This window comes from Pseudoscardovia radai (genome assembly GCF_002259605.1).
GTDB lineage: Bacteria > Actinomycetota > Actinomycetes > Actinomycetales > Bifidobacteriaceae > Pseudoscardovia > Pseudoscardovia radai.
The window spans coordinates 1-57,671 of sequence record NZ_MWWR01000008.1 but is presented as its reverse complement, the minus strand read 5'-3'; the positions used below and the strand labels follow the sequence as shown (position 1 = coordinate 57,671).

At 65.9% G+C, this 57,671-nt stretch carries 42 protein-coding genes and 1 tRNA gene (1 of these 43 running past the window's edge); 1 reads left to right on the top strand and 42 read right to left on the bottom strand.

Annotated elements, in window-relative coordinates; translation table 11 throughout:
* The 9 genes from PSRA_RS05635 to PSRA_RS05595 form a co-directional block, all read right to left on the bottom strand.
* Window positions 1-1,057 carry the 5' portion of a hemolysin family protein gene (locus tag PSRA_RS05635; RefSeq protein WP_094660930.1) on the bottom strand. 341 nt of this gene lie to the left of the window's left edge, so the window shows 1,057 of its 1,398 coding nt (coding positions 1-1,057); its start codon is at window positions 1,055-1,057; its stop codon lies off the left edge, out of view.
* A gap of 1 nt (window position 1,058) precedes the next feature.
* A complete protein-coding gene (gene ybeY, locus PSRA_RS05630; RefSeq protein ID WP_094660929.1) occupies window positions 1,059-1,592 on the bottom strand; it encodes an rRNA maturation RNase YbeY in 534 nt (177 codons plus the stop codon).
* Complete coding sequence (locus tag PSRA_RS05625) at window positions 1,589-2,746, bottom strand: PhoH family protein (RefSeq protein WP_094660928.1); 1,158 nt, start codon at window positions 2,744-2,746, stop codon at window positions 1,589-1,591. The genes ybeY and PSRA_RS05625 overlap by 4 nt, the downstream gene beginning before the upstream one ends.
* 132 nt (window positions 2,747-2,878) lie before the next feature.
* Window positions 2,879-3,238 (bottom strand): histidine triad nucleotide-binding protein, encoded by a 360-nt coding sequence (locus tag PSRA_RS05620; protein ID WP_094660927.1) that lies wholly within the window; start codon window positions 3,236-3,238, stop codon window positions 2,879-2,881.
* 985 nt (window positions 3,239-4,223) lie between these two features.
* Window positions 4,224-5,066: a 16S rRNA (uracil(1498)-N(3))-methyltransferase gene (locus PSRA_RS05615; RefSeq protein ID WP_094660926.1), complete on the bottom strand. Its 843-nt coding sequence runs from the start codon at window positions 5,064-5,066 to the stop codon at window positions 4,224-4,226.
* Between the two features lie 89 nt (window positions 5,067-5,155).
* Window positions 5,156-6,364 (bottom strand): hypothetical protein, encoded by a 1,209-nt coding sequence (locus PSRA_RS05610; protein ID WP_094660925.1) that lies wholly within the window; start codon window positions 6,362-6,364, stop codon window positions 5,156-5,158.
* Window positions 6,365-6,589: 225 nt separating this feature from the next.
* Window positions 6,590-11,284: a PKD domain-containing protein gene (locus PSRA_RS05605; RefSeq protein WP_094660924.1), complete on the bottom strand. Its 4,695-nt coding sequence runs from the start codon at window positions 11,282-11,284 to the stop codon at window positions 6,590-6,592.
* Window positions 11,285-11,289: 5 nt separating this feature from the next.
* Window positions 11,290-11,976 (bottom strand): hypothetical protein, encoded by a 687-nt coding sequence (locus tag PSRA_RS09180; RefSeq protein ID WP_143516350.1) that lies wholly within the window; start codon window positions 11,974-11,976, stop codon window positions 11,290-11,292.
* A 309-nt stretch (window positions 11,977-12,285) separates the two neighbouring features.
* A tRNA-Leu gene (locus tag PSRA_RS05595) sits at window positions 12,286-12,374 on the bottom strand.
* A 161-nt stretch (window positions 12,375-12,535) separates the two neighbouring features.
* Here PSRA_RS05595 and PSRA_RS05590 point away from each other — a divergent pair.
* Window positions 12,536-13,402 carry a TrmH family RNA methyltransferase gene (locus PSRA_RS05590; protein ID WP_094660922.1) on the top strand — a complete coding sequence of 289 codons (867 nt, stop codon included), beginning with the start codon at window positions 12,536-12,538 and terminating at the stop codon, window positions 13,400-13,402.
* 98 nt (window positions 13,403-13,500) lie between these two features.
* On the opposite strand, the gene PSRA_RS05585 is transcribed toward PSRA_RS05590, so the two are convergent.
* The 33 genes from PSRA_RS05585 to PSRA_RS09175 all read right to left on the bottom strand — a co-directional run.
* Complete coding sequence (locus PSRA_RS05585) at window positions 13,501-14,130, bottom strand: metal-sulfur cluster assembly factor (RefSeq protein ID WP_094660921.1); 630 nt, start codon at window positions 14,128-14,130, stop codon at window positions 13,501-13,503.
* Between the two features lie 92 nt (window positions 14,131-14,222).
* On the bottom strand, window positions 14,223-14,831 hold the full coding sequence (gene sufU, locus PSRA_RS05580) for a Fe-S cluster assembly sulfur transfer protein SufU (RefSeq protein WP_245834917.1): 609 nt from the start codon (window positions 14,829-14,831) through the stop codon (window positions 14,223-14,225).
* Between the two features lie 71 nt (window positions 14,832-14,902).
* Entirely contained in the window at window positions 14,903-16,177 is a 1,275-nt protein-coding gene (locus PSRA_RS05575) for a SufS family cysteine desulfurase (protein ID WP_094660920.1), read from the bottom strand.
* Between the two features lie 59 nt (window positions 16,178-16,236).
* Window positions 16,237-17,013, bottom strand: coding sequence for a Fe-S cluster assembly ATPase SufC (gene sufC / locus PSRA_RS05570; RefSeq protein ID WP_094660919.1), 777 nt, complete (start codon window positions 17,011-17,013; stop codon window positions 16,237-16,239).
* A 6-nt stretch (window positions 17,014-17,019) separates the two neighbouring features.
* Window positions 17,020-18,324: a Fe-S cluster assembly protein SufD gene (gene sufD / locus PSRA_RS05565; protein ID WP_094660918.1), complete on the bottom strand. Its 1,305-nt coding sequence runs from the start codon at window positions 18,322-18,324 to the stop codon at window positions 17,020-17,022.
* Window positions 18,324-19,817 (bottom strand): Fe-S cluster assembly protein SufB, encoded by a 1,494-nt coding sequence (sufB, locus tag PSRA_RS05560; RefSeq protein ID WP_094660917.1) that lies wholly within the window; start codon window positions 19,815-19,817, stop codon window positions 18,324-18,326. The genes sufD and sufB overlap by 1 nt, the downstream gene beginning before the upstream one ends.
* 221 nt (window positions 19,818-20,038) lie before the next feature.
* A complete protein-coding gene (locus tag PSRA_RS05555; RefSeq protein WP_094660916.1) occupies window positions 20,039-22,054 on the bottom strand; it encodes a L,D-transpeptidase in 2,016 nt (671 codons plus the stop codon).
* Between the two features lie 274 nt (window positions 22,055-22,328).
* Window positions 22,329-24,011: a CTP synthase gene (locus PSRA_RS05550; protein ID WP_094660915.1), complete on the bottom strand. Its 1,683-nt coding sequence runs from the start codon at window positions 24,009-24,011 to the stop codon at window positions 22,329-22,331.
* A gap of 153 nt (window positions 24,012-24,164) precedes the next feature.
* Window positions 24,165-24,656 (bottom strand): type II 3-dehydroquinate dehydratase, encoded by a 492-nt coding sequence (locus PSRA_RS05545; protein ID WP_094660914.1) that lies wholly within the window; start codon window positions 24,654-24,656, stop codon window positions 24,165-24,167.
* 90 nt (window positions 24,657-24,746) lie between these two features.
* On the bottom strand, window positions 24,747-26,507 hold the full coding sequence (locus PSRA_RS05540) for a bifunctional shikimate kinase/3-dehydroquinate synthase (protein ID WP_094660913.1): 1,761 nt from the start codon (window positions 26,505-26,507) through the stop codon (window positions 24,747-24,749).
* 42 nt (window positions 26,508-26,549) lie between these two features.
* Window positions 26,550-27,743 carry a chorismate synthase gene (gene aroC / locus PSRA_RS05535; RefSeq protein WP_094660912.1) on the bottom strand — a complete coding sequence of 398 codons (1,194 nt, stop codon included), beginning with the start codon at window positions 27,741-27,743 and terminating at the stop codon, window positions 26,550-26,552.
* Window positions 27,744-27,907: 164 nt separating this feature from the next.
* Complete coding sequence (mltG, locus tag PSRA_RS05530) at window positions 27,908-29,128, bottom strand: endolytic transglycosylase MltG (protein ID WP_094660911.1); 1,221 nt, start codon at window positions 29,126-29,128, stop codon at window positions 27,908-27,910.
* Window positions 29,129-29,251: 123 nt separating this feature from the next.
* Entirely contained in the window at window positions 29,252-29,719 is a 468-nt protein-coding gene (ruvX, locus tag PSRA_RS05525; RefSeq protein ID WP_094660910.1) for a Holliday junction resolvase RuvX, read from the bottom strand.
* A gap of 5 nt (window positions 29,720-29,724) precedes the next feature.
* Window positions 29,725-32,403: an alanine--tRNA ligase gene (gene alaS / locus PSRA_RS05520; protein WP_094660909.1), complete on the bottom strand. Its 2,679-nt coding sequence runs from the start codon at window positions 32,401-32,403 to the stop codon at window positions 29,725-29,727.
* Window positions 32,404-32,555: 152 nt separating this feature from the next.
* Complete coding sequence (locus tag PSRA_RS05515) at window positions 32,556-32,813, bottom strand: hypothetical protein (protein WP_094660908.1); 258 nt, start codon at window positions 32,811-32,813, stop codon at window positions 32,556-32,558.
* On the bottom strand, window positions 32,813-33,304 hold the full coding sequence (locus PSRA_RS05510; protein WP_094660907.1) for a DUF948 domain-containing protein: 492 nt from the start codon (window positions 33,302-33,304) through the stop codon (window positions 32,813-32,815). Before PSRA_RS05510 ends, PSRA_RS05515 begins: the two co-directional genes overlap by 1 nt.
* A 142-nt stretch (window positions 33,305-33,446) precedes the next feature.
* Entirely contained in the window at window positions 33,447-34,118 is a 672-nt protein-coding gene (locus PSRA_RS05505; protein WP_094660906.1) for a histidine phosphatase family protein, read from the bottom strand.
* Between the two features lie 1,243 nt (window positions 34,119-35,361).
* Complete coding sequence (locus PSRA_RS05495; protein WP_094660904.1) at window positions 35,362-36,960, bottom strand: MFS transporter; 1,599 nt, start codon at window positions 36,958-36,960, stop codon at window positions 35,362-35,364.
* A 205-nt stretch (window positions 36,961-37,165) separates the two neighbouring features.
* Window positions 37,166-37,792, bottom strand: a complete 627-nt coding sequence (gene rpsD, locus PSRA_RS05490) for a 30S ribosomal protein S4 (protein ID WP_094660903.1) — start codon at window positions 37,790-37,792, stop codon at window positions 37,166-37,168.
* A gap of 210 nt (window positions 37,793-38,002) precedes the next feature.
* Window positions 38,003-40,690: an ATP-dependent helicase gene (locus PSRA_RS05485; RefSeq protein ID WP_245834916.1), complete on the bottom strand. Its 2,688-nt coding sequence runs from the start codon at window positions 40,688-40,690 to the stop codon at window positions 38,003-38,005.
* A gap of 124 nt (window positions 40,691-40,814) precedes the next feature.
* Complete coding sequence (locus tag PSRA_RS05480) at window positions 40,815-42,920, bottom strand: acyltransferase family protein (protein WP_158216335.1); 2,106 nt, start codon at window positions 42,918-42,920, stop codon at window positions 40,815-40,817.
* Between the two features lie 116 nt (window positions 42,921-43,036).
* Entirely contained in the window at window positions 43,037-43,336 is a 300-nt protein-coding gene (locus PSRA_RS05475; RefSeq protein ID WP_143516349.1) for a hypothetical protein, read from the bottom strand.
* 121 nt (window positions 43,337-43,457) lie between these two features.
* Complete coding sequence (gene feoB / locus PSRA_RS05470; protein ID WP_094660983.1) at window positions 43,458-45,401, bottom strand: ferrous iron transport protein B; 1,944 nt, start codon at window positions 45,399-45,401, stop codon at window positions 43,458-43,460.
* 404 nt (window positions 45,402-45,805) lie between these two features.
* The gene (locus PSRA_RS05465; protein WP_245834915.1) at window positions 45,806-46,171 is read right to left on the bottom strand and encodes a FeoA family protein; all 366 of its coding nucleotides are present in this window, start codon (window positions 46,169-46,171) and stop codon (window positions 45,806-45,808) included.
* 207 nt (window positions 46,172-46,378) lie between these two features.
* Window positions 46,379-47,656 carry an ABC transporter substrate-binding protein gene (locus tag PSRA_RS05460; protein WP_094660900.1) on the bottom strand — a complete coding sequence of 426 codons (1,278 nt, stop codon included), beginning with the start codon at window positions 47,654-47,656 and terminating at the stop codon, window positions 46,379-46,381.
* Window positions 47,657-47,961: 305 nt separating this feature from the next.
* On the bottom strand, window positions 47,962-48,771 hold the full coding sequence (locus tag PSRA_RS05455) for an ABC transporter ATP-binding protein (RefSeq protein WP_094660981.1): 810 nt from the start codon (window positions 48,769-48,771) through the stop codon (window positions 47,962-47,964).
* A gap of 14 nt (window positions 48,772-48,785) precedes the next feature.
* On the bottom strand, window positions 48,786-49,796 hold the full coding sequence (locus PSRA_RS05450; protein WP_094660899.1) for an ABC transporter ATP-binding protein: 1,011 nt from the start codon (window positions 49,794-49,796) through the stop codon (window positions 48,786-48,788).
* A gap of 85 nt (window positions 49,797-49,881) precedes the next feature.
* The gene (locus PSRA_RS05445) at window positions 49,882-50,859 is read right to left on the bottom strand and encodes a branched-chain amino acid ABC transporter permease (RefSeq protein WP_094660898.1); all 978 of its coding nucleotides are present in this window, start codon (window positions 50,857-50,859) and stop codon (window positions 49,882-49,884) included.
* Window position 50,860: 1 nt separating this feature from the next.
* On the bottom strand, window positions 50,861-52,339 hold the full coding sequence (locus PSRA_RS05440) for an ABC transporter permease subunit (RefSeq protein WP_094660897.1): 1,479 nt from the start codon (window positions 52,337-52,339) through the stop codon (window positions 50,861-50,863).
* 283 nt (window positions 52,340-52,622) lie between these two features.
* Window positions 52,623-53,390 (bottom strand): gamma-glutamyl-gamma-aminobutyrate hydrolase family protein, encoded by a 768-nt coding sequence (locus tag PSRA_RS05435; protein ID WP_094660896.1) that lies wholly within the window; start codon window positions 53,388-53,390, stop codon window positions 52,623-52,625.
* Window positions 53,391-53,542: 152 nt separating this feature from the next.
* Window positions 53,543-55,699 (bottom strand): ATP-dependent helicase, encoded by a 2,157-nt coding sequence (locus tag PSRA_RS05430; protein ID WP_094660895.1) that lies wholly within the window; start codon window positions 55,697-55,699, stop codon window positions 53,543-53,545.
* An 85-nt stretch (window positions 55,700-55,784) separates the two neighbouring features.
* Window positions 55,785-56,702: a DMT family transporter gene (locus PSRA_RS05425; RefSeq protein ID WP_158216334.1), complete on the bottom strand. Its 918-nt coding sequence runs from the start codon at window positions 56,700-56,702 to the stop codon at window positions 55,785-55,787.
* Window positions 56,703-56,790: 88 nt separating this feature from the next.
* Window positions 56,791-57,671: aminotransferase-like domain-containing protein (locus PSRA_RS09175; RefSeq protein ID WP_143516348.1), on the bottom strand; the 881-nt coding region annotated here is incomplete at its 5' end.

Sequence of the window (57,671 nt, the reverse complement as noted above, 5' to 3'; positions counted from 1 at the left end):
GGTCGTGCTCGTCCTCGAGCTCGCCCACGATCTGCTCGATCGTGTCCTCGATGGTGACGAGGCCGGCGATGCCGCCGTATTCGTCCACGACGACGGCGATATGCTGCCGGCTGCGCTGCATCTGGTGGAAGAGGTCGTCGACGGGCTTCGTCTCGGGCACAAGCATGGGATCGCGCGCGATGGACTCGACGGGGCGCTGCGCGGCCTGGGGGTTGAAGGTGACGGCGCGCACGGCGTCCTTCATGTAGGCCATGCCGACGAGGTCGTCGACGGATTCGCCGATGATCGGCACGCGCGAGAAACCGGAGCGTGAGAACATCTTGAGCGCCGACTGGAGCGAGTCCATGCGCTCGATGCAGATCATGTCGGTGCGCGGCACCATGATCTCGCGCGTCAGCGTGTCGGACAGCGTGAGCACATTGCGCAGCATTTCGGAGATCTCCGGGTCCATGTCGCTGCTTTCGGCCAGGCGGTCGATCATGGCACGGCCCTGCTCGAGCTGGATCTTCTCGAGCTCCTCGTCGTCCGACAGCTCGTCATGGTGCAGATGCGCGCGGTTGCGGTCGCGCGCGAACGGGGCGAGCGCACGGGCGAAACGCACGAGGCCGCTGTAGCGCAGGAGGTATTGCAGCGGCTTCGTGGCGCCGACCATGCGCGGCCGCACCATCGTGGATATGAACGCCACGATCAGCGCGAACACCACGCCCGCCAGCACCTCGCCCCACAGCGGCGCCCCGCAGAACGCCGCGATGACGGCGACGAGCGCGCCGCTGGAGATGTTGAACAGCACGCGGAAGAACACGCACGCGCCGCCCGTGGCGTAACGGTCGTCGACGAGATGCTGCACATGGTGGATCTTGTCGATATGCTTCATGCGCGTGAACTGCGTCTCGTCGGAGGTCTGCACCTCGAGGATGAGGTTGTTCAGACTCGCGCGTGTGACGCGGCTCACGGCGGCCTCGACGGATGCCATGACGAGGGAGAGCCACGCGAGAAGCAGCGTGACGATGACGAGGGCGACGATCAGCGCTATGTCGCTGCCGGACAGATTCTCCATGCTACGCCTCGTTCCGATGCACGAGGTCGTATTCGGCGAGCAGGTCGGGCGCGCCCTGCGGAAGGAACGCGTCGCGGATCACGCCGGGGCGGTTGGAGAGGAAGGTGAGCAGCAGCTGGCGCTGCAGGCCGAACATCTGCACCTCCTGCGCCTTCGTGGTGTGGTCGTAGCCCAGGAGGTGAAGGATGCCGTGAATGGTCAGCAGCATCATCTCCTCGACGGTGCTGTGGCCCGCCGCGAGCGCCTGCTGGTGCGCCACGTAGGGGCACAGCACGATGTCGCCGAGCACGCCTTCGGGCTGGTGCTTCTCGTCGCCGGGGCGCAGCTCGTCCATCGGGAAGCTCATGACGTCGGTGGGCCCTTCGAGGTTCATCCATTCGAGGTGAAGGCGCGCCATGGCCTCGGGCTCGTTGAACATGATGGTGAGGTCGGACTGCGAGCTGACCCACATCTGGTCCATGGTCCACAGGGCCAGGTTCGAGAAGAGCCTGGGGTCGATAACCCATTCGGTTTCGTTCGTAACGTCGACGCTCATCGTTCGCTTTCCTTGTACTGCGGGGTGTCGTACCTGTCGGTGTCGGTATCGGTGTGGCCGGGCCGGGCGGCGGACGACGCATGCGTCCCGCGCCGCGAGCGGGGGCCGGCTCCGCGTTCGCCCGGCTCCCCTCCGTGCCGTGCGGAATACGCATCATAGGCGCGCACGATGACGCCGACAAGGGAGTGTCGCACGACGTCGCGGGAGTCCAGATGCACGAAGGCGATGTCGTCGATGCCACCGAGCACGTCCTCGATCGAGACGAGGCCGGAGTTGCGCACCTCGAAATCGACCTGCGTGATGTCGCCGGTGATGATCATGCGCGTGTTGAAGCCCAGGCGCGTCAGGAACATCTTCATCTGCTGCGGCGTGGTGTTCTGCGCCTCGTCGAGGATCACATACGCGTCGTTGAGCGTGCGGCCGCGCATATACGCGAGCGGCGCCACCTCGATCGTGCCGTCGGTGAGATACCGGTGCAGACGTTCGCCGCCGATCATGTCGGAGAGGGCATCGTAGAGCGGACGCAGGTAGGGGTCGACCTTCTCGCTCAGGGTTCCCGGCAGGAAGCCGAGGTTCTCCCCCGCCTCCACGGCGGGGCGCGTGAGGATGATGCGGCGCACGAGGCCGTCCTCGAAGACGCGCACGGCCTTGGCCACCGCGAGGTATGTCTTGCCGGTGCCGGCGGGGCCGATGCCAAAGGTGATGGTATGCGTCTCGATGGCGTTCACATAGGCCATCTGGCCGGCCGTTTTCGGACGGACGGGCACGCCGCGCGCCATCGTGATGATGCCGGGCACACGCGTGCGGTGCTCCGCGCGGTCGTCATCATGCCATGCGTCTGCGCCGTCGTCGCGAACGGCGGGAACGGCGGGGTCGCGCACATACGGCCTGTCGAGCAGGCGGTCGACGCCCTCGGCATCCAGCGGGGCGGTGTAGGCGGCCTCGATGACCTGGCGAATCGTGTTCTCCGCCTTGATGGCCTGGGACTCGGTCTGTTTGGAGCGCGACACCACGGCGATGCGATTGCCTCGCACGATGATCGTCACCTCGGGGAAGGCCTGCTCGATGCGGCGGATCACGGTGTCCGCCGGGCCGTACACGGCCACGGGATCGAGTTCGGACGGAATGATGATGGTTCGCGTCGTTGTTGCCACGGGTACCTTTCACGCGTCATGCCTGGAGCATTATGCAGTTATGCGGATTGCGGAATGGGAATGCGATGTGGGCTGTGTTGGGACGGGCCGGGCGCTCAGGCCCGGCCGATGGTCGATGCCCGGCCTGTTCGCTCAGGCGAGGGCCTTGACCAGCTTCGCAGCGTCCGGCTTGCCGCCGAGCACATGCGCATGGCAGTGGAAAACGGTCTGGCCGGCGGCCTCGCCGGTGTTGAACAGCAGATGGAACGCCCCGTCGCAGCGCTTGTCGGCGATGGCCTGGGCGGTTTCCACGATATGCGCGAACAGCTGCGGGTCCGCGGATGCGACGGCGGCCGCATTCGGGTAATGCTTCTTCGGAATCACCAGCACATGCACCTCGCTGACGGGGTTGATGTCCTCGAAAGCGTAGACGGTGTCATCCTCGTACACCTTGGTGCTCGGAATCTGTCCGGCGGCGATCTTGCAGAACAGGCAGTCGTTCTCTTCAGCCATAGTCACTCCTTGGGTCATGCGCCATCCCTTGGCGATGTCATCTTCCATCTTATTCCCCGCCATGCCGTTTTGGCCTCCCCTTCGCCACCCGCACAACGGGCAATCGTGGATCCGCCCGGGCGGCCTCCGCAACGGTGGGCCTCACTGGCGGGCGGAGTGCCAGCGAGAGGCACCGTTCACGATCCCACCACTGAAAACACTAGGATTCCCCCGCAACAGTCACTCTCACTGGCGAACGCAGTGCCAGTAAGAGGCACTGTTGACGATTCCCTCGTTGAAAACACTGGGCTTCCTCTGCAACAGTCGCCCTCACTGGCGGGCACAGTGCCAGTGAGAGGCACCCTTGGAGAAAAACCCGCCCATTCCCAACAACCCCAACCCCAACAGTCGCCCTCACTGGCGGGCGGAGTGCCAGCGAGAGGCACCGTTCACGATCCCACCACTGAAAACACTAGGATTCCCCCGCAACAGTCACTCTCACTGGCGAACGCAGTGCCAGTAAGAGGCACTGTTGACAATTCCCTCGTTGAAAACACTGGGCTTCCTCTGCAACAGTCGCCCTCACTGGCGGGCACAGTGCCAGTGAGAGGCACCCTTGGAGAAAAACCCGCCCATTCCCAACAACCCCAACCCCAACAGTCGCCCTCACTGGCGGGCGGAGTGCCAGCGAGAGGCACCGTTCACGATCCCACCACTGAAAACACTAGGATTCCCCCGCAACAGTCACTCTCACTGGCGAACGCAGTGCCAGTAAGAGGCACTGTTGACAATTCCCTCGTTGAAAACACTGGGCTTCCTCTGCAACAGTCGCCCTCACTGGCGGGCACAGTGCCAGTGAGAGGCACCCTTGGAGAAAAACCCGCCCATTCCCAACAACCCCAACCCCAACAGTCACTCTCACTGGCGGGCGGAGTGCCAGTGAGAGGCACCGTGGGGGAAACGAGGGAACCGGGCCTGGCTGCAGGCGCCGGGCGCCGGGCGCGGGCTAGATCCGGCCGAGGGCGCGGGCGAGAAGCGTCAGTGCCACCGGCCCCGCGGTCGAGGCCCGCAGAATCGTGCTGCCGATGACGCAACTGCGGGCGCCGGCCTCCACGAAGCGCGCGACCTCATCGTCCGCTATGCCGCCTTCCGGTCCGACGACTACCCAGATCGTCGCGGGCTCCGCGCCTGCCGAAGCGCCGGCCAAGGCGCCTGCCGAAACGCCGTCGGCCACGTTCCGCGCGCGGTCGGCGAGGGCTGAGGCGGCGGATTCGACGCCGGCCCAGGTGTCGGTGGCATCCTGATGCAGCACGATAACCATGTCGCCGCGCCGCGTGGCGTCGGCGATCCACTCGGCCAGCTGCCGCGTGGTGTGCAGCGGCTCGAGGTCGGGAACCCACGCCCGGCGCGACTGCTCTGTGGCGGCGACGAGCACGCCGCGCCATTTCGCGAGCGCCTTGTCAGCCTTCGAGCCCTTCCATTGCACGATGGACCGGTTCGCCTGCCACGGCATAACCGCGTCGACGCCGATTTCGGTGGATGTTTCGATGGCCTGCTCGTCGCGGCCGCCTTTCGCGAGGGCCTGGATGAGTCCGAGTCGCACGGCGGGCGCGGGGTCGGCGGTGACGGCGGTGACGTGGGCGAGCATCGCGTCGGCATCGTCCACGCGCATCGTGATGCGTGCTCCCCTGCCGTCGGTGAGTTGGAATTCGTCCCCTTCGACCAGTCGCATGGATTTGAAGGCGTGGCGCTGCACGGATTCGGGAAGCTGCGGGTGCGAGCCGACCGGAAATGCAACGTCAACCGGCATGGCGGGGGAATCGTGGAGCACGAAAACAGGAAGCGTCATGCCTTTCAGGGTAGCACCCGGCGCAAGGCCGCGCCCGGCGCAACTCGCGCCACCGCCCGCCGCCCCAGCGCCACCACCCGCTGCCGGTGTTACTCCTGCACGCGACGCACGTACATGCGCTTGCCGGACCTCATAAGCGTCACCTCGTCACCCGCCGCCACGGGCGGCCGTCCGTCGTGCGCCAGATAGGATTCGCCGGCCTCCGGATCGCCCATGGCCCACACGGTCTCGCCGGTCTGCCTCTCGAGCCTGGCCACGTAACCGTAGCCGCAGAATGCGTCCGCGTTGAACAGCGGGACGGTTACCGCGTCGAGTACCTTCGCGCGCTCGTCGATATGCCAGCGCGGCCTTCCCGCGGAACCGGCTGCCCTCTTCGCGGCGCCGTAGCGCAGGTAGTACGTGACCGCACAGATAAGGAACACGAGAAGGAACACGATGGTGGCGACCCATCGGTACGGAAGCGAGGCGTCCACACCGAACATCGACAGAAGCGGCGACACGGCGAGAGACAGGCAGAACCCGAAGCCGGCGATCTCCATAACCGCCTGGAGCGCGCGGGCGGCGCGCACCGAGGCGCGGGCTGTCTCCCCCTCGCCGGCATTCTCGGGCCGCGCCGACCGGCCGAACAGACGGTAGCCGTCCATCCCGCTGGTGCCGTAGCGAGTGCCCCACGGCGCCTGGCGCCACTTTGCGCCGAAAGACCGCGGGTCCTGATAATCATCCTCGCCCGACACATGGTGCGCGCGACGTCCCGCCGGCGCAATGCCCGCGCCGCCTTGCACATCCCTCACTGTGCCGGGCATGGATACGTTGAAATCCGGGTAGGTGAAAATCCGGCGGATGCGGATGTCATCGGCGCTCTCCCGGTTCGCGTACTGCACCACGACGGCGCTGCCGAGCTCAAGGTCACGCGCGGAGTACGGCACGTCGCCGCTCCACACGCGCACCTGGCGCCCGTGCACGTCCGTGAAGGCCACGAGGAAGTAATGGAACCATGCCATCGTCGGTGTGTATCCGTCGCTGCTGCCCGAGCCTTGGGAAACCTCGCAGTACAACGCGTTGGAATCCACGATGATGCCCCGGGCGAGCCTGAGGTCCTCCCCGAGGATCTTCCCGTAGGCGCCGCCGGAGCCAGCGTTGAACCGCGCGATACGCGCGTCGAGGTCGATGGCCTGCGCGAAGGCGTTGTCCTCCGGGCTTGTGCCGGCAGGGCCCGCACTAAGAATGCTCGTATCAGGCATGCCGCCGCTCCGCCCGGCGTCATCGCCGGAAACGGGCGTCTGGGGAAAAACGTTCATATCACTCATTGTTCCATTGTCACACGATTCCACCGATCAGAAATGGACCAGACCGTAATGGAACGGGGAATTCACGGTGGACGGCCGGCGAACAGAAAACGCACGGTCGCAATCCCGCTGCACCGAAGCCATGAAAGCCCCGCCCGGTCCAGAGCAACAGACGTGAAACGGGAGGCCCGCTCTGCGGCGGAACCTCCCGGGGCACACGTCATGGGACGGATGGCGTCAGTCGACGTATCTCACCCACATCTCGGATGTGTTGCTGTCCCCGCCCGTGTTGTAAACGGTGTAGGGCACATGCGTGGTCTGGGAACCGGAGAAGTTCGGATCGGGTGTGAACGTCGCGAGCATCAGCCCATCGGAGTCACGCCTGATGCTCCATGTTCCTTCGCCGGCCACGTCCAGGGTGTCCGAACCGTTGGCGAACGTGGCTGTGGAATAGCTGTCGGTTCCCTCATCTATCGGGAAGTTCAGCTCCACCGAACCTGCACCGGCCGCAGCCTTGCTGACGACCTTATGCGCCTTGTAGACGGTTGGTGACTGTCGGTCCGTGACTGCTACAGGAAGCGTGCCGCTTCCTTCGATGCCGCTCGCCGTGCGGACTCGCACGATGACGTCGTAGTTGCCGGCCGCCGCATAGGTATGCGAGGCGGTGTCCGTCGTGGTCGTCACGGAATCGGTGCCGTCGCCGAAATCCCAGATGTAGGAGGCGACCGGATCCCCATCAGCGTGGAGCGTGGCCGTGGCGTTGAATGTCACGCTCTCCCCTGTGTGGGGCGTTCCCCGAAGGTTCGTGTCAACGTCAGGGCGTGTCGTCGCGAATGTCACTGCCGATTCGAGCCGATTGACGAAATCCTCGCTCTTGTATTCGATGAAGACGCCGCCTGTCTGCCGCGCTATACGATCCGTGAAATCGCGGAAGCTATCACCGGGGTCACTTATGGCCGTTGCGATTGACAGGCCATCTGCCGCCGGCGCTGATACGTCGGTCCTGCCATCGGCGCCACCATGAGTGGCATAGGCCGCGAGCGCAGAGCGTTCGGCGATCATGGCTGTGACACTCGGACCGGAACTGGACAAAGCACCGGCGGACAGCGGGCGCAGGGCGCCCGTCGTGTTGTCCGTGCCCACGCTCCCTGTCTCACCGCTGAACGCGACGGTGGATGTCGGAATCGAATCGGAATCGGAGTAGTTCCACACCCTGCCCATCGGGTAGATCTGGATGTTCTTGGCCGTGGCGGCATCCACCACGGTGTCGAAGGTGTAGCCGGTCACGGGTTCGGGATCTTTGCCAGGCGCGTCGCCGATGAGGATGATGGACTTGGTGGAACCTGCCCTCCAGTCCAGATCGACGCCCGTTTTGATACCCGAGTACATGCTCTCGGGCGTGTCCCCTCCTCCGTCGGCCCACATTCCGTCCAGGCCGCTTTTGAGAGCGCTGACATCGTTGGTAAAGTCAACGTCGACCCGTGACTGGTAGGCATCGCAATCGTCCTTGTACTCGACGATGGCGATGCGGTAGTCGCTAGTGGTTGACGAGATGGAATCGACGAGCGACTCGATGTCGGTTTTGACGCCGGAGATCTCGCCGCTCATCGAACCGGTGGTGTCGATGACGAACACAAGGTCATTCGACTTGTCACCGACCGTCACGACACCCGAGTCACCGGAATACGCGGTGACGGAAATCGCCTCATCAGGGATCTGGAAGGAATTCCCGTTCTTCACCGCATACGTCACATATCGGGTCTGGACGATGACGCCGCTCATGCCGGACACCGACGCCGATCCACCACCGGATGCGATCTTCCCCTGGACGAGACTCGGAGAGACCTCAAGCGTGGTCCCCGGCTTCTCCCAGGTGGTCGAACCGGTGGAAGTCCTGTCACCATACCAGGTCACACTCGTCATGCCATCATGCCCATCCGCGACATCGGATGGCGACGAATCTGATGAGGAGGAACCGGAGGAGCCTGCGGAGCCATCGCCGGAGGTGATCGAGCAAGTCGTGTAGGACAGCAGCTTGGCTGACGCCTTGCCTTGTACCTTGTATTCCGCGATCTTCACATCGTACAGCGGCATGTCCACGATCGGAATCTGGAGGTTGAACACGACGCCGAGACTCACATACGGTATCAAGCTCAGCGTAATCTCACCTTTGCCGCCGCTTTTATCCGTCTTGGTCTTCTCAATCGTCTTTCCGACCTTCGCCGTGCATGTGAAGCCAGCCGCATCATAGAGAAGGCCCTTGATTTCGCCTTTCAGACACACGTCGACGCTGATCGACACGTTCTCGTCCGCTGACTTTGCGCAGCGGTCCGATTCCTCGGACGAAGAATCGTCGGAACTCGGTTCCTTCTGATTCGAGTACGAGGTATCGATTCCATTGCGATCGTCAAAGATGTATCCGCTCTGCTGCTTGGAGCTGCTCTTTGTGGTCGCGCTGAGCTCGAACGTGCCCGACAGGTCGACGCTCGCGGACACCTTGTAGGTGATGCAAATCGGAATGATCGCGTCGAAGACGTATTTGTTCTCGATCGTTGCCAAAGGAACCGATGCGGTATAGGTACCGCTGAGGTTGAGCTTCGTGGTGGTGCTCGTGTCCTTCTCGGTGCCGATTCTGAAGTACTCCAGATGGGGCGTGACGAAGAACGCCTTGCGTTGTGGCCTGACGATGAGTCCGAAAACGCAGCCCATTGACGTCGTGAAACCGGTTGTGAATCCGAACGTCCCGGAGACCTTATGGCTGAGCTTGCTGTCGGAGACCTGGAATTTCTTCTCGCCTTTGGCGAAATATACGGTCACGCTCTTGCTGAAGGATTGGCTCAGTGTGACATCTTGGGAGTTGGCATCGACCCAATCGGAACTCTTGATGGAGTCATTGCCCGAGCTGACGTTCCGGACGGCGTATGCGTCGCCTGAAGATCCCGTGGTATCCACCGCAGGGTTGGCTACGAAAGAACCGTCCTGTGTCATGATTCGGTCACTTACCGTGGCCGCGCCCGTATCGGAAGAGAGGATATTCGCTGACACATCAGAAGACGCATCCGCACCATCTTCGGCATCGTCCGACATCGCACCGTCCGTTGTGGCGGTGCTGCCAGCGGCATCCCCCTGCCCTTCGACAATCGTCGCATCGGATGCCCCTTCCACTTCGGTCACCCGCGACTGCGACGGATCGGCCGTGACCTTGCTGACCTGATAAAATGCATCGCCGACGGTGGCCTCGTGCGTGGATACGACCCACGTGCCGTTGTTCTCGTCAATCGCATCCACCCATCGGATGAAACCATCGGGAGCGCCTTCGGAGAATCCCGTGACGATCAGGTCGCCGACTTGGAAATCAGGGGCAGCGGAAAGCATCACGGAATCATCCGCGACCTCGATCACAGGGCTTGAATCGCCTGAAGCAATCTCGTGGGTCCTGGGATTGAGCACGGTCTCATCATCGTCCGGGAGCGCCGCATTTACAGTCACGCTTTTGGACGCGGTGTCTCCGTTCACGGTTGTCGCGGTGAAGGTCAGCGTCGTGCTCCCACTTTCCGGAAGACTGAAATCGAAGGACCACCGGGTTCCCGTCGCATCATAACTGACTGCGGCGGTTCCCGTGGCCCCGCCATCGCCCGTGACTTCCACGCTCTTAATTGCGTGGTCCGACGTCACGGTTCCAGAAGCGGTGTACAGCGGCTTTTGTCCGAGGTCAATCGTCTGCCCTTCTGCCGGCGTGTCGATGGAGATGCTCACGGAACCCTTCTCCGTCGGGGCCTGTGCAAGCACATCACCGATCAGAAGCAAATCCGCAGTGGCATCGGTGCCCCGAAGGGACACCGGGACGGTGCCTTCCGTGCCTTCGATCACATCAAGTTGCGGCTGAGCGCCGTTCGTGGCATCCAATACCGCACCATGTGAACGTCCAAGCTGTTCTTCACCGGCATCAAGGTACCCACGCGAATCGTTCCCATCTGCATCGACAAGACCGATACCAAAACTCACGCCCTTGGTTCGCTGGCCCACATCAACAGAGGCAACCCCGCCATCTTCGATAACGGCGGATTCGGCTGCCGAACCGGCAACAGGGACAAAGCCACCTTGCACATTGGCGGACTCCAAGTTCTGCCCGGAACCAACCACGTAACCGCGCACGTCAAGCCTCAAAGCGCCCGACACACCGTCGGTGCAAACCTCGACATTGCCCTTGTCATCCGTGGTCACGAGAGTTGAGACCACGGTTCGGCCTGCATCCAGACGAAGCTGCTGACCGGCGAGGGTCACAGTTCCAGCACCGTCCAACGAGATATCGGCGGTCACATATGCGGCGCGGATACCTTCAACAGGCACACCTCCCCTTCCGAGCAGACCGATCGTCTGTTTCTGGACTGTCAACGCGGACGCGGCGAGGCCACTGGCATTATCGGCACGAGTAACAGGCGATTCCAATGCCACGGTGGATCCCGGCGTCGTCGTATCCGATCCAAAGGAGGCCAGGACCTCGACCCTGGCATCGACCTGTCCGGTAGCGGCCATCGTGACGGCACCGTCCTTCACTGGAGCCAGCACCGTAGTCGAGGCATCGTGCCCAGCGGCGACATGCAGAACCGCAGCTCCTCCCATCGTGACATCGGTATCCTCTGCGGCACCGAATACCGAGATGCGAACCAACGCCGATGCAGCGCCGTCCGCCGTCCGAACCGAAACGGGTCCCTCGGCGCCGACGGGGATCGCACCCAGCCCGATTGTGCTTTCCACCGCGGGAACCCGGTACGTTGCGTCACTGACAAGGGCGTCTGACACGGATGTGATGCCGCCCTGGCCTGCATAGGCCCCGTTGACGCCCAGACTCAGGAAGGATGCCGCCGCGACGAACAGCGCGATGCCGCGCCGCAGGCCGGACCTCATGACAGTGCTCTTACGGTCAACCATTGTCGTCACTCCTCCCCTTCGTCAGCGGGAGTGCCCGCACTGCGTGAATCCACAAACGAATCCGAAGCACGAACGGCGACGATATGACGGCGCCCGACAATGGCCACCGTGAAAGCGATGGCACAAGCCAGAGCGAAGAACACGATGCCCAGAAGCATCGAACCTGTGTCGGCAAGCGAATCCCCAAGATCCTTCGGTGCGGACACCACATCGCCCGGACCATTCGACGAGACAACGATCTCTCCGTCGCCCGCCGAAACGTTCGCAGGCTCGACGGAGAGCCCGGAAGCCGTAAATTTGCCTCGTTGCTCTGCCAGAACCACATCATCGTCTCCGACATACGTAATCGCCAGGTCCACGGCGATATCCTTGTCGGAGCTGATCGTCATCATCGCATCGGCATCCTTCGCAGAGGAAGGAACATTGAGAATCGCCGTACGGCCATTGACCGACTGTTTGAAATCCAACCGGTTGCCGGACACATCCCCCGAAACGGCGTCAAGATCGGGATTGTCCGATTCCAGATCCACCCATACGCTACTTGTCTGTGCCGGAATCCGGATGGATGCGGTATCCGTTGCATCCGCGGCATTCGCCATCGGAACGGACAGTCCGCCCAAAGCGAACGCGATGGAGAGGAATCCTATCGCTCCCCATCTGCGTAGTCTGGACGCAGTTCTCTCTTCTTTCATTATTGGTTTCCCTTCGGGCAGGCACGTGATCTTTTCTCCATCAACGGCCTGTCTGTGATTCTCTCGGAATACGCGGCAGAACACCGCGGACCCATGAAAGACTCATGAATCACTTGTTACTTTACACGACGGAGACAAACCGTTCCCAACCCAATGGGGAATTCACGGTGAGCAGCCGGCACCATCGTGGCCATGGTGATATCGCAGCCACGGCGACATCGACGGCGCGACTCCGTCATGCTCACGGCACCATCGCCGGCGTAGCAGAACGAAGAAGGCTTCCGATTTCTCGGAAGCCTTTCGGAATCGTGTCCGGAGCGGGACTTGAACCCGCACGGTCGTTTAAAAATGACCACTAGCACCTCAAGCTAGCGCGTCTACCATTCCGCCACCCGGACATTTTCTGTTTTCTTGGCTGCGCTCCTTGGCGCAACAGTTGAATAGAATACCACCGCTCACGATTGTCGCAACTTACGGCGTGTCGCGCGCTTTTGTGCGGTTTCCGGCCTTGCCTACAATGATGTTCGCAATGCACGTCATCCGTCTTCGAAGGAGCCTCATGCGCATCATCCACGTCTCCACGCTCGACGACCCACGCCTCGCGGCGTACACCAGCCTGACCGAAATCCAGCTGCGAAATCGTCTGGAACCCGAGAAAGGCATGTTCATCGCGGAAAGCCCGAAGGTCATCGACCGCGCCCTCGACGCACATGTGGAGCCGTTGTCTTTCCTCGTCGAGGAGCCATGGCTCGAGGGCATGGGCCGCGAATTCGCGCAGGTGGACGCCGAATGGGGTCCCGACATCCCCGTGTTCGTCGCCTCCCCCGCCCTGCTCAAGCAACTGACGGGATACCGCATGCACCGCGGCGCCCTGTGCGCGATGCGCCGGTGGCCGCTGCCAAGCGTCGAGGATGTGGTGCGCGGCGCCCGACGCATTGCGGTGATGGAGAATATCGTGGATTTCACGAATGTCGGCGCGATCATGCGCTCGGCCGCGGCGCTGGGCGTGGACGCCGTGCTCGTCACGCCGTCATGTGGCGACCCGCTGTACCGCCGCGCCGCTCGCGTGTCGATGGGCACCGTGTTCCAAGTGCCGTGGACGCGCATCGGTTCGGATGTCCACGATTGGCCTGACAAGGGTCTGGCGCTGCTTCACGATTTGGGTTTCACGACGGTGGCGATGGCGCTGACCGACGATTCGATCAGCATGCAGGAGCTCACGCGACGGCTCGGCCTGCCCGAGGGCGACGCGCAGCGCATCGACCGCATCGCCCTCGTGTTCGGCACGGAGGGCGATGGGCTCAAGCACCGCACGATTGCGCGCACCGACCTCACGGTGAAAATTCCCATGTACCACGGGGTGGATTCCCTGAACGTGGCGGCGAGCACGGCCGTCGCGTTCTATGCCACGCAGCCGACGCAATAACACGCAATAAAAGCGAGGGTGCAGACACCTGATGCGTCTGCACCCTCCGTTGGGATCCATGCCGTGCCGAATCCGCAATCGTGTCAAAACCGTCGGCCTCAGTACTGGGGCAGGTTGCCGGGGTTGAAGCCGAGGGCGGCCATCTGCTCGGCGCCCTCGGGGGTCATCATGTCGACGTTCCACGGCGGGGTCCACGTCCAGTCGATGCGGAACTCGTCCACGAGGCCGGCGAGCACGGTGGCGCATTCGTCCTCGATCAGGGACGTCAGCGGGCATGCCGGAGTGGTCAGCGTCATCGTGATGATGGCGCGACCCAGGCTGTCGATCTCGATTCCGTAGACGAGGCCGAGGTCCATGACGTCCACGCCGAGCTCCGGGTCGATGACCTGGTGCAGCGCCTCCTTGACGTCGTCGGCCGTCGCGCGGCCGATGGAGTCGACCGCGGTGATGTCGACCTTGCCCTCCTGATGGTCGGCGGCGATGCGGCGCGCCTTGGCGCGCATATCCTCCGCTGTGGGCGCGGCGCCATCGGTCCCATCGGCTCCGGTCTCGCCGTCGGCCGCCGCATCGGCGGCACGCTCGCGCTGCTGCTGCGCCGCGTCGAGCAGCTGCCCGGTCGCCGCAGGGTTGCGCACGATGTTCTCCGCCGTCGATTCGTCACCCAGCGCGTTGTTGACGGCGCGCAGGATGGAATCATCGGGCTGGGGCACGAGGTTCGTTCCTCCCATGGCCCTTCTCCTTCCGTTGTATCTACATTCGGTGTTCTGGCCGTCTTACGATTGCGCCGCCCGGAAAGTCGCCGCGAACGGCGCCACCGGCTCTACGCCGTCGCGTCGAGGCGCGCAAGCGCCTGGGCCGTGGAGGCGCGCATGCCCTCCCAACCCAGCAGGGCGCATTTGATGCGCATCGGGTATTTCGACGCGCCCTGGAAGGCCACGGCGTCCTCGAGCTCGTCCATCTCCTCGTCCGAGTCGAGGCCTTTGCCGCGCGACTCCATGAGGCCATGGAACAGGTCGAACAGATGCATGGCCTCGTCAACCGTCTTGCCTTCCACGAGGTCATGCATGATCGACAGACTCGCCTGCGAGATGGAGCAGCCGTGGCCGTCCCACACCAGGCGCTCGATGCGGCGCGGGCCGCCGTCGGAGCCGTCGGTCAGCTCCACGCGCACGGTCGCCTCGTCGCCGCAGGTGGGGTTGAACTGGTGCGACTCGCCGGGCACGCAGTATTCATGCGTGACCTGGAACGTGGAGCTGCCGGACGCCCCGGCGGAACCGGCAGCGCCTCCGGCTTCGCCCGCCGCCCCGCGCGTGTCCTCGCTTTCGTCGGCCAGGTCGGGCGCGAAATGCTCGCTGCCGTTGCGTGCGCGGGAGGCCTCGAGAATAACCTCCTGGTACATCTGGTCCAGACCATCGGATTCAAAACCCATGTCGGTACGACCTTTCGAAAAATCGTCTGCAAAGCCATGCCGCGGGAAACGCCGCGACCCGAGAAATCCGCCTAGCGCCCGAGGAAATACTCGCGCACACCGCCGAGCACATCGAGCAGGCGCTGCACATCGTCCACGCTGTTATACACGCCGCAGGACACGCGGTTGGACGCGTACAGACCGAAATGCCTGTGCACCGGCTGCGCGCAGTGGTGTCCCACGCGGATGGCGATGCCCTGCGCGTCGACGAACTGCCCCACGTCATGCGGGTGCACTCCCTCGACGTCGAAGGCCACGGTTCCGATGCGGTCCTTCTCGTCGCGCGGACCCAGGATGCGGAAGCCGTCGAGGTCTCCGATGCGCAGCAGCTCGTGCGTGAGCGTGCGCTCGTGCTCGGCGATGTTTTCGACGCCGATCTTCATCATCCATTCGGCGGCCACGCCCGCGGCCACCACCTGCGCCACCGGCTGCGTGCCGGCCTCGAAACGCGCCGGCGGCTCCATATACTGCGCCGGACGGTCCATCCAGGCGAGCTCCACCATGGATCCGCCGAAATTCGCCGGCGGCAGCGCCTCGAGCAGCTCGCGCTTGCCATACAGGAAGCCCACGCCGGTGGGGCCGTACATCTTGTGCGCGCTCCAGCAGGCGAAGTCCACGTCCAGCGCCTTGACATCGACGGGGATATGCGGCACGGACTGGCACGCGTCGAGGATGAACAGCGCGCCCACCTCGTGCGCGCGCCTGACAAGCGTCGGCACATCGGTGATGGCACCCGTCACATTCGACACATGCGTCACGGCCACGATCTTCGTGGTTTCGTCGATGACCTCGTCCACGTTGTCGGTGCGCACGCGGCCGTCCTCGGTCAGGTCGAGCCAACGCAGCGTGGCGCCCGTGCGGGCGGCGAGCTCCTGGAACGGAAGAAGCACGGAATGGTGCTCCGCCTTCGACACCACGATGCTGTCGCCGGGGCCGACGGCGAATCGTTTCGCCGCCTCTCCCCCACGTCCCAGGCTCGCGTTGCCGATGGCGATGGCCAGCTCGTTGAGGCCGCCGGTGGCGCCGGGGGTCACGACGATTTCCTCGCCGCCCTCCTCGGCGTTGGCGTTGACCAGACGTGCCACCTGCGCGCGGGCGTGTTCGAAGGCCTCGGTGCTGCGCGCGGCGAGCTCGTGGGCGCCGCGGTGCACGCCGGCGTTGATGGTGCGGTAGAACTCGCTTTCGGCGTCGATGACGCATTCGGGCTTCTGCGCGGTCGCGCCGGAGTCGAGGTACACGAACGGATGTCCGTGGATCTCCTGGTCGAGGATCGGGAACTGGGCGCGGATCGCGTCGAAATCAACCATGCCTTTCACTGCTTTCTTACGATGGCTTTTACGATGGTTTCCTGACGATATGCGCGCCCCTACGCGAGGGCGGATTCCGTGCTTCCTTCGGGAAGGTACTTGTCGTAGCCTTCCTCCTCCAGCACGTCGGCGAGCTCGGGGCCGCCGGTCTCGACAACCTGGCCGTGGGCGAAGACGTGCACGACGTCGGGCTTGATGTACTTGAGGATGCGCGTGTAGTGGGTCACCATCATGATGCCCAGGCCCGTGTTCTCCTTGGCGCGGTTCACGCCCTCCGACACAATGCGCAGGGCGTCGACGTCCAGGCCGGAATCGGTTTCGTCGAGGATGGCGAACTTCGGCTTGAGCAGCTCGAGCTGCAGCACTTCGGCGCGCTTCTTCTCGCCGCCGGAGAAGCCCTCGTTCACGGAGCGCTGCGCGAACTTCGGATCCATGCGCAGGCGCTTCATGGATTCGCCGAGCTCCTTCGTCCATGTGCGGATGGACGGCGCCTTGCCCTGCACCGACGTGACGGCCGTGCGCAGGAAATTCGTCATCGACACGCCCGGCACCTCCACCGGGTACTGCATGGCGAGGAACAGGCCCGCCTTGGCGCGCTCGTCCGGCGTCATCTCGAGGATGTTCTCGCCGTCGAGCAGCGCCTCGCCGCCGTCGACCTGGTACTTGGGGTGGCCGGCGAGCGTGTAGGCGAGCGTGGACTTGCCCGAGCCGTTGGGGCCCATGATGGCGTGCGTCTTGCCCGACTCGATGGTGAGGTTGACGCCGTTGAGGATCTGCTTGCGTCCTTCCTTCGTCTCGACGGAGGCGCGGAGGTCTTTGATAACCAGGGTTGACATTTTTCGTTACTCCTCAGTGGACTGCGCCTCGTCGGAGGCGGCCTGGAACGTGTGGTCGGTCAGGGCTTCGTCGGCGGCGTCGATGGCCGCGGCATCGCCGGACAGGCGGGCGTCGAGCGCCGCCATCAGCGTGTCGGAGATCTGCGGGATGCCAATCTGCTCGACGAGTTCGCGGAAGAAGCCGTGCACGACGAGACGGCGCGCGTCGGCTTCGGACACGCCACGGGACTCGAGGTAGAACAGCTGCTCGTCGTCGAAGCGTCCGACGGAGCTGGCATGTCCCGCGCCCACGATCTCGCCGTTCTCGATTTCGAGGTTCGGCTCGGAGTCGGCGATGGCGCCGCGCGTGAGCAGCAGGTTGCGGTTGAGCTCGTAGGAGTCGGTGCCCGGCGCCTGCGGCTGGATCAGCGCGTTGCCCACCCATGTGCTGTGGGCACCGGCGCCGCTCAGAGCGCCCTTGTAGATGACGCGGCTCGTGCATTCGCGCTGGTTGTGCACCACCATCGTGCGGTGCTCGATATGCTGGTCGGATTTCACGAAGTAGATGCCGAGCATATCGGACTTGCCCTGCGGGCCCTGGAAGTCCTGGTCGAAGCGCAGGCGCACCACGTCGCCGCCGAGGGTGACGACGCTGTGGCGCAGCGTGGCGTTCTCGCCGATGGACAGGCGGTGGCCGCCGACGTGCTTGGAGCCGTCCTTCCAGTCCTGGATGGAGGTGACGGAGATGTCGGAGTCGCGTCCGGTCACGATTTCCACGACCTCGTCGAGGCGTGCGCTTCCCGTATGGGAGATGACGACGTCGCCGCGTGCGCCGGCGTCGGCCTCGATGACGATATGCAGCGCGTCGAGGCTCTCGGCGTCGTTTCCGACGACGGAGACGAGGACAGGCGTCTCGGTGACGCCGTGCAGGCGGATGACGAGCGCGCTGTCGACGCTCGCCCATTCCACGGCCTCGATGATGTCGGCCGGCTTGCCCACCGTGCCCATCGGCGCGGTGCCTTTCTCCACGGCCTCGACGGTCACGGTGTCGGGCAGCTCGGAGCCGTCGATCGCCTCGACGGACACCTCGCAGGAGCCGGAGGGCTCGAAGGGTGCGAAGAACTCGTTCAGGCGCTCGACGGGCGTGTAGCGGAAATCCTCCTGTTTGCGCGTCGGCTCCGCGTAGTCCTTCCACTCGAAGGAGCGCAGGGCGCGGTCGGCGCTCGACGGCATGAGCGCGGGCATGGCATACGGGTCCTTCGGATCGGCCACCGGCATGGTGACCTCGTGAATCGTCTTCTCGGATGCGTTCTGGGAATCTGCGTCGGACATCAGCCCACCGATCCTTCCATCTGAAGCTCCACGAGCCTGTTGAGCTCGAGGGCGTATTCCATCGGCAGCTCGCGCGAAATCGGCTCGACGAAGCCGCGCACGATCATTCCCATCGCCTCGTCCTCGCTCAGGCCGCGGCTCATGAGGTAGAAGAGCTGGTCTTCGGAGACCTTCGACACGGTGGCCTCGTGCGCCATGCGCACGTCGTCCTCGCGCACATCCACATGCGGGTACGTGTCGGAGCGGGAGAACTCGTCCACCAGAAGCGCGTCGCAGACCACGGAGGAGCTGGAGCCCTCCGCGCCCTTGACGATTTTCACCAGGCCGCGGTAGGCGGAGCGGCCGCCGGCGCGGGAGATGGACTTCGCCACGATTTGCGAACTCGTATGCGGTGCCAGGTGGATCATCTTGGCGCCCGTGTCCTGGTACTGGCCTTCCGATGCGAAGCTCAGAGACATCGTCGAGCCGCTGGCGTAGGGCTCGGCGAGGATGCACGCGGGGTATTTCATCGTGGCCTTGGAGCCGATGTTGCCGTCGACCCATTCCATCGTGCCGCCCTCGCGCACATAGGCGCGCTGGGTCACGAGGTTGTACACGTTGTTCGACCAGTTCTGCACGGTGGTGTAGCGCACGCGGGCGTGCGGCTCGACGAAGATCTCCACCACGCCGGAGTGCAGCGAGTCGGTGGAGTAGATCGGGGCCGTGCAGCCTTCCACATAATGAACGTAGGAGCCTTCGTCGGCGATGATCAGCGTGCGCTCGAACTGGCCCATGTTCGGCGTGTTGATGCGGAAGTACGCCTGCAGCGGAATGTCGACGTGCACGCCCTTGGGAACATACACGAAAGAGCCGCCGGACCACGCGGCCGTGTTGAGGGCCGCGAACTTGTTGTCGTTGCTCGGGATGCACTTGCCGAAGTACTTGCGCACGAGGTCGGGGTATTCGCGCACGGCCGTGTCGGTGTCGACGAAGATCACGCCCTGCTTGCGCAGGTCCTCCTGGATGGAGTTGTAGATGACCTCGGACTCGTACTGCGCGGCCACGCCGGAAACGAGGCGCTTCTTCTCGGCCTCGGGGATGCCGAGTTTGTCATACGTGTTTCTGATATCCGTGGGAAGGTCGTCCCATGTCTGGGCCTGTTTGTCGATCGGCTTGACGTAGTACTTGAAGTCATCCGCGTCGAAGCTCTTGAGGTCGACGCCCCACTGGGGCATGGGGCGGTTCACGAAGTCGCGATACCCCTGGAGCCTGTAGTCGAGCATCCACTTCGGCTCGTTCTTGTCGGCGGAAATGGCGCGGACCACGTCCTCGCTGATTCCCTTCTTCGCCGCCTGGCCCGCCGCGTCGGAATCATGCCATCCATAGGTATAATCCCCGAACTCGTTGATGATCTCGTCGTCCTGGCGGATCTTCTCCTCGTTCACTCGCGCACGGTCGGCCACATACTGGCTCATCTCCACGTCAGCAGCCTGTTTGCCGGCGTTCTCGGCCATATGCACCTCCTTATCGATGGGGCGCCGGCATCCGCCGGCCACCCCCGTCACTGACAGCCTACCCTAACAGCTCGCGGCCGGATTGGGAAGGGTCCGGCCGATTTTGCCGTGATTACGTCGTGCGCGAAAACCGCATCGCGGACATCGTGGAGGCGCGCGGAAACAAAGAAAAACAAAAAGGGCGCCTTCCTTCCGGAAGACGCCCTGGGAGCTAACCCTCGCTATTGCTGGATATGCACGGAGGTTCCGTACAGGCACCAGTTGTAGAACCATTCGGCCACGTCCCAGCCCAGGCCGACGCAGCCGTGCGACTCGGCACCCGAGGTGGGCACGTCGGCGTCGTTGATGGCGTAGGTGGAGTTGATGCGGTGGATGGCGCATCCCGAGTGGGAGAAGTAGTTGACGTACTTGACACCAGGGGCGTTCCACGATGTGGTGGAGCCGTTGGAGAGCGTCAGCGTACCCTTCATGTCCTGGGAGTCGAGCTTCCACCAGATGGTGAAGTCGCCGGTCGGCGTGCACAGGTCGCCGGTGCAGCTGCCGTCCGCGGCTATGCCGGCGCCGTCGGCGATGTTGAAGGTCTTGATGACCTGGTCGTTCTCGTACGCGTACAGCTTCTTGTCGGACAGGTCGATCACGACATGGCGCTTGGTCTGCGTCGTGTTCATCGGAGTCACGGTCGCGTCGATCGTGACGGTGCCCGAACCGTTGGCGAAGGCCTTGACGCCATCCGTGCCGACGTCACGGTCGCCGCCGTCGGCGACCGTGACGCCCGGATGTCCTTCGGAATTGGCCTGCAACACGTCGCCGTTGTTATTCACGATGACGTTGCGGTCCTCCTCGGTGGGCTGGTAGTTCGCCTTGATCTGGGTGTCGTAGTAGTCCTGCAGTTTGTCGGCGTCGAACACCACGTACCCGTTTCGGGTCTCGGTGCTCGACAGGTCTGCGTCCTGGTCGGGCTCGACGCGCATGCAGGCGGCAAGGGCGTCGGCGCCGAGCGTCGTGATGTCGCCGCCATTGCCGGCGATGGTGACCGGGCTGGCGATCAGCGCGTTCAGGGTGTCGGCCGCGGAGGAGGCGATGTCGTCGGTGACGCTCGGATCGATGTCCTCCACCTGGAGGCTCACCGGGGCCGGCGACGTGGCGTTGCCGCCCTTGATGGCGTCGATAAGCTCCTTGGCCGCGTCGGATGCGTTCAGGCCACTGCCCTGGGAGGCGGCGGTCGTCACGAACTGGCTGTGGTCGTCGTTGAGCACCACCGTGGCGTCGGTGCTCGGGGACGAGGCCACGCCGAGGGTGGAGCCGATGCCGGTCGGATCGGCCTCGGCCGGGTTGCCGATCTCGGGGGAGATATCGGCCTTCGTGGACGAGGCGTAGCGGCTGAAGAAGGAGTCGGAGCGCTTGGCGTCCATGGCCTGCTGCGCAATGGAATCGGCGTCGATCGTATAACCGAGGTCGGCCAGCGTCACATCGGCGGAGTCACCGTTGTAGCTGACGGTGACGGTCGTATCGTCGAAGGCCTTCTGCACCTGGTCGGAGATCTCGGACTGGGTTTTGCCCTGCACCGACACGCCCCAGACCGTCACGCCGGGAAGGGCGCGGTCCTTGTACTTCTGCGTGGTGCCGACGAACACGCCCACCGCGATGCCGACGAGCACGAGCAGAACCAGGAGAATCCACGGCCACACATGGCGGCGCTTCCTGGTCGCCGTCGCGGCGGCCTCGCCATCGGAGGCGGCGCCGGCCGTCGGGGCCGGGGCATCCGCACGGGTCGAAGCGGCATCGGACGATGCAGTCGCCGCAGCGGTTGCGAAACCGGCGGCGGGAGCCGCGGAATCCGCCACGGAGTAGGACGATTCCGCGCGGGGCACCGTATACGTCTGATCCGAGATGGAATCAAAGGAGACGGCGTTCTGCGCAGGCACGTCGGCGCCGGCGTAGACGTTGCCGAGCACCTGGGTCTCCGCGTCGGGGGACGCCGAGCGGCCGGGGACGGCGTATGCGCCGTCAAGCGGCTGCGATCCCGCGTAATCGGCGGAATCGTCGGCTACGAAACGCGGCGCCGGCTGCCATGCGGCGGCGGAACCTGCCGCATCGCCCGCGGCATCCGCCGCGCCATACGTCGCATCGAAACCGCCGCGCACGGCATCGTCCTGCCCCCCGGCATTCTGGCCCGCGGCATTCCGCTCTGCGCCGGAACCCGCCAGGAAATCGAAATCGTTCGATTCATCACCCATGCGTGTAGTGAACTCCTCTTCACATGAAACGCGCCATCCCCTTGCGGGGGCGCGCCAAATACAGAATTAGTTCCGATTCTACGGTTGTGCGCCGACACATGCAACCGATGCGAAGGTGACGCTGGTCACACGCCTCGCCGCCGGCCACCCGGACACACCGCACTACATGCCAGGACGCGCGGACGCGCGAACACCTGGATACGAAAGGCGGGGCGCCCCCGAAGGACGCCCCGCCATGGATGCGGATAAGAAGGTCTCGGCAACCGCCGCTGGCCTACTCGCCGATCTTCTGCTCGCTTTCGCGCTCGTGCTTGTGCTCGAGCGCCGCGGCCACGAGGCCCTTGAACAGCGGGTGCGGCTTGGTCGGGCGGCTCTTGAACTCCGGGTGCGCCTGCGTGCCCACGTAGAACGGGTGCACGTCGCGGGGAAGCTCCACGAACTCGGTGAGCTCGCCGTCCGGGCTCGTGCCCGAGATGACGAGGCCGGCGTCCTCGAGACGCTGCTTGTAGTCCACGTTCACCTCGTAGCGGTGGCGGTGGCGTTCGCTCACGTTCGTCGTACCGTACAGCTGCGCGACGAGGGAGCCTTCGCGCAGCACGGCCGGGTAGGCGCCGAGGCGCATCGTGTGGCCCATGTCGCCGCCCTGTTCGACGTACTTCTTCTGCTCCTCCATCGTGGCGATGAGCGGATGCTCGCACTCCGGGTTGAACTCGGTGGAGTCGGCGTCCTCGATGCCCATGACGTCGCGCGCGTATTCGATAACCATCGACTGCAGGCCGAGGCACAGGCCCAGGGCCGGCACCTTCTTCTCACGGGCCCAGCGCAGCGCGCCGATCTTGCCCTCGATGCCGCGGATGCCGAAGCCGCCGGGGATCACGATGCCATCGACGTCGCCGAGCTCGCGTTCGGCGCCGTCCATCGTGGCGCAGGAATCAGCCGGGATCCACAGCACGTTGACCTTCGCCCAGTTGCCGAAGCCGCCGGCCTTGAGGGCCTCGGTGACGGACAGATAGGCGTCGGGCAGGTCGATGTACTTGCCGACGATGGCGATCGTGACCTCCTCCTTGGGATGGTGCACGCGCTCGAGCAGGTCGGACCACTCGGCCCAGTCGACGTCGTGGAACGGAAGCTCGAGCTTGCGCACCACGTAGGCGTCGAGGCCCTCGTCGAAGAGAATCTTCGGAATGTCGTAGATCGAGTTGGCGTCGATGCAGTTGACGACGGCCTCCTCGTCCACGTCGCACATCAGGGAGATCTTGTCCTTGATGCCCTTGCCGAGCGGACGGTCGGAGCGCAGGACGAGGGCGTCCGGGCGGATGCCCAGCTGGCGCAGGCTCATGACGGAGTGCTGCGTCGGCTTGGTCTTGAGCTCGTGGGCGGAGGCGATATACGGCACGAGGGAGACGTGCACGAACATGCAGTTCTTCTCCCCCAGCTCGCGGCGCACTTCGCGCGCGGCCTCGAGGAAGGGCTGGGATTCGATGTCGCCGACGGTGCCGCCGATCTCGGTGATGATGACGTCCACCTTGTCGGAGGCCTGGGCGCGCATGCGGCTCTTGATCTCGTTCGTGATATGCGGGATCACCTGGACGCACTGGCCGAGGTATTCGCCGGCGCGCTCCTTGCGCAGCACGGACTGGTAGATCTGACCGGTGGTGACGTTCGCCTTCTGGGACAGCGGGACGTCGAGGAAGCGCTCGTAGTGGCCGATGTCGAGATCGGTTTCGGCGCCGTCCTCGGTCACGTAGACCTCGCCGTGCTGGAACGGGTTCATGGTGCCGGGGTCGACGTTGATATACGGATCGAGCTTCTGCTGGAGAACGCGCAGGCCGCGGCTGCGCAGGAGACGGCCGAGGGAGGATGCGGTCAGTCCCTTGCCGAGGGAAGACACGACGCCGCCGGTGACGAAAATATGCTTGGTGACGTGTTCTTGGGAGATTCCATTTTCAATGACCATGGAACTCCATAGTAACAGCCGAATACGACGAGGCGCACCCGTGTCGCGCCGCGTACCGGAGCCGCCCCGAAAGGCGGTTCGTGCACGCGGGCGGCGCGGATGCGCCAAGGCCCGGTTATGCGGTCAGCGGCGGGCTTGTTCAGTGGCGTCAGCTCAGTGGCGGGCCTTGAGAAGCACGGCGATGGATTCGATGGCCAGCTTGTAGCCGTAGAAGCCCATGCCGGTGATCGTGCCGGTGGCGATCGGCGAGATCACCGAGTACCGGCGGAAGGCCTCGCGCCCCGCCGGGTTCGAGATATGCACCTCGATCAGCGGCAGCCCCGCGTCGGTCACCTGCACCGCGGCGTCGCGCAGGCCGTAGCTGTAATGCGTGAACGCGGCCGGGTTGAGCACGACGGGCGTGCGGCGGTCGACGGCCTGGTGCATCCAGCCGATGACCTCGGCCTCGTCGTCGCTCTGGCGCACGTCCACCTCGAGGCCGTATTCGCGGGCCCAACCCACGCACAGCTGGCGCAGCGCGTTGAGGTCCTGCTTGCCGTAGACCTCGGGCTCGCGCACGCCGAGGCGGCCGAGGTTCGGTCCGTTAACCACCACGATTTTGTTCGCGGCGAAGTTCTGCGTTCCTGTCTGGATTGTCTGGGCCATGCGCCCCGTCCTTTCTGTGCTGTGGCTTCCTGCGGCCGGCGAATGAACGCCGGCCGCGCCGTCTGCTCCGTCTGCGCCGCCGCTTCGCTTCTACCGGCGGATGAGCTCGAAGGCCTCGCGCACCGCGTCGAGCGGCGGATTGTCGAGGTGGATCGGGTGGGCGACGTCGTCGAGGATGACGAAGCGCAGCGTGTTGCCGCGCGCCTTCTTGTCTCGGTGCATGAGGGCGAGCACATCGTCGAAGCTTCCGCCGTCCCAGCTCGTGCGCAGTCCCAGCGAGCCGAGCAGCTCGCGGTGATAGTCCACGAGTTCCTGGTCGATATGCCCGGTCAGGCGCGAGAGCTCGGCGGCGAACACCATGCCGACGGCCACGGCCTGGCCGTGGCGCCAGCGGAAATGCTCGAGCTTCTCGATGGCGTGACCCAGGGTGTGGCCGTAGTTGAGGAACTCGCGCAGGCCGCGCTCCCTCAGATCGTTGCTCACGTGGTATGCCTTGACGGTGACCGTGCGCTCGATGAGCTCGGCGATGACGTCGAGCAGTTCGGGGCTGATGTCGGTGCAGTCGAAGGAGCGCAGCTGTCCGGCGTGGTCCTCGAGGATGTCGAGGATGCGCGGGTCGCGGATAAAGCCGGACTTGGCCACCTCGCCCAGGCCTTCCACGAAGATGTCATTGGGCAGCGTGCCCAGCGCGTCGAGGTCGGCAAGCACGCCTGCCGGCGTGTAGAAGCTGCCGACGAGGTTCTTGCCCTCCTCGGTGTTGATGCCGGTTTTGCCGCCCGTCGAGGCGTCCACCATGGCGAGCAGCGACGTGGGGCAGTTCACGTAGCGGATGCCGCGCATCCACGTGGCCGCCACGAAGCCGGCCAGGTCGGTGCAGGCGCCGCCGCCGAGGCCCACGATGGCGTCGGAGCGGGTGAAGCCCTCCTGCCCCAGTCGTTTCCAGATGCTGCTGGCCACGTCGATGGTCTTGCCCATCTCGGCGTCCGGGATGATGATGTCGCTGACCGTGTATCCGGCGCGCCTGAGAATCGTGCGCGCCTTGTCGGAATGGCGCTGCACCGAGCTCGTGTGGATGAGGGCCACGCGCACGGGCGCCTCGCCGAGCACCTGCGGAAGATGGCTGATCGTATTCGCCCCGATGCGCACGTCGTAGGGTTCGATCGTGCTTCCGGTGACATGCACAACTCTTTCGTTCATACCTTCCATCACTGCCTTTGCTGCTTTCATGGGTGTTTTGCCGCGCGTGGGCACCGCCACGGTGGCGATGGCGGAGTACACGGGGTCGCGCTGCGCGTACAGGCGCATCCACGTAGCGCGTGCGTCGTCCGCCAGAAGCGGGCGGTTGCCGCCGTGCTGCGAACGGAGCATGGCTTCCTCGGGGTCGGCGCGAAGATACACGATTTTCCCGCCCTCGCGCTCGTAGCGCACCAGCGCCTCGCGGGTGCCCTCGTGCATGGGCGAGCCGCCGCCGAGCGACAGGATGCCCTCGAAGGAGTCGAGCAGTCCGACGACGACCTCGTTCTCGATGGCGCGGAACCTCGGTTCGCCGAAGCGTTCGAAGATCTGCGGGATCGTCATGCCCTCGCGCCGTTCGATCTCGTCGTCGGAGTCGAGGAAGTCCATGCCCAGCGCACGGGCCACCTCCATGCCGATGCGCGTCTTGCCGGCGCCCGGCATGCCGATGAAGACGGCGGCCGGGTGCCCCGGGTTGTGCAGCCGGCGCGGGTCGACGATATCGCCCAGCTCGGCACGGGCGGCGCGGCGCGACCCTTGCTGCGGGCGGCGCGCGGAGCCTTGCGGGCGGCGGCGCGAGGAATGGCGGTGCGTGTGATTCTTATGACGGTTGACCATAATGCCTCCCCCGCCCGCCTGACGGCGGGCGGCGACGAGTGTCTAGCGCAGGTGCTCGGGCCAGGAGGCGACGTATGCCTCGGCGTTGCGACGGACCTCGGCCACGGAGTCGCCGCCGAATTTCTCGAGTGCGAAGCGGGCGAGCGTCAGGCGCACCATGGCCTCGGCCACCACGGAGGCTGCGGGAACGGCGGTGGCGTCGGAGCGCTGGTTGATGGCGGTTGCGGCCTCGCCCGTGAGCACGTCGACGGTGCGCAGGGCGCGCGGCAGCGATGGGATGGGCTTCATGGCGGCGCGCACGCGGATCGGCTCGCCGTTGGACATGCCGCCCTCGATGCCGCCGGCGCGGTTGCTCAGGCGCGAGATATGGCCCTGCGCGTCCGACACGATTTCGTCATGCGCGAGGGATCCGGGGCGTTCGGCCTCGAGGAAGCCGTCGCCGACCTCCACGCCCTTGATGGCCTGGATGCCCATAAGCGCGCCCGCGAGGGCCGCGTCGAGGCGACGGTCGGACTCCACGTAGGTGCCGAGTCCGGCGGGAACGCCGTAGGCGATGACCTCCACGACGCCGCCGAGCGTGTCGCCGTTGGACTTGGCCTCGTCGATGCGCTGCTTCATGCGCTCCTCGGCCTCCTTGTCCAGCGTGCGCGTGGCGGAGGCGTCGAGGGCCTCGAGGTCGTCGGGCGTGGGAAGGGGCAGGGAATCGTCGGCATGCACGCCGCCGAGCGACACCACATGCGCGATCGTGCGGATGCCGAGAGCCTGCTCGAGGAATTTCGCGGCCACGGCGCCGAGGGCGACGCGGGACGCGGTTTCGCGCGCCGACGAGCGTTCGAGCACAGGGCGCGAATCGGTGAAGCCGTACTTGCGCATGCCGGTGAGGTCCGCATGGCCCGGACGGGGGCGGCTCAGCGGTGCGTTGCGCCCCTCGGGCGGAAGCGTCACGCCCTCGGGCAGTGGGTCGGCGCTCATGACCTCGGTCCACTTGGGCCATTCGGTGTTGCCGATCTCGATGGCGACCGGCGAGCCCAGCGTGGAGCCGTGGCGCACGCCGGCGAGAAGACGCACCTGGTCCTGTTCGAATTTCATGCGCGCCCCGCGGCCGTAGCCCAGGCGGCGGCGCGCCAGCGCCTCGCGGATGTCGTCGGTGCGGATCTCGACGCCCGAGGGAAGGCCCTCGATCATGGCCACCAGTGCCTCGCCATGGGATTCGCCCGCGGTCTGCCAACGCAACATTGCTTACTCCTTCGTGTCCGTGTCTGAAAGGATATCTTACGTAAGACCCGCGCCGAAAGGGAAAATCGTCCGGGAATGCGGACGGCCGGCGCCGATATGCATCGGAGCCGGCCACCGTGGGTATGCCGCCGCCGAGCGACGGCGGCGGTGGCGCGAAGCCCGTGTCAGCCGTCGAGGCCGTTGTCGGCGAGCCATTGCTTGTACTCGTCGCGGAACTGGTAGAACTCGTCCTCGCTGGCCGTGAACTTCGTCTCTCCGGTTTCCAGATTCACAGTGCAGAAGTACAGCCAGTCGCCCTCCTCCGGAGTGACCGCGGCCTGGATCGACGCGTCGCCGGGGTTGTTGATCGGCGTCGGCGGCAGGCCGGTCCGGATGCGGTCGTTGTACGGGTTCGTGGAATCGTTGAGCATGGCGTCCGTCAGCTGCGAGCCGGTCACGCCGTTGCCGTAGGCCACCACGGAATCCATGCCGAGCGGCATATTCGCGGCCAGTCGGTTCTCGATGACCCGGGCCACCTTGGCGCGGTACCGGTCGCTGTTGGATTCGCCCTCCACGATGGACGCCTTGATGAGGATCGTCTCGCGCTGGCCTTCGGCGATGCCGAGCGATTCAAGCTTCTGGATGCGTGCGTCCACGAGCATCTTGATGATGTTCCCGGCCGTCAGCGACGAATCGGTGACCACATAGGAGCCCGGTTCGAACCAGCCCTCGTAACTGCCGCCCGCCTCGGCAGGCAGAATCGTGTCGCCGCCGGCCTGGATGACGGCCGTGAACTCGGACGCGTCGATGCCTGAGGCCTGCGCGGCCGCCTGGATGACATCACTGACGGTCTCGCCCGAGCGCACCTCGAGGATGCCCTGCGCGGCGGAGGTGTCGGTGAGCACCGTGACGACACTGGCCGAACTCATATGCTTGTGCAGTGTGAACACGCCCGGCTGCAGCTTGGCGGAGGCGTTCGCCGCATTGACGGCGGAGAGGAAGCCTGTCGTCGTCTTCACGATGTCCTGCTCCACGAGATGCTGCGCGATCGTGGACGCGTCCTCGCCGGAGCTGACCGTGAACTGCACCTCCTCGCCCTCCTGCTCGTCGTAGTAGTCGAGGGCCTGGGCCGTGGTTTTCGAGGCGGAGGCGCCGGGCGACGAGGCGCGGCGGTGGGCGAAGGAGACGACCGTGCCCACGAGCACGAGGACGAGCACGAGGAACACCGCCACGAAAACGATGCGCATGCGGCGTTTCTTGTCGGCGGCGCGGCGGCGTTCGCGCAGCTCACGGCGGTTGCGCACGGGCCCGGACTGCGCGGCCTCCGCCGGAGTCTCGACATCGCGGTCGTCCGTCACCTTGGTGAAGTTGTCGTCATCGAAGAACGAATCGAAATCATCGGCCACTGCCGAGTCCCCGCTTTCCTTGTCTCTTTTGTGCCATAGGCATGCCTGTGTGTTTGTGCCATGGGCATGCCACGCCCTGCATCCGCCGGATTCCCGGCCGGCGGATGCGGTTCGACGCCGCCCTCAGCGACGGGCGTCGAGGGCCGTCTGGAGGATGACGACGGCCGATTGCTGGTCCACGCTCGACCGGTGCCGGCGCATGGACATGCCGGCCTCGGACAGCTGGTGGTGCGCCGTCACCGTGGTGAGGCGCTCGTCGAGAAGCTCGACGGTGACATCGTCGAAGCCCTCGACCGCAAGCCTGTAGCGCAACCTGTCGGCCCACGCGCCGGCCTTGCGCGCGGATTCGCCCTCTTTTCCGCTCAGAAGAAGCGGATGGCCGACCACAACATGGCTGACGTGGTCGTCCTCGATACGGTCGATGACATCCTCGACGGTCATCGAGTAATCGCCGTAGGCGCGGATGTTCCCGGCCGGATGGGCGAAGGTGAGCTCGGGGTCCGACAGGGCCAGGCCCACCCTCGCGTTGCCCAGGTCGACGCCCATCCACACGGACGGGGCATCGACCTGGGAATCGTCATGCACGGCCATGCGCGTCAGGCCTTGGCGCGCACATCGTGCTCGAGCTGGGCCAGCGCGTCCGCAACCTTCGTCGCGTCCTGGCCGCCGCCCTGGGCGAAGTCCGGCTTGCCGCCGCCACCGCCGCCGAGCACCTTGGAGGCGGAACGCACGAGGTCGCCGGCCTTGATGCCCTTGTCTCGCGCCGGGGCGTTCGTGGCCACGACGATGGACGGGGAGCCGGCCTCGGTCAGGCCCGCGAGGGCCACGACGACGGGCTTGGCGTCACCGATGCGCTGGCGGATGTCCATCGCGGTCTTGCGCAGCGCGTCGTTCGAGCCGAAGGAGCCGACGTTCTCGGCCACGACCACAATCGGGTCGGCGCTCTTGCGCGCGTTCTCGACGTAGGTGACCGCCTTGTCGGCCAGCTCGCGCTCGTACAGGGCGGCGAGCTTGGCGTCGGAGTCCTTGAGGCGCTGGAGCAGCTTGGCCACGCGGTCCTGCAGCTCGTCCGGACGCGCGTTCAGCGAATCGGACAGCTGCGAGACGAGGGCGTGCTCGCGGGCGTTGTACTCGTAGGCGGACTTGCCGACAAGCGCGTCCACGCGGCGCGTGCCGGTGCCGACGGACGCCTCGGACAGAATCGTGACCTGGCCGATGACGCCCACGTTGCTCACATGGGTGCCGCCACACAGCTCGCGGCTCCAGCCGTCCTGGCCGATCGTGACGACGCGCACCACGTCGCCGTACTTCTCGCCGAACAGGTGCATGGCGCCGAGCGCGATGGCGTCATCGTATTTCATCTCCTGCGTGGTGACCGCAAGGTTGTCGCGCAGCTTGTCGTTGACGCGGGCCTCGACGGCGTTCATCGCGCTCTTGCTCGGAGCGCTGCCCCACTGGAAGTCGAAGCGCAGGCGGTTCGGCGCGTCCTCGGAGCCGCGCTGCGTGGCCTGCGGGCCGAGCTCCTCGCGCAGGGCCTTGTGCACCATATGCGTGGCCGTGTGCGCACGGGCGATGGCGCCGCGGCGGTTGAGGTCGATGGAGGCGGAGACCTGGGCGCCCGACAGCAGACGGCCTTCGACGAGGCGGCAGCGGTGCACGGTGATGCCCTTGATCGGGTTCTGCACGTCGTCCACCTCGAGCACGGCGCCGTCATCGGTGAGGATCTGGCCCTGGTCGGCCAGCTGGCCGCCGGCCTCGGCGTAGAACGGGGTCTTGTCGAGGATCACCTCGACGGAGCACGGTGCGACGGCGACCGGCACGGCGCCCTCGCCTTCCTTCACGATGCCAAGCACCGTGGAGCGGGTGGAGAACGTGGTGTAGCCGACGAACTCGAGCGGCGCGGTCAGCGACTTCTTGATCTCGTCGTACACCGACACGTCCACGTTGCCGCGCTTCTTCAGGGCGTCGGCGCGTGCACGGGACTTCTGCTCGGCCATGAGCTCGCGGAACTTGGCCTCGTCGACCTTCACGCCCTCCTCGGCGGCCATCTCGAGCGTCAGCTCGATCGGGAAGCCGTAGGTGTCGTGCAGTTCGAACGCGTCCTTGCCGGACACGACGTTGCCGGCCTTCTTGGCGTTGCCCACGGCCACGTCGAGGATGGTGGTGCCCTTCTCGAGGGTGCGGCGGAAGGCGTCCTCCTCGCCGTACGCGGCCTCGGAGATGTCATGGAAGGTCTCGTTGAGCTCCGGGTAGTTCGGCGCCATGGCGTCCTTGCTCACCGGCAGCAGGTACGGAAGAACCTCGCTCGTCACGCCCAGGCGGCGCATGGCGACCTCGGTGCGGCGGATGAGGCGGCGCAGCACGTAGCCGCGTCCTTCGTTGCTCGGGCGCACGCCGTCGCTCATGATCATCAGCGCGGAGCGCACGTGGTCGGCCACCACGCGGAAGCGCACGTCGGCGTCGGCGTCCTCGCCGTACTTGCGGCCCGAGAGCTTCTCGGCGGCCTCGATCACCGGGTACATCTCGTCGGTTTCGTAGATGTTGTTCTTTCCCTGGAGCAGGTAGGCCACGCGCTCGAGGCCCATGCCGGTGTCGATGTTCTTGTTCGCCAGCTCGCCCACGATATGCAGGTCGGTCTTGGACTTGACGTTGTCGACCTCGTAGTTCTCGAACACGAGGTCCCAGATCTCGGTGTAGCGGTTCTCGTCGGCGATGGGGCCACCCTCCTTGCCGAACTGCGGGCCGCGGTCCACGTAGATCTCGGAGCACGGGCCGCCGGGGCCGGGGCCGCCGGTGGTCCAGAAGTTATCCTCCATGCCCATCTGCTGGATGCGCTCGGGGTCCATGCCCTCGTTGCGCCAGATGGAGCGGGCCTCCTCGTCATCGGTGAAAGTGGTGACCCACAGCTTGGCGGGATCGAAGCCGAAGCCGCCCTTGTCCTGCGGGGTGGTCAGGAGCTCCCACGCGTAGTGGATGGCCTCCTCCTTGAAGTAGTCGCCGAAGGAGAAGTTGCCGAGCATCTGGAAGAAGGTGCCGTGGCGGGTGGTCTTGCCCACCTCGTCGATGTCGAGCGTGCGCACGCATTTCTGGTTGCTCGCCATGCGCTTGCGCGGCGGGGTTTTCTCGCCCAGAAGATACGGGATGAACGGCACCATGCCCGCGATGGTGAACAGGGTGGTCGGATTCGGCGAGATCAGCGATGCCGACGGCACGACCAGGTGTCCGCGCGTTTCAAAGTAGTCGAGATACCGCGATGCTATCTCCGCTGTACGCATGTATGCGTCTCCTTATGTGTTGCGTTCGTGTTGCGCCCGGCGTCGTCAGCAGCCTCATGCCGGGTTCTGCCGATAAAGAATATACGCCTCCCCGGCGAATTGCCATTCATCGGGGAGGCGCCGGGGATTCGGTTCGTGGGTGCGGCCCGCGCTCAGCCCTGGCGGCGCTGGCGCGCGCGGCTGCGCTCAATGAATTCACGATTCAGCTCGTCCTCGCGCTGCAGGCGGTACGCGTTGAAATCGCTCCACAGCGACTGCACCGTGCGCAGGGCCACGTTGTTCTGGTCGGGACCGAGCACGAACTCACGCGCCTGCTTGGGCGTATGTGCCTTGACGTAGGCGCTGGCCTTGCATGCCACCACGATGCCGGCGGCGACTCCCACGCCGACCCAGAAAACTCGTTTCGCCATCACTTGCCTGCCTTCGTCGATGCGGATGCGGATGCGGATGCCGCGGCCGCCGCGGGCTTGGATGCCGGCTTCTCGGCGGCCGGCTTGGCGGCGGCGGGCGTCGCAGTGGACTCCACGACTTTCTTGCCTCCCCTGCCGAAGCCCTTGAAGAAATCACCGACGGTCTGGCGCACGGCCCACAGTGTGGACGCCACCTTGATGGCGGGCTTGCCAAGCATGGAGCCGTAGAGGTCGGTGAGCGAGGACACGTTGTTCGCGGTGGTCGACAGGGCGTCGGACACATCGTTGACGTCATCCAGCGACTGGTTGATCTTGCGAACCGTCTCGGTTCCCTCGTCGAGGGCCGGGAACGCGTGGTCGCCGGTCTCCTTGACCGTCTGCGACAGCTGGTCGAACAGCTTTCCCAAGCGAATGAGCGGATAGATCAGGAAGCCGACCAGCACGACGAATGCAATGGCGGCGATCAGCCCTGCGACGTCACCCAAGCTCATGGATACCTCTTCTTTCCTATCAGGTCAGATACATCGTCAAGGCTAGCACGATGGCGCCGCCCCGCCGTGATTTCCCCGCGCCTTTTCGCCGCCGGCCGCAAGCGCGGCGTGCGGAACCATTCGGTGGGACTGATCGGTGAATCTATTCGTTGTACGACACGACGGTCACGGCCTCGTCGAGCGGACGGGCGGTGTCGAAGTCGAAACGCGTGACCGATCCGTTGCCGGGCCGCTCGGACAGGTCATAGCCGGTCGGGGCGAAGCGTTGCATAAGGCTCAGCAGCGTGTTGCCGTGCGAGATCTGCAGCACATTGTCGCCGTCCTTGAGGCCCGGATGCGCAGCGATGAGGGCGAAGGCGCCGTCCACACGATGCCAGTACTCATCGTTCGATTCGGCGTCGTGGAAGGGGTCAGCCTCCTTGAGGAAGTCACGCGTCGCGGCAGGTCCGTACTGCTCCACGATTTTGTTGTACGTGGGCGTCCCATGCGGCGCCCCAGCCGCCCACCAGGCGAGGTTCATGTCCTGGCCCTCGAAGTAGCCGTAGTGCTGCTCGCGAAAATGCATGTCGCTGACAAGCTCCGGGCGGGAGGGACTGGCCGTGTTCATATCGAGAATCGTGCTCGCCGTCACCTGGGCGCGCGTCGTGTCCGAGCAGAAGGCGGCGGCGAAGGGGACGCCGGCCAGCTTCTGGCCGGCCCGGCGTGCGTCGGCAAGGCCTTTCTCGGTCAGCGGCGAGTTGCTCCACCCCTGGAGGCGGTTATAACGATTGAACTCGGTCTGTCCATGGCGGACGAGAAACAGATGCAGCATCATGCCTTCATTGTATGGCCCTCCCCCGTTCCGCCGCGCAACCGCACGGATCAATCCGAAATCGTCTACAGCGGGTGCCACCACACCCGCCGAACGCCATTCCGACCACCCAGCAGGCCGAAACCAACCCAAAACCCACCTAAACGGGTGCCACCACACCCGCCGAAGCCCATCTCGGTCGGTAAATCGTCAAGAACCAGCCCCAAACCGCCTTAAACGGGTGCCACCACACCCGCCCAACGCCATTCCGACCACCCAACACCCCGAAACCAGCCCAAAACCGCCTTAAACGGGTGCCACCACACCCGCCCAACGCCATTCCGACCACCCAACACCCCGAAACCAGCCCAAAACCGCCTTAAACGGGTGCCACCACACCCGCCGAACCCCATCTCGGTCGGTAAATCGTCAAAAACCAGCCCAAAACCGCCTTAAACGGGTGCCGCCGCACCCGCCCAACGCCATTCCGACCACCCAGCAGGCCGAAAACCACCCAAAACCCACCTAAACGGGTGCCCCGACACCCGCCGAAGCCCACCTCGGCGACCAAACGCCCCGTTACCATACCAGTGTTCCGGAGAAGAGGAGGAGAAAGAAGCATAAAGCATAAAGAGAGAGGAAGAAGAGGGAGAAGAAAAAGAGGGGAGGAAGAAAGAAGACTGGAGGGGCAGGATCAAGGAGAAGAGCAGGATTAGGGAGAAAACGATAAGAGGAAAGAAGGAGAGAAGGAAGAAGAGCAGCCGAAGAAGGGGAAGGACAGAAGATGAAGAGGAAGAGCAACAGAAGAAGAAAAGAAGAAGAAAAAAGGGAGAGGAAGAAGAAAGACAACAGCCAACAGAAGATGGAGAAAGAGCAGGAATAGGAGCAGGAACAGGAACAGGAACAGGAACAGGAACAGGAACAGGAACAGGAACAGGAACAGGAACAGGAACAGGAACAGGAACAGGAACAGGAACAGGAACAGAAGAAGGAAACGAACGTAACAAAGGAAGAAGAACAAAAAACGAGAAAGGAGAGGAGAAGGAGGTAAAGGTGGGGACCGAGGACAGAAGAAGGCACCCCTCTCCTACTCCATAAACAAGCGAGGGACCGGCAGTTCCGGTCCCTCGTATCATTGCGTATCACACACGCGTAACCTGCACACGCGCGCCACACAACACGCAGCGTACGCCCGTCACGCGCTTACCCAACGCACACGTCGCACGCAACACGCAACACGCACGCGCCACACGTCTACACACGCGTATCAGTCGGCGCGGGCATCGTGGCGCAGCTCGCGCGCGATCAGCGCGGCTGCGATCACGCCGGCCACGATCGCGAACACATACGCCCAGTGCGCGCCGGTCACGGTGGCGGAGGCGAAGCTTGCGCCGGATGCCTGTTCGGTGGCCTGGAACACCGACACGGTGGTCGCACTCACGGTGGTTCCGAAAGCGCAGCCGAACTGCTGCATCGTGTTGAACAAGGCGTTGCCGTCGGGGTTCTCGCGGCCGGGCACCTTGCGCAGGCCGACCGTGAACATATTCGAATACGTGTTGGAGAAGCCGATCTCGCAAATCGCGTACCCGAGCATGAGTCCGCCGATCGTCAGGCTCGATGTGAACACCGCCTGGTACACAAGCCCGAGGACGAGCACGGTCACGCCGCATGCAATCGGCAGCACCGGCCCCCTCCGGTCGAGCACACGACCGCTGAGGATGGTGAGCACGGCGCCGATGAGCGCGCCCGGCAGCACGGTCAGACCGGCCTGCAGCGACGAGGCGCCCAAGCCCATCTGGCTGAAGTTCGGCACCACGTACGAGAGGGTCAGCTGGATGAACTGCGTGAAGATGGCCGCGCACACGCCGCAGCGCAACGCCGGATGACGCAGCACGCGCAGGTTGATGAGCGGGTTGTCGGAGAACAGCGACAGCCGCGCGAACAGCGCGATGAACACGATTCCCACGATCAGCGTTCCGAGGCACACGGCCGGAAGCGAGCCGAGATCGGCGCCGGTCGTGGCCTTCTCGATCCAGGAGCCGGATTTCTGCAGACCGAAGATGAGCAGCGCGAAACCGCCTGCCACGAAGATGGTCTGCATGACGCTGATGCGCGCGTCCTTGTCAACCGGCGAGCTCTGGTGCAGGCACACGGCGCCGGTGATGCCGAACGCCACGATAAGCGCGATGATGATGACGAAGATATGCCGCCACGGCATGATCTCGATCATGAGACCGCCGAAGGTAGGGCCGAGCGCCGGGGCAAGGGCCACGACGAGGTTGCACAGGCCCATGAGCATGCCCAGCTTGGCGCGCGGCGACTGCTCGAGCACCACGTTGAACATCAGCGGCATGCAGATGCCGGTGCTCAGGCCCTGGATGATGCGCGCCACGATGAGCACGGCGAAGGAAGGCGACCACATGGCGATGAGTCCGCCGACGATTGCGAGGATGACGGACGCGAGGAAGACCTGCTTGTACAGGAAGCGCTTCTTGAGGAAGGCGCTGACGGGGATGGTGGCGGCGACCGTGAGGATGCACGCGCTCGTGACCCACTGGACGGTGGCCGCGTCGATGCCGAACTCGCCCATGAGATGCGGGAACAGCACGTTCATCATGGTTTCGGTGAGGATGCCGACGAAGCAGATGCCGGCTGTTGCGACGATGGATCCGACGAGTTTGCCGGAGACCTTGCTGACGTTGAGCTGCGGGGGGACGAATTCGCCGGGGGCGGCTTTCTTCGTTTGCGCGGCGGCGGACGGCGTTTCCGAAGCCGTGGAGGTCGCGGCGGTCGCCGCCTTCCCCTTCACGCCGGGACTGGATGTGGATGATTGCTTGTTCTGTGCCTTGTTCTTGTCCTCTGTCATGTTCCGATTTCCGATAGAGCTCCACTACTGCAGTGAGGCACCATGGTGTCTCGCCACACTCGCGGCTGACGATTGTCATTGTTAGGAAAGCCCTAGACAAAATCGTGGACCTCCATACGGAAAACGCCCACCGCGCAAGGCGATGGGCGTTCCGGTATGTATGGCTGTTGATCGAATCCGCGTCAGGGACGCGGGTCAGCGCGCATCAGCGGCTGTAGTATTCGACGACGTACTGGATGTTGACCTGCACCGGGATCTCCTCCGGCTCGGGGATACGCGTCAGCGTAGCCTTGAGGGACGGCAGGTTCACGTCGAGGTAACCCGGGACGGCGGGCAGAACGTCGCGGTGCACGCCTTCGGCGGCCTGGACGAACGGCTCCATGGTCTGGGACTTGGCACGCACCTGGATGGTCTGGCCGGGCTTGACGCGGTAGCTCGGACGATCCACCTTGTTGCCATCGACGAGGATGTGGCCGTGGACGACGAACTGGCGGGCCTGGGCGGTGGTGCGGGCGAAGCCGGCGCGCAGCACGAGGGCGTCGAGACGGGTCTCGAGCTCGCGCATCATGGCGTAACCGGTCTGGCCGGCAACGCGCGTGGAGCGGTCGTAGACGGCGCGCAGCTGCTTCTCGGAGATGCCGTACTGGGCGCGCAGACGCTGCTTCTCGCGCAGACGAACGCTGTAATCGGACTCGGTGCGGCGACGGGTGCGGCCGTGCTCACCAGGAGCATACGGGCGCTTCTCGAAGATGCGCTGGGCCTTGGGGGTAAGCGCAATGCCGAGGGCGCGGGAAAGGCGCACCTGACGGCGAGCACGCTGAACTTTGGTCATTGTGATCCTAACTTTCTGTCGTTATCTGAACGCAGGCGGAAACCCGCCGAGCCAGCCTCTCCAGTGCTTCACCGTGCATCGCACGAACGGCTTGCGCCGCCGACCCACTGACGGGCTAAGGCTCCAGACGTGCGGCCCTCGCGGGCACACACAAAGGGACACTATACACGATGTCGGGGACGGCGCGCGCACAGGCGGCCCGGAAAAGCGTCAGAGCTTCTCGATCGGCGCCATGCGCAGCATGAGGCGCTTGACGCCCCCGTCTCCGAAATCGATCGTGACGACGGAGTTCTCGCCCTTGTCCTCCATGGCCACGACGGTGCCCAGGCCGTACTTGTCATGCGTCACGAGGTCGCCGGCCGCGAGGTCCTGCGGGGTGAGGCTGTTGCGCGGCGCCGACGAGGAGGCGTGCGACGAGGACGCGGAATGCGTGGCGGCGACGCGGCGCGTGGAGACCTTTCCGTTGCGCGAGCCGTAGGATGACGAGCCGGAGCCATACGACGACCGCGATCCGTAGGACGACGATCCGTAGGACGAGCGGCCGCGCGAGCCGGAGCCATACGACGACCCCGACCCGTAGGACGACCTGCCGCGCGAACCGTAGGATGATGATCCGCCCCGCGACCCGTACGACGACGAGCCATACGACGACCCGCCGCGCGACCCATACGACCCCGACCCGCCGCGCGAACCCGAGCCATACGAGGACCTCGATCCCCCGCGCGAGCCGAACGTCGAATACCCGTCGGAATCGTCGAAGCCCGCGAAACCGCCGAACCCGCCGAACTCATCGGAATCGTCGTCGCCGAGCATCATGCGCCGGTCGACGGCCGTCTCCTTGCGCTTCCAGTCGATCAGCGCGTCGGGGATGTCCTCGAGGAACTCGCTGGGCGTCTTGGACTCGGAGCGGCCCCACTGCGAGCGCTCGCCGGCGCGCGTCACGTACAGGCGCTTGCGGGCGCGCGTGATGCCGACGTAGGCGAGGCGGCGCTCCTCGGCGAGCTCGCTGACGTTCTCCATCGCGCGCTGGTGCGGGAAGGTGCCTTCCTCGAGGCCGACGAGGAACACGACAGGGTATTCGAGGCCCTTGGAGGTGTGCAGGGTCATGAGCGTGACGCTGCCGTTGTTCTCGCCCTCGTCGGGCAGCTGGTCGGAGTCCGCCACCAACGCCACGTTCTCGAGGAACCCGGCGAGGGTGGAATCGGGCGTGTTCTGCTCGTACTCGGCGGCGACGGACTGCAGCTGCGCGAGGTTCTCGACGCGTCCCTGGTCCTGCTCGTCGGGCGATTTCCTGAGTTCCTCCACGATTCCCGTCTTGTCGAGGACCGCGGCCACGATCTCGCTGGGGTTGGAGTCCTTCGCCTGCGCGTCCGCGATCAGCTCCTCCATGAGGTCCCGGAAGGCTTGGAGCGGTCGGGCCAGGCGCGTGGTCATGCCGGGGATCTCCTGCAGGCGGCCGAGCGCGTCCCAGAAGGTCAGGCCCGCGGATTCGGCGTAGGCGGCCACGGTTCCCTCGGCGCGCTCGCCCAAGCCGCGCTTGGGCACGTTGAGGATGCGGCGCATGTTCGTGTCATCGGCCGGGTTGGCGATGCACTGCAGGTAAGCGATGGCGTCCTTGACCTCCTTGCGCTCGTAGAAGCGCGTGCCGCCGATGAGCTGGTAGGGCACGCCCGCGTTGATAAGGGCCTCCTCGAAGCGGCGCGACTGCGCGTTGGCACGGTACATGATGGCGACGTCCCCGTACGTGAAGCCGTCCTCCACGGTCAGGCGCACGATCTCCTGCACCACCCACTGCGCCTCCTCGTAATCGTTGTCGGCGGCGTAGCCCACGATCGGCGAGCCCTTGCCCGCGTCGGTCCACAGCTTCTTGGGACGGCGTCCCTGGTTCTTGGAGATGACGGCGTTGGCCGCGTCGAGGATGGTCTGGGTCGAGCGGTAGTTCTGCTCGAGCATGATGGTCTTGGCCTCGGGGAAATCCTTCTCGAAGTCGAGGATGTTGTGGATGTCGGCGCCGCGGAAGGCGTAGATGGACTGGTCGGAGTCGCCCACGACGGTCACGGCCGCCGGCCGCTCCCCGTCGTCGGCGTCGAGTCCGGCGAGCTCGCGGATGAGCACGTACTGCGCGTGGTTGGTGTCCTGGTACTCGTCCACGAAGATGTAGCGGAACTTGTGGTGATAGTACGCGGCGACCTGCGGGTCGAGACGCAGGAGCTGCACGGTGCGCATGATGAGGTCGTCGAAGTCGACGGCGTTCGCGGCCTGCAGGCGGCGCTGGTATTCGGCGTACAGGCAGGCGTACAGCTGCTCCCCCGCCTCGAGGTGGCCCAGGCGCGCGCCCGGCTGGCCGGGGCGGAAGTCGGGGGCGAATTCCTTGAGCTGGCTACGCCAGTCCTTGAGCTCGTTCTTGCAGTCGGAGATGGCGGTCAGCACGTCGCGCGGCTTGACGCGCTTGGGATCGATGCCGTATTGCTGCTCCACCGTGCGCATAAGGCGCTGGCTGTCGGCCTGGTCGTAGATCGTGAAACCCCGGGTCAGGCCGACGGCCTCGCCGTCGCGCCGGAGGATGCGCACGCACGCCGAATGGAAGGTCGACACCCACATGCGCTGCGCCACGGGGCCGATGAGGGTCTCGAGCCTGTCCTTCATCTCACGGGCGGCCTTGTTCGTGAAGGTGATGGCGAGGATCTGACTGGGCCAGGCGCGCCATTGGCTGAGGGCCCAGGCGATGCGGCGCGTGAGCACGCGCGTCTTGCCCGAGCCGGCGCCTGCGCCGATGAGAAGCGCCTGCCCCTGGTACTGCACGGCCTCGGATTGCTGCGGGTTGAGGCCGTCGAGCAGCTCCTGGGGATCGCGTCGGATGACCTCCGGCTCCGGCATCTGGGATGTGGCGAACGACATGGGGCACCTCCGGGTCTGCGCCGCGCGGCGGCATGCCGACCGCGGGGCGCGCGTTGCGATGTTGCGATTGTTGCTGTGCGGCGCGGGCCGTGCGGCGACAGCAAGACACCAAGTCTAGCGCCCGTCATTGCGCCGGCGCGGCGTGACCTGCGGCGAGCCATGCCGAGATGCTGTCACGGATGGTCTGCACGTACAGGTCCTCGCCCGCGGCGCCCTGCGGGTGCACGCCGTCGACCAAGAGCCCCGCCTGCGGCGAGATGGCGGCGTACCAGTCGGCGAGCACCACGTTGTCGGGGTGCGCGGCGGCGAAGGAGGTCAGGATCTGCCTGTCGGGGTCGATCCACGAACGGCTCTCGGCGTAGCCGGTGACGAGCACGATGACGCGCGAGCCGCCGCAGATGCGCAGGAGGTTGTCGAGTTCCGCCTGGCTGACCGTTCCGTTCGTGGACAGGCCGATGACCACCCATTGGCGCAGCGTGCCGTTGTCAACGCCTTGCTGCGCGAGGATCGGCCCCTTTCCGAACTGGCGGGACACCTCCGCGTCGATATCCGCGCCCGGGAAGGATGCCATCAGCGAGGGCATGGCGCTGAGCATGACGGAGTCGCCGATCATCGACATCTGCGCACCGGTCGGCATGCCCGCGGTCGCCGCGGCCTGCTGGGGCGCCGGTGCGGCGTCAGTCGACGATTGCTGCGCCGGATTCTGCTGCGCCTGCTGGTTCTGCTCGGCGTTCGCCGCGTCAAGGGCGGCCTGGCGCTGGGCCTCGGTGGCGGCGTCGGCATCGATCTGCGCGTCGAAGGCGTCCGCGATCGAGGACGGCGCGTCCTTGGCGGAGCGCCGCGCCTCGCCCATGGCGTTGACGCCCGAGGACATCGTGGAGGCATGCGTCTGCAGAATCTCGTCGGCTTCGAGAATCGCCTGGGTGGGCGTCATGCATGGCGCGTTCCAGACCACGAGGCCGCTGCCGAGCGCGAGGCAGACCACGATTCCCAGTCCCGCGGAGGCGCGCGCCACCTGCGCGCCGCGGCCGATCCACACGTCGCGGGCGAAGAAGGCGCCGATCACTCCCCCGCGCTGCGCGACGGGGCGGTCGAAAAGATGGTGCGAGGCGGCGCACAGAGCGGCCGTCAGGGCGAGCGTGCCGGCGTACAGGCCGGCGGCGCGCGCATCGGGATGCGCGAGGTCAAGCCCCGGCATGCGCGAGGCGATGATGACGAAAACCGGGTAATGCCACAGGTAGATGCCGTAGGAATGGCGGCCGAGGAACGCGAGGGGGCGGATTCCCAGCGCTCGCGAGACGGTGCTGTCGGCATCAAGGCAACCGCGCAGCGCAAGGACGGCGAGGACCGCGGAGAGGACGAGGCCCCCGCGCATGGCGATGCCGGTGTCGCGCACCGCGACGGCGCCGATGACAAGGCCGAGCAGCGCCAGCGCCGCGAGCGCCTGTGCCGCTCCCCTGCCGTGCACCAGGCGCTGGTCCGGCCATGCGGCGCCGGCTCCTGCGATCGGGGCGGGGCCGGTGCGTGTGGCGACGGACCAGCCGTAGGCCATGCCGAGGAGCAGGCCGAAGCAATGCGTGTCGGTGCCGAAATAGGCGCGCGTGGGGTTCGCCGGGTCGTACAGGATGCCCATGGCGAGGGCGGAGGCCAGGGCGAGGGCGGCGAGGATGACGGGCGGGGCTTTCGGGGTGCGCCGGCCGATGCGGCGCAACAGCGCCACAAGGGGCGGGGCCACGAGAAGCACTTGGGCGAGCAGGGCGACGAACCACAGGTGCTGAAGCGGTTCGGGCGTGAGATTCGCGAAATAGCTGGCGTCGGATGCGAGGGCCACCCAGTTGTATGTGAAGGTCAGGGCGCCGGCGACCTGCGTGCCGATGCCGACGAGGGCGGCGCGGCACAGGAACCACGCGGCGAACACCGTGGCGAGCGTGACGACGAGAAGCGTCGGGTACAGGCGGCGCAGGCGACGCAGGTAGTAGGTGCGCACGGGATGCGCGGACCCGTCGGCGGCGTGGCGCAGCAGGCCGGTGACGGTGAGGAACCCGGAGACGGCGAAGAAGACGTCGACGAAGAGGTATCCGCCGGCGAAGCCCACCACCTGCAGGTGGTAGAGCACGATGGCGATGATGGCCACGCCCTTGAGCCCGTCGACGCCCGCGTTGCGTCGTCGCGCGGCGGGCGCCGTCCCGTTCAAGGGCGTCCCGTTGCGCGACGCCCCGGCGGAAGGCATTGGGCTACCTGACATCCTGCTGACCGACGCCATGCTGACCGACACCCCCTGGTCCTCCTATGGACGATGCTTGTTTCCTCTCGATGCGCTCGAACCTTACCACGCCTCGGTGACCGTCAGCGAGGGCGGAACGGGCATCCGGCGCACACGAGGGACTGCGGGTCGGGGCTGCAGGAGCCCGAAGCGCAGGCGTCGCGCCACTCGGGCATGTCGAGGCGACCCTGCGCCGCGGCGACGTCGATGATCTGCCGCACGAAGGGCACGGGCAGGCGGAGCCGTCGCGCGATGTCGAGGGGCGGCGTGCCGCGCCCGCACAGCTCGACGACCGAATCCATGACGGTGGCGGTGTGTCCCACCGCGACACCGCGTTCCGCCGCGTCATCCTCCGCGCGGCGCGTCGTCCTCCATCGTCCCATATCCGTCTCCCGTCCCGCCGCCGGCCTGTCGTCGGCCGGCGGCGCCATCGTATGCCTTGTTCGCCCAGGTGCTTTCTTTTCCGCCCCGGGTGTCTCATATGCCTTGGGTCTGCGCGGCGCGTCACAGCACGAGGCGCAGCAGCTGGAAGGCGACGACCGCGAGGATATACGCGCTCACGAGGCCGATGCCCACGGTTTTCGCGGCGATCCGCCCTCCGTACTGGCGTCTGAGCTCCGCCACCGTGGCGAGGCACGGCGTGTACGCGAGCACGAACAGGAGGAAGGCGATGGCCGCGGCGCGACCGTGGCCGCCGGAGGACTCGTCGAAGCCCTCGCGCAGCGCCTCGCCGAGCGCTCCCCTGCCCTGGTCCGCCTCGGAGACGTCGTCGGGCTCGTCGACGCTGTACGACTGGCTCATCGCACCGACCACCACCTCCTTGGCCACGAAGCCGGTGACGAGGGCGGCCGAGGCGTGCCAGTCGCCGAAACCGGCGGGCGTGAACACGGGGGCCACGGCGTCGGCCAGGCGCCCGTAGGCGGAATCGTGTACGTTCTCCACATGCCCGAAGCTTCCGGCGGCGGCCGTCACGGGGATTCCCTGCAGAAGCCACAGCACGAGGATGGTGGAGATGATGATGGAGCTGGCGCCTTTGACGAAGGCCCACAGGCGGCCGAAAACGCTGCGCAACAGCGCCACGACGCGCGGGCACTGGTACGGCGGCAGGCTCATGGCGAAGGGCTCGGGCTCGAGGCTGCGGAACATGGTGCGGCGCAGCAGCAGGCCGATGCCCAGGATCACGAGGATCGACATGACGTACATGCCGAACACCACGAGGCCTGCGTACCGCTCGAAGAACGCGTAGGCGAGCACAAGGTACACGCTCAGGCGCGCCGAGCACGAGGCGAAGGGGATGAGCATGCCCACGAACACGCGCTGGCGCGAGTCAGGCAGCGTGCGCGTGGCCGCCAGGCCCGGCAGGTTGCAGCCGAAGCCGACCACGATCGGCAGGAACGCGCGCCCGTCGAGGCCCAGCGAGCGCATGGCGCGGTCCATGACGAACGCGGCGCGCGCCAGGTAGCCGCAGTCCTCGAGCAGCGACAGCAGGATGAACATGATGCCCATGGGCGGGATGAACGTGAGCACCGTGATGACGCCGTCGAGCAGGCCGTTGACGATCAGCGAGCGGAACCAGCCGTCAAGCGCGGCGGGGCCGGCGAGGCCGAACAGCCAGTCGATGCCCGTGGTGAGCCAGGCGCGCACCGTGACGTCGAACCAGTCCTGCAGGGGCCCGGCGAGCCACGTGGTGCACTGGAACACGATGAACATGACGGCGAGGAACGCGGCGATGCCGCCGACCGGGTGCAGCAGCACGCGGTCGATGCGGTCGGACGTCGTCATGCCGTCCGACGAGCCGATGCCAAGGCGCGTCAGAACGGACGACGCCCACTCGAAGCGGATGTCGGAGCGCGACTGCACCCAGTCCTTCATGGTGACGCCGGGCCGCGGCGCGGCATTCTCGAGGCCATGCGGCACGGGTGTGCCGTCGAAGGAGCGGCCGATGGCGTCCGCGAGTGCGGCGCATCCGGTGCCCACGCGCCCGTCGACGGCGACGACGGGCACGCCGTCGAGCGCCCGTGACAGGCTGGCGGCATTCACGTCAAGGCCCTGCTTGGCGGCGAGGTCGACCATGGTGAGGGCGACGACGGTGGGGCGCCCCAGTTCGAGCACCTGCGCGAGGAAGTACAGGGAGCGCGGCAGGTTCGTGGCGTCGATGACGGCCACGACGAGGTCGGGTGTCGTGTTGCCGTTGGCCCCGATGACGGCCTCGGCGGCCACCTCCTCGTCGGGTGACATGGGCAGCAGCGAATAGGTGCCGGGCGTGTCGACGAAGCTCCAGTCCTGCGCGGGCTGACGGTTGCCGTGCGGACGGTAAGAATAGGTGCCGCTTTCGAGCAGCACCGTGGTGCCGGGCGCGTTCATGACGCGCGCGTGCATGCCGAGCATGGCGTTGAAAAGAGACGACTTGCCCACGTTCGGGTTGCCGATGAACACGACGCGCGGCATGCCGCTGCGCTCCGCGGCGCCGGTCGCGGCGCCGGCGCCGTCGGCGGTGTCGGACGGGGCCGCGGGCGCGGCGACCGCGAGCCGTTCGCCATCGCCGGCGTCGAAGGCGATGGTCGAGTCATGGGAGTCGAACAGCGCCGCGATGCCGCGATGGTGCGCATGCCCGCCGCCTCCGTGGCATCCGCCGCCATGCCCGGCGTGCGAACCTCCGGCGCCCCCCTGCTCCGTATGGTCGTGGCACGGGGCTTCATGCCCGGCTTGCGTGTCATGGCCTGCGCAACACGATTCCGTCGCCCCGTGGCCGCACGGCGCGCCCTGGTCGTTGCTCGCGGTCGGGTCGACCTGAGCCCCCGGCTCCCGCGTCGTTGTGGATTCGGTCATCGTCTCGTTGCTCCTGTCCCGCGTCATGCGTCCTGGCCTGCCTCGCGTCGTCCCGTGGCGCCATCGTGCTCGGCGCCATCGTCAAGCGGCGGTTCGCGCAGCACGATGGCGCGCGCGGTGGCGCCGTCGACGGCGATGCGCTGGCTGCCCATGGCCACGACGCGCCCTCCGAAATTGCCCTTCTGGATGACGCGCACCCTCATGCCCGTCCGGATGCCGATCTCGGCAAGGCGGAAGGCGTGCCTGCCGTCGAGGTCGATGGCCGCCACCTGCATGTCGCGGCCCAGCGGGGCGTCGGCCACCGTCATGCGGGGCGCCCTGCCCCGGTCCGGCTCACGGGATACGCCGGAGCCGCCGCGCGGATCGTTCGTCACAGTTATTTTCGTCACAGACCCTTTTCTAAAGGACGATCCGGGGAAAATCAACCCTTTCTTTTTGGGCGGTTTCGTGATAATGGGCGGGGCGCGACACGCCGCGTGCGGCGCCGCAGCCGGCTCCGTGACCGCAGCCGGCGTCCGAAGCGCGCAAGGGGCGCGACGGGTTTCCCCGCCGCGCCCCTTGCGCGCCGCCCTACCGGGCGCTGTGCTCAGCGCCGATCAGACATTGCCCTGCTCGGAGGTGCTGAACTTCGGCACGTTGCTGCCGTCGTACTCGTAGATGCCGATGCTCGCGGTGCTCGGGTCATGGTCGTCGTTCCACGGACCGATGCCGCACTGGCCGGAGTACTGGATCTCCTTGCCCCCGTCGAGAAGCGCCTTGCAGTCCTTGTAGCTCTCGCACTTCTCGCCACCGGTGGAGCCGGAGACCGCCATCATGTTGGCCTGCACGGTCTCGCCGTCGTTCGCCTTGCCCTTCTCGGCGGCGAGCGCCTCGAGGATCACCGCGTCGTATGTCTCGGCCGCGTAGGTGAAGTCGTCGATCTGCGTGCTGGAGACGCCCTGGAGCCTGCCCTGGAACTCGTCGGAGGCGTGGGCGCCCGGGATGGTGCCCTTGGAGCCGGTCAGCGCCCCGGCGGCGAACTCGTTGGAGTAATCGGACGTGTTGCCATCGACCAGATACAGATGCGTCGTATCGACGCCCTGCGTGATGAGCTCGCGGATCAGCGTCTCGGTCTGGTCGAAGGCGACGATGGCGATGGCGTCTGCGCCGCTGGCTTTGATGGCCGTGACGATGGACGAGAAATTCGTCTCCGTCGGGTCGAAGGCCTGGTCCGCGCCGTACACGATGTTGACGCCTTGGTCGCCTGCCGTCTTGGCGATCTGGTCGCGCAGACCGGTGCCGTACTCGTCGTTGAACGCCGCGATGGCGAGGTTCTGCACGCCGTCCTGCGCGATGACGTTGCCCAGCACGGTGCCCTGTACGGTGTCCGGCGGGACGGTGCGGAAGAAGTAGTCGCTCAGGCCGGAGAACGAGGTGGATGTCGAGCCCATGGACGTCATGGGCACATGCGCCTCGGTAATCTCCTGATAGACGTTGCGCACGACGGCGCTGGAGGCGGGGCCGACGATGGCCGACGGGTTATGCGACAGCACGTCCTCGGCGGCCGACGTGTTCTGGTCGGCGTGGTCGGCGTCGGAGGTGTCGGCCTGGTAGAAAGTGGCATCCGCCCCGTTGACGCCGCCGGCGTCGTTGATATCATCGATCGCCAGCTGCACGGCCGCGACCTCCGCCGCCGACATATACGCCAGCGAGCCGGTCAGCGGCATGAGGGCGCCGAGTACGAAACCGCCCGAAGCCGCCGACGAACCGGATCCCGAGGTCCCGGAGGACGACCCGCAGCCGCCCAGCGCGAGAACCGCCGCCACGGCCGCCGCGGTCGCGGTCATGGCCATTTTCTTCGCCTTGTTCCTGATCTGTCCCATATGAATCACCATTCTTCCGTCCTCGCCGCCTGCGGATCGCGCAGGCGGCCCCCTGTCCCGTCCATCGCCGCCATGCGGCCGGTTGTGCCAGGGTGGACGGGCACGTGATGTAGAAGGAACCGGATGCGTCGGTGCTTCGTCGCCCCGGTTCTTGATTGTGAAGATACGGGGGCTTCGATTCCTCCGTGTGTTGCGCGTGTAACCGCGTCATGTCACCGTTAAACACGCCGGAAACATAGGAATTCCAACGATGTTCAGGCATGCCGAAGGCCCGCCGCATACGCATGCGGCGGGCGTCGCGAATCGTTTCCGGAGGCTCAGCGCCCCTCCTTCTCCACCTCCTCCTCGAGATTGCCCAGATACAGGGAGACGACCTTCGGGTCGGTCATGAGGTCCCGGCCCGTGCCCGAATAGGCGTTTCGTCCCTGGTCGAGCACATAGCCCCTGTCGCAGATCTGCAGGCAGCGCCGGGCGTTCTGCTCCACGATGACGACGGACACGCCCGCCTTGTTCACCGTGCGCACGCGGATGAAGGTATCGTCCTGCAGCATCGGGGACAGGCCGGCGGACGGCTCGTCGAGCAGAAGCACCGACGGCTTCATCATGAGGGCCCGCCCCATGGCGACCATCTGCCGCTGGCCGCCCGACAGGGAGCCTGCCACCTGGTTGCGCCGCTGCCCCAGCACGGGGAAGATCGACGCCACGTAGTCGAAGCGCTCGCGGAAGGCCTTGGGCGCCTGGAAGCCGCCCATGCGCATGTTCTCCTCGATCGTGAGGGACGGGAACACGTTTTCGGTCTGCGGCACGAATCCCACGCCGCGGCTGACGAGCTTGTCGGCGCGGAGGTTGGTGATGTCCTCGCCGCGCAGCAGGAGCTTTCCGGAGTGGATGTGCACGAGGCCGAACAGCGCCTTGAGCAATGTGGATTTGCCCGCGCCGTTGGGGCCGATGATGCCCACGATCTCGCCGTCGTGCAGCGACAGCGAGGCCCCGTTGAGGATGTTGACGCCGGGAAGGTACCCGGCTACGAGGTCCTGCGCGTCGAGCAGCGGCTCGCCCTCGGGCTCGCCCACGTGGATCGCCGCCCTGTCGGGGGTGCCGGGGGCATCGTGTTCCGTCTTCTCCATCGTCGTCATCTCCATCACTTCCCTTCCCACGCCGCGACCGGGGCCTGCGGCGCTTCCTCGAGCACGGAATCGTCCCCGAGGTCGATGTTCGCGTGCGAGCCGAGGTAGGCGTCGACCACCGCCGGGTCGTCCATGACGGTTTTCGGCTGCCCCTCGGCCACGATCTTCCCCTCCGCCATCACCGTGACCCAGTCGGCGATATGGCGCACCATGGCCATGTCGTGTTCGACGAACAGCACCGTCGTGCCCTGTTCGCGCAGCGAGAGGATCGCGTCGAGCAGCGACTGCTTGAGCGCGGGGTTCACGCCGGCCATCGGCTCGTCGAGCATGACGAGCTGCGGGTCCCTCATCAAGGCGCGCGCCATCTCGAGGAGCTTGCGCTGGCCGCCCGACAGGGAGCCGGCGAGGTCGTCGCGCTTCTTCCACAGCAGGAAGCGCTTGAGCAGCGCCTCCGCCTTGGCCCGGTTCGCCTTCTCGTAGCGGCGCCACCGGGCGGGGAACAGCGCGGTGACCATGCCCTCCCCCGGCTGCACGGGGGCGCCGAGCAGCATGTTGTCCATCACCGACAGGCGCGCCATGACCTTCGTCAGCTGGAAGGTGCGCACCATGCCCAGCTTGGCGACGCGTTCGGGCGATACGGATTTCAGCGGCACGCCGTCGAATTCCCAGCTTCCGCTGTCGGGCCGGTCGAAGCCGGTCATGAGGTTGAAGAAGGTGGTCTTGCCCGCGCCGTTGGGGCCGATGAGGGCCGTGATGGCGTGGCGTTCGATTTCGAAATGCCCTACGTCGACGGCGGTGATGCCGCCGAAGCGGCGCGTCACGCCGTCTGCGATGAGAATCGGGTCGGGCTTGGGTACGCCCGGCTTGTTCTCGACGGGTGCGAGGTCGGCCTCGACGCGGTCGGCGAGGGCGGTGGAGACGAGCTTCTCGCCTGCGGGCGCCTTGGTGGCCCAGTCGGACAGGTCGCCGTAGGCGGCGCCCGGCGTGATGCCGTTGTTGATGAGGCGGCGGCTGTCCTGCGTCATGCCCTCGTCGCGCAGGAACGGGACGTCGGTCCCAGCCGCCCCATCGTGCGGTTCCTTGTCATCATGTGACCCAGGGTTATGTGACCTAGACATTGAACGCCAGCTCCTTTCTGTCGCCGAGGATTCCCTGCGGCCGGAAGATGACGATGCACATGAGCACGACGCCCATGATGATCCAGCCGATGGCCTCGACCTGCGACGATGTGATGACCGTGGTGGGGATGACGCCGCGCATGAAGCCGCGGATAAGCGTCAGCGCCACCCACATGATGACCGAGCCGAGCACGGGGCCCAGCACCGTGGCGGCGCCGCCCATGAGCAGGATCGTCCAGGTGTTGAAGGTGACCTGGCGTCCCAGCGAATCGGGCTGCACGGAGCGCGGCAGCACGAACACGATGCCGCCGAGGGCGCCGAAGCAGCCGCCGAGCACGAGGGCCTGCATCTTGAACTTCGTCGGCGACTTGCCGAGCGACTTGATGGCGTTCTCGTCCTCGCGGATGCCCTTGAGCACACGGCCCCACGGCGAGCGGAACCACGCCCAGGTCAGGAGCACGGCGATGAGCACGAGGCTCCAGGCCACGATGCGCAGCCACCAGGAGTTCGCCACGTTGTTCGAATACGTCCACAGCAGGAAGTGCGTCCTGCCCTCGGGCAGCGGCGACAGGGCGCGGAAGCCGTCGGAGTAGTGCTCCGGCGAGATGCCCGAAGAGCCGCCCGTCACGTTCGTCATGGCCGTGGAGCGACCGACGATGCGGATGATCTCGGCAGACGCGAGCGCCACCATCGACAGGTAGTCGGGGCCGAGCTTGAGCGTGGGGATGCCCAGGAGCAGCCCGTATGCGCAGGCCAGGACGAGGGACATGAGTACGGAGCCCAGCACGCTCCAGCCCATGGACTGCGTGATGGCGAAGCCGTAGGCGCCCAGGAGCATGAAACCGGCCTGGCCCATGTTGAACAGACCCGTCATGCCGAAATGGATGTTGAGGCCGATGGCCGCAAGCGCGTAGGCCGCGGTCGTCGGGGCGATGATCTCGCCGAGTGCGTTGCTGATGATGTCGTTCATATCATCCCACCCTTTGAGCCTTTCCGAAAATGCCCTGCGGACGGATCAGCAGGACGATGATGAGGATCGCCAGCGCGCTGGCGTAGCGCATGTCGGTCGGAATCCACAGGGAGCTCATGTCGGACACGATGCCGATGACCAGCGAGCCGACGATGGCGCCGGACGCGGTTCCCAGACCGCCGAGCGTGACGGCGGAGAACATGAGCAGCAGGAGCACCGCGCCCGTGTTCCACGCCACGCCGTTGAGATAGATGCCCACGAGCACGCCGGACAGGGCGGCGAGGGCGCAGGACAGGATCCAGACGATGCGCACGACGCCGTCGACGTCGATGCCGGAGGCGGCGGCGAGCGCAGAATTATCGGAGACGGCGCGCATGGCCTGGCCGAAGCGAGTGCGGTACAGGAACCAGGACGTGCCGAGGATCACGACGATGGCGATGGCGGCACAGACAAGGGTCGTGCGCGTGGTCGTGACCGGGCCGAGCTGGAATCCACGGTCGATGTCGTTGCGGATCTGCTTGGTGTCGCCGCCGTAGAAGAACTGGAAGGTGTACTGCATGAACATCGACAGGCCGATGGTGACGATGAGCTTCTGCGTGACGCCCAGGCGCTTGCGGCGCAGGGGCCGCCAGATGATGGCGTTCTGCAGCCAGCCGGTGAGCGCGCCCGCCACGATGGCGAACAGCGCGGAGACGAGCAGCGGCCAGTGCAGCAGCTGCGTGCCCGTGTAGGCAAGCAGGCCGCCGAACGTGACCTGCTCGCCGTGCGAGAAGGAGCTCAGGCCGGTCGTGCCGTACACGAGGCTCATGCCCATGCTCATGAGGCACAGCATGAGGCCGAAGATGATGCCGGAGTACAGCTGCTGCCAGAACCTCATCGCGAAATTCGAGGACGGAGCCGAGGATGATGCGGATGATGACGACGAGTCATCGGACGAGGCTTGCGACGAGGCGGAGCCGGCGGCCGACGACGCGGCCGACGAGCCCGACGACGCTCCGGCCGATCCCGACGATGCCGCGGAGGACGACGAGGCGGATGCCTTGTCGAAACGCACCACCTGGCGCTGGCCGGAGAAGCTCTGCCTCTCGATGGCGACGGAGGCGCTCGAGGCCGCCAGGCCGTTGGCGCTCGCGACGTCGGTGGGGATGGACACGGTGTAGTCGCCGTCCGATTCGACGGCGAAGGCCCATCTTCCGTCGGGGCCGGTCGTTGCGGTGGCGCTTTCGGCGCCGTCAAGCGTGACCGTCACACCGGCGATCGGATTGCGGGAGGGGTCCTGAAGGATTCCGTTGATGCACCCCGTCGTTTCGCTCGGGGTGCAGGTTTCGGTGGCTTCGGCGGCCCTGGCCGTGGCAGGGGCCGCGACAAGCATGGATGCGGAAAGCAAAAGAAGCGACATCACGATGATGGCCGTCGCCGTGCGTAGGACGGCGGGAAGGCCGGAGGCGCGACGTCGCGCGTGGAAGTGTGCGACTGTCATATCACTGTCCTCTCTGAATGTGATTGTGACGGTATCTCCTCCGGCTCCATGGTGCGTTGTGGTTGCATTTCGCGCACGTTAGAAAGCGGCCCCCTTTGTTTCCTGTGTGTTATTCCGCGTCGCCCGCCCATGCATCGGCGGGTGTAACGTATCGCGCCCGCGCAGGCATGCGGCGTATACGACAACGCCGGCGGATTCCCGCCGGCGCACCTCATTCGGCATATCGAGCCGCATCATTCGCATCGGCGCCGCCCCATCGTGGCGCCGCGCCATCGTATGCCCCTCAGGGCGTCGACATATCCGGCGTCTCCAAGTCCGGCGGCGTGTGCGAATCCAGGCCCTGGCGACAGACGTCGACGAAGGACCGGAGGATGGCGCGCTGCTGCGCGTATTTGCGCCACATGAACTCGGGATGCCATTGCACACCCCACACGAAGCGGCGCAACGGCATGCACACCGCCTCCACGAGGCCGTCGGGGGCGACGGCCATGGCCTCGAGCCCCTCGCCCAGCCGGTCGATGCCCTGGTGATGGTAGCTGTTGACCTTGAGCACGCCTTCCCCGACCACCCCGGCCAACGGCGTCCCGGCCAGAACGTCGACCGTATGGATGGGCCGATCGTAGGGCGGCGACATGTGGTGGCGCACCGACGAGGGATGCTGCGACGGCAGGTCCTGGAACAGCGTGCCGTCCATCATGACGTTGATGAACTGCAGGCCACGGCAGATACCGAACACGGGCATGTCGCGCTCGAGCGCCTTCGAGAACAGCAGGCATTCCAGGGTGTCGCGCCCCTCGTTCGCCGGCCCGCACGACGGAAGGCGCGTCTGGCCGTAGACGGCGGGGTTGATGTCATGGCCTCCCGTGAGCAGAAGGCCGTCGAGTCCGTCGACAAGCGCCGCCACGTCCGTGGGGTCGGAGGTGAACGGGAGGATGACCGGAAGCGCCCCGCACGCCTTGAGCAGATTCATATAGCCGGGCAACATCCAGATGCTGCGCTTGGCGTCATCCCACAGCGGCGTCACCCCGATAATCGGTTTATCCCTTTTCATGGCGCCCACGCTACGCCGGGAAGCTTTCGCACAGGCTAAAGCTGTGTTACACGCCGCCCGGCGGCATAACACACGGGAAACACCCTGTTCCGCCGGCTTGGCTCCGTCCGGCCGCCGGACCGCCCGCCTGCCGGCCCCGTCAGCCGGCCCCGTCAGCCATCGGCGCGTTGGAGCTTCACGCGGAACGCGATGGCGCGCGGCGTGGGCATGTCGTCGAAGGCGATGACGTAGGCGCCGGCCTGCGTATCGATCTCGGTCACCGTTCCCGGTCCGAACACGGGATGCGCCACCCTGTCGCCCACGGCGAAGGAGGCGGACGACGACTCAGTCCATCGTTGCGTCAGGCGGATATGGTCGCGCGTGCGCGCCAGGAGCGTATCGTCGGGACGATTCTCGAACTGCAGGAGACCGGGCCTGACGTCGAGCAGGAAGCGCGAGGGATAGCGCACGGAGGAATCAGGCGAAGTGAATCCCTCGGCCTCGGAGATATGCAGGCCCAGCCGGGCGCGCGTCATCGCCACGAAGGCGAGGCGGCGCTCCTCCTCCATCTGCTCGGCCGTGCGGATCTTGCGCGAGGGGAAGATGCCCTCGTTCATGCCGCACAGGAAAACATGCGCGAATTCGAGCCCCTTGGCCGCGTGGACCGTCATGAGGCGTACCTTGTCACCGGAGTCGGCGGTGTCCTGGTTGCTGAACAGCGCCACATGCGACAGGTAGTCCTCCATCGTCGTCTCCTCGCCGCTGTCCACCTCCCAGTCGTAGGCGGACTGCTTGAGCTCGGCGAGGTTGTCGAGACGGTCCTGGCTTCCCTCCGTGCGCAGCATGTCCTCGTAGCCGCTGGCGTCGAGCACCGCCGCCAGCGCCTCCGACACGGGCCGGTGCGCGTATTCGAGCGACATGTTCTCGACCATCGACAGGAAGGGCCGCGCCTTCGTGCCCTTGAACACGGCGTCATCGACGGTGCGCTCGAGCGCCTCGAACAGCGTGCAGCCGTGGCTGTCGGCATAGGCGCGCAGGAAGGCCATGCGCTTGCGCCCCATGTTGCGTTTGGGCCGGTTGACGACGCGCTCGAAGGAGAGGTCGTCGTGCTCGGCCACGAGACGCAGGTACGCGAGCGCGTCCTTGACCTCGGCGCGGTCGAAGAACTGCACGCCGGAATAGATGACGTACGGGATCTTCGCGTTCCTCAGGGCCTCCTCGACGGCGCGCGTCACGTAATGGGCGCGGTAGAGCACGGCGATGTCGCGAAAGGCGGCGCCCGACCCATGCAGGGCGCCGATGGACGCCGCAATCTGCGCGGCCTCCGAATCGGCGTCCTTGGCATGGTTCCATGTCACGGGCGCCCCGTCGGGCAGCACGGGCACGAGGTCCTTGGCGATCCGGTGCCTGTTCTTCGAGATCAGCGAGTTGGCCACGTCGAGGATCTGCGGCGTGGAGCGGTAGTTCGTCGTCATCATGACGGTGCGCGTGCCCGGGAAGTCCTGAGGAAAGTCCATGAGGAAGCGCACGTCGGCTCCGCGCCACGTGTAGATGGTCTGGTCGGGGTCCCCCACCACGAAAAGGTTGCGGTGGTAGCCGCACAGCTGCGTCATGAGCTCGTGCTGCGGCCCGTCGATGTCCTGGAACTCGTCGACCATGACGTATTCGAGGCGCTTCTGCCATTTGAGGCGAATCTCCGGGAATCGTCGGAACATGTACAGCGTCAGGAAGATGAGGTCGTTGTAGTCCACGCCGAAGCAGCGGCGCTCCTGGTACAGGTAGCCGCGGAAGATGATGTCGTCGGGTTTGCTCGCCGCGTCGTAGGCCTTCTTGAGTTCCTCGACGGGAAGGGTGACCATGTCGAGGTAGTAGTCGGGCTCGGTGATGCATTTGCGCATCTCGATCATGTCCCTGGCCTGCGAGAAGGTCATCTGCCGCAGGGTCAGGTCCCTTTCCTCGTAGATGCCGGCGAGCATCTGGTCGATGTCGGAGTTGTCGAGCACGAGCATGTTGCGCGGGTATCCCAGGCTATGGCCGTCCTCCTGAAGGATGCCAACGCACAGCCCGTGGAATGTGTTGACGTAGCCGGTGTCCCGGTCCCCCGTCAGCTCCCGGATCCTGCGGCGCATCTCCTGGGCGGCCTTGTTCGTGAACGTGGCGCACAGGATGTTGCCCGGCATGATGCCGAGGTCGTTGACGAGATAGGCGAAGCGCCGCGTCAGGGCGCGCGTCTTTCCCGACCCGGCGCCGGCGACGACGCGCACGTACCCCTCCGTCGTCGTCACCGCCTCGCGCTGGGCGTCGTTCAGTCCGTCAAGAATGTCTTCCATACGCCCCAGTATACACGATTTCGTACATATGTTCGAATCGGCGTGCCGTGCCGCGTCGACGCCCGTGAACCGCCCCGTGCCAAAGTCAGACCGTGAGGAACACCATCGCGATGATCATGGCGAATCCGGCCAGGTCGGTCGCCGCGAAATGCGCGCCGAGGCACGCCACGGACGAGACGGTGGCGGTCAGCGGCTCGATGGTGCCCACCATGGTGCCGCGCACGGGGCCGATCATGGTCACGCCCTTGAGGAACATGCCGAAGGAGGCGAAGGTGCCGAACACCACGGACGCCGCCAGCAGCCACCACCCGGCGGCATCGAGCGGCGGCACGTGCCCCCATGGCCGGTCCACGGCCACGAGCACGGCGCCGGAGAACAGGAAGGTGACGGCGTTGACCGTGAAGCTGCCCCAGGTGCGGATGGCGCGGGTCGGGAAGATCGACAGCGCGGCGCCGCCCGCGGCGTTGACGAGGCCCCAGACGATGCCCTGCCACGGCAGGGCGAGGTTGTGCGGGTTGCCGCCGGTGGCGAGCAGATAGACGCCTGCGAGGGCCAGAAGGGAGCCGACGATATCCCTGGCGCGCGGCGCCTTGCGGTGCGCGATGCACACATACACGAGCACCATGACGATGTTGACGCTCTGCAGCACGGTGGCGGTGGCCGAATTCGTCCAGTCGATCGTCTCGAGGTAACCCAGCTGCACGATGAGCACGCAGGTCACCGACAGCATGGCCATCGTGCCCACATGACGCCAGCTCGAGAACACGTCGGCCAGGCTCCGGGGCGTGCGAAGAAGCGCGAAGACGAGGAACAGAAGCCCCGCGCCCACCTGCCTGACGCAGGAGAACCACAGGGGCGTGACGGCGTACCGCGTCATGAGGTATTTCGACAACGTGCCGTTGAGGCCCCAGAGCACGGCGCCGCCCGCGGCCAGCAGGAAACCGATGGTAAGGCTGCTGCTCATGGCGCGGCGCGAATGACGCGAGACACGGGGCTTTCTCATGGATCCCACATTATTCCCAGACCGCGATGACGGTGTTTCGCCCGCATGACGGGCAACGCGCATGACGGGCGACGCAGGCGACGCCGGATCACCGGGCCGTTTCGAGAACGGCCGCCGCGAGCGCCGCGGAGCACCGGGGCACGGCCTCGGGCGACAAGCCGTCGTATTGCATGACGAAGCGCGGCATCGTATCCGCATAGCCGGGAAGGGGCGCCGACGCCCCCACGCCGGCATATCCCGCGGCATCGTCCCACGGGGCGCCGTCGTCCGCCGTCGCGTACCGGGACATCGGCGCCAGGCGCACGCCGTGGCGCAGACCGGCCCGGGCGATCTGCGCCTCCGTGGCGCCGGTGCGCACGGCAAGCACGAAATGAAGGCCCGAATCGGCCTCTTCCACGCTCAGACGGGGTGCGGCCGGCGAGGCGGCGAGGGCGGCGAGCAGGGCATCGCGCACCTGACGGCGCTGCGTGCGGTAGCGGTTGACATGCCGCGCATAGTCCCCCGATTCGAGAAGGCGCGCCAGGCAGATCTGGTCCACCACGCCGACGGTGCTCGAGTAGAAGCCGAGCGCCGCGTCGTAGCGCGCGGCGAGGACGGGCGGCAGCACCATATAGGCCAGGCGCAGGGCCGAGCCGAGGGATTTGGAGAAGGTGCCGATGTAGATGACGCGGCCCAGCACGTCGATGCTGGCCAGCGACGGGATCGGCCGGCCGGCCATGCGGAACTCGTTGTCGTAGTCGTCCTCCACGAGATAGCGCTCGGATCCGCCGGCGAGCCAGCCGAGCAGCTCGTAGCGTCGCGTCACCGACGTCACGCGCCCCGTCGGGAACTGGTGAGAGGGCATGATGTGGACGATGTCGGCGCCGCTGGCGTCCAGGGCGTCGATGTCGATTCCCCCGGCATCGAGCGGCACATGGCGCACGTCGAAGCCGTAGGAGGCGTAAATGCTCGACAGACGCGGGTAACCGG

Coding starts and splice junctions, on each gene's coding strand:
- ybeY (WP_094660929.1), bottom strand. CDS start 1,592: ATGAGCGTCGACGTTACGAACGAAACCGAATGGGTTATCGACCCCAGG.
- PSRA_RS05620 (WP_094660927.1), bottom strand. CDS start 3,238: ATGGCTGAAGAGAACGACTGCCTGTTCTGCAAGATCGCCGCCGGACAG.
- PSRA_RS05615 (WP_094660926.1), bottom strand. CDS start 5,066: ATGACGCTTCCTGTTTTCGTGCTCCACGATTCCCCCGCCATGCCGGTT.
- PSRA_RS05610 (WP_094660925.1), bottom strand. CDS start 6,364: ATGAACGTTTTTCCCCAGACGCCCGTTTCCGGCGATGACGCCGGGCGG.
- PSRA_RS05605 (WP_094660924.1), bottom strand. CDS start 11,284: ATGGTTGACCGTAAGAGCACTGTCATGAGGTCCGGCCTGCGGCGCGGC.
- PSRA_RS09180 (WP_143516350.1), bottom strand. CDS start 11,976: ATGAAAGAAGAGAGAACTGCGTCCAGACTACGCAGATGGGGAGCGATA.
- PSRA_RS05590 (WP_094660922.1), top strand. CDS start 12,536: ATGCGCATCATCCACGTCTCCACGCTCGACGACCCACGCCTCGCGGCG.
- PSRA_RS05585 (WP_094660921.1), bottom strand. CDS start 14,130: ATGGGAGGAACGAACCTCGTGCCCCAGCCCGATGATTCCATCCTGCGC.
- sufU (WP_245834917.1), bottom strand. CDS start 14,831: ATGGGTTTTGAATCCGATGGTCTGGACCAGATGTACCAGGAGGTTATT.
- PSRA_RS05575 (WP_094660920.1), bottom strand. CDS start 16,177: ATGGTTGATTTCGACGCGATCCGCGCCCAGTTCCCGATCCTCGACCAG.
- sufC (WP_094660919.1), bottom strand. CDS start 17,013: ATGTCAACCCTGGTTATCAAAGACCTCCGCGCCTCCGTCGAGACGAAG.
- sufD (WP_094660918.1), bottom strand. CDS start 18,324: ATGTCCGACGCAGATTCCCAGAACGCATCCGAGAAGACGATTCACGAG.
- sufB (WP_094660917.1), bottom strand. CDS start 19,817: ATGGCCGAGAACGCCGGCAAACAGGCTGCTGACGTGGAGATGAGCCAG.
- PSRA_RS05555 (WP_094660916.1), bottom strand. CDS start 22,054: ATGGGTGATGAATCGAACGATTTCGATTTCCTGGCGGGTTCCGGCGCA.
- PSRA_RS05550 (WP_094660915.1), bottom strand. CDS start 24,011: ATGGTCATTGAAAATGGAATCTCCCAAGAACACGTCACCAAGCATATT.
- PSRA_RS05545 (WP_094660914.1), bottom strand. CDS start 24,656: ATGGCCCAGACAATCCAGACAGGAACGCAGAACTTCGCCGCGAACAAA.
- PSRA_RS05540 (WP_094660913.1), bottom strand. CDS start 26,507: ATGGTCAACCGTCATAAGAATCACACGCACCGCCATTCCTCGCGCCGC.
- aroC (WP_094660912.1), bottom strand. CDS start 27,743: ATGTTGCGTTGGCAGACCGCGGGCGAATCCCATGGCGAGGCACTGGTG.
- ruvX (WP_094660910.1), bottom strand. CDS start 29,719: ATGGCCGTGCATGACGATTCCCAGGTCGATGCCCCGTCCGTGTGGATG.
- alaS (WP_094660909.1), bottom strand. CDS start 32,403: ATGCGTACAGCGGAGATAGCATCGCGGTATCTCGACTACTTTGAAACG.
- PSRA_RS05515 (WP_094660908.1), bottom strand. CDS start 32,813: ATGGCGAAACGAGTTTTCTGGGTCGGCGTGGGAGTCGCCGCCGGCATC.
- PSRA_RS05510 (WP_094660907.1), bottom strand. CDS start 33,304: ATGAGCTTGGGTGACGTCGCAGGGCTGATCGCCGCCATTGCATTCGTC.
- PSRA_RS05505 (WP_094660906.1), bottom strand. CDS start 34,118: ATGATGCTGCATCTGTTTCTCGTCCGCCATGGACAGACCGAGTTCAAT.
- PSRA_RS05495 (WP_094660904.1), bottom strand. CDS start 36,960: ATGACAGAGGACAAGAACAAGGCACAGAACAAGCAATCATCCACATCC.
- rpsD (WP_094660903.1), bottom strand. CDS start 37,792: ATGACCAAAGTTCAGCGTGCTCGCCGTCAGGTGCGCCTTTCCCGCGCC.
- PSRA_RS05485 (WP_245834916.1), bottom strand. CDS start 40,690: ATGTCGTTCGCCACATCCCAGATGCCGGAGCCGGAGGTCATCCGACGC.
- PSRA_RS05480 (WP_158216335.1), bottom strand. CDS start 42,920: ATGCCTTCCGCCGGGGCGTCGCGCAACGGGACGCCCTTGAACGGGACG.
- PSRA_RS05475 (WP_143516349.1), bottom strand. CDS start 43,336: ATGGGACGATGGAGGACGACGCGCCGCGCGGAGGATGACGCGGCGGAA.
- feoB (WP_094660983.1), bottom strand. CDS start 45,401: ATGCCGCGCGTCGTGTTCATCGGCAACCCGAACGTGGGCAAGTCGTCT.
- PSRA_RS05460 (WP_094660900.1), bottom strand. CDS start 47,656: ATGGTGATTCATATGGGACAGATCAGGAACAAGGCGAAGAAAATGGCC.
- PSRA_RS05455 (WP_094660981.1), bottom strand. CDS start 48,771: ATGGAGAAGACGGAACACGATGCCCCCGGCACCCCCGACAGGGCGGCG.
- PSRA_RS05450 (WP_094660899.1), bottom strand. CDS start 49,796: ATGACGCAGGACAGCCGCCGCCTCATCAACAACGGCATCACGCCGGGC.
- PSRA_RS05445 (WP_094660898.1), bottom strand. CDS start 50,859: ATGAACGACATCATCAGCAACGCACTCGGCGAGATCATCGCCCCGACG.
- PSRA_RS05440 (WP_094660897.1), bottom strand. CDS start 52,339: ATGACAGTCGCACACTTCCACGCGCGACGTCGCGCCTCCGGCCTTCCC.
- PSRA_RS05435 (WP_094660896.1), bottom strand. CDS start 53,390: ATGAAAAGGGATAAACCGATTATCGGGGTGACGCCGCTGTGGGATGAC.
- PSRA_RS05430 (WP_094660895.1), bottom strand. CDS start 55,699: ATGGAAGACATTCTTGACGGACTGAACGACGCCCAGCGCGAGGCGGTG.
- PSRA_RS05425 (WP_158216334.1), bottom strand. CDS start 56,702: ATGAGAAAGCCCCGTGTCTCGCGTCATTCGCGCCGCGCCATGAGCAGC.